A 49,292-nucleotide genomic window follows, 5' to 3' on the forward strand; every position below is an offset into this window, starting at 1 on the left:
ATCGCCGGATGTCGGTATCAGCGCCCATGTGCTCGAAAATCCTAACCCAAGCGCTTACGCGCATCGCCAAGTCGTGCGTGCGATGGCTGCGATTGAGTTTCGGACCGGCGGCTGGCCGGTCCGCGATGATGACGGCAAGCCGATCCGCAACGATCCGAAGAACATCCGCTATGCGTTGGCTGTTTTGGGCGTTGATGCCCAGCGCAACACCTTCACCCAAACGGATGAGTTTCGCGGTTACGGTCTCGACGGGCGCGACCTGAACGATATCTGCGAAATCCTGTCGAGCGCGTTCGCGCGTGAAACGAACTTCAAGGCCACGCCTGCCGCAATCAAACGCGAGCTTTTGGCCATCGCCCATGAGCAGAAGTACCACCCCGTCGAGGACTATCTTGATGGCCTTGTGTGGGACGGTACGCCTCGCCTCGACAAATGGCTGGCCGATTATTGCGGTGCCGAAGACAACGAGTTGAATGCTGAGTTCGGCAGCAAACTTCTGATAGCAGGCGTGCGTCGCATCAAGCAACCGGGCGTCAAGTTCGACACAATGCTAGTACTCGAAGGGGCACAAGGGGTGGGCAAATCCCAAATCGCCCAGCGCCTGGCCATCCGTGATGAGTGGTTCTGTGGCAGCCTTGATCTTAAAAGCGATGACAAGACCAAGGCCGAGATGTTGGCTCTCATCTGGATTGCCGAATGTCAGGAATTGGACGGAATGAACAAGACCACGAGCCAAAGCCTGAAAAAGTTTCTGAGCACTTCTGTCGATATGTTTCGTCCTGCCTATGCTCGCAACGTGGCTGAATTTCGGCGACACTGCATCATTCTGGGCACCACGAATGACGGAAAATACCTTCGCGATCTTACCGGTAACCGGCGTATCTGGCCGGTGAGTGTTGGGCAGATTGACTTGAAGCGTTTCAGCGAAGACGTTCATCAGCTTTGGGCCGAGGCGGTCGCGAGGGAGGCCGCCGGTGAAAATATAACCCTGTCGCCGCACCTGTGGGATGCTGCCTCAAAGATTCAGAACCAGCGAATGGTCGAAGATTCAATCGGAGAAGTCTTGGAGGACGTCTTTGGGAATACCAAGGGGCGGGTTTCGATGGACAGCGTAAAGCTCCTTCTTAGTCTTAACACGGCGCGCATGTCTACGATGGACACGCAACGGATCAATGCAGCGATGAAAAGGCTGGGCTGGGATAGTGGAACCCATCGCCTCCATGATCTCGGCAAGCGCGAGAAAGGCCCGCGAAAAGGGTTCGCACGTGGCAATGCTGAAGAGCGAAAGACTGAGTTCATCGCTGAGCGTGTCGATGGCGGGGTGGTCATTATTTCGCAGCTGTCTGCTCGGCACTATGACCAACCACCTTTCTGAGCGGCATGGCGTACCTTGTAACGTAACATAAGGCCCAAACTGGCCTGCACTACCCGGCGGGGCGCTACGGTGCCCCGCCTTATTGCTGTTCTGAAAACTTCCGAGCTAAGTTACGGTTACAAGTTACAAAAAGGTCGGTGGAAGGCAATTTTTGCTTCGGGCTTATTTTGGCGGGCAGAGGGGCGCAAAGGCCGCATTGGGCAGGTGGCGGGCAGGTGAACACCCTAGGTGGGCCTGTATGGCCTGCTCCGTGCCGCTACCGCCTATTGCACTGCGCTTGCAGTGTATCGGCTGCCGGGGTCAGCTTCTACCGCTAATTGACGCTCATAATTGACGCTCGGCGATTGGGTCTGCCAACTGCCGCGTTCCGGAAAATATCGGATCATGCCGGTAAACGTGCCCCGCAGCATCGCCCCGAATTCATTTTGATCGTCAAAGTGCCCGTTCACTTGGTATAGGCAATCGCCAATATGGCCCGTCCCGGCATCAAAGCGCCGCGAAAACTCGGACGTTTAGGGCGCGATAAGCGCACGGTGCACGTCCACTTTGATCATTGTAAAAGCTGACACCACTTTTTTCATCCATTCATTGGGCAAGGCGTTCAGCGTCCTGTTAGGTTAGGTTTGTAAGCATGGTTCAACGGGCATTTTTAGCACGGCACGAGAGTAGCCTGTCAGGTCACGTCCCGCCAAAGCGTGCCGTGCCGCACGTATCTGTAGCCGAAAATCGCGGCAGCTGTGACGGCGGAGAGCAGACCGTAAATCAGCAGGAAGCTGACATATGTTGTCGCCTGAATGACCGTTTCGGTGGCCCGTTTGGCCCGAGTTGTGGCTTTCATGTTCGCATAGAGATCTGTAAAGAAAGAAGCCTGATCGCTGGCTGGCGTGAAATGAACGATCTGATTCCACCCGTCACCGCCGCAACGGGCGGAGATCACCTCGTCGCCCCGCTCGAAAGACATGTTTTTGCACCGCAGATATACGTCCCCCCCGTGAATGGACGAAGGAATATCTCTGTTGCCGCCTAAAAGAAAAGCTGCGTCCTGTCCGAGCAGGCGTCGCGACACATTTTCTTCGGCTTCATAGTCCGTGTCGAAGCCGATCAATGGGGTGGTGTAGACGATTTTGCCCTCGGTGCTGATGGGTTGCATGTAGAATTCCACCTTTGCTTTCAGTTCGAAAGCCCAGATCTCGAGGTAGTGTTTGCGGTCGCTTTCAAGATTTTCGCGCTCCATGTAGCGCATCTCGCGGCAGGACCCATCTGTAGAGCAAATCATGAATTTATAACCGGAAGACGGCAGGACACTGTGGTAAACTGCGACACCGCACAGAAACAGCGGAAGCAAAAGAACAAGTGTCAGTCTCTTGAATTGTGCCGCAGTCATGCTCACACCCACGCATTTTTCCCTGCTTCACATGGCTTTGTGGCCTAAGTTGGGCATAATAACGAACGATAACAACATGCAACGGCGCGCACTGACTGGATAATGTCGGACATCGGCTAAGTATCTGGAAACGCTTCCTTATTACGCAAATCCGATCTACGATCGGTATTGGACAATACCTAAGGTAGAGGGATTTTATTTTTGGTACACAGCGCCTAGGTGCAATTCCACAAAGCCCTAATGTGTGAATTTTCCTCGTATGATGGTGCCCCATGACGGACTCGAACCGCCGACCTTGTCCTTACGAAGGACCTGCTCTACCAGCTGAGCTAATGGGGCATCCGTCTCTTGTTCGGCCCTACTATGGCACTACTAGTTCTTCTCGTTTGCCTAGAAGCTGTTGGATATGCAAGACATTCTCGCGGGGACCCGCTAATTACGAATGACGTGCTCTACCAGCTGAGCTACACCGGCCAATCTCTAGAGCCGAACTCACCAGCCAGAGATTGGCCGGGCTGTTAGCACCGGAGTTGAACCAAGGAAAGGTCTATTTGACCTTTTCAGGTTCATTGGATTCGGCGGGTGTTTCCGCCTGAACCGGGGTGTCGGACTTCGGTGTGTTTTGCGTCTCATCTTCGGGCACAGCCGTTTCGGGATCAAGGACATCCGGCCCTTCGGGCGGTGTTGTCTTGTCTTCGATTGCGCCGACGATCAGAGGCAGCATCTCTGCGCCTGCGGGCAACACGGTTTCGCTTTGCGGCGGGCTGGTCCAGCTGAGCGTGTCGAAGCTCTGGCAGTTATTGCAGACCGGGGTCCATTCGGTGTGAATGGTCCTGCAATTGTCGCAGACCCATTGCGGACCTCGTGGCGCTGTCAGCGCGCGGGCGAGCCAGCCACGAACCACGGCATCCGACGCACCTTCACCGCGTTCGACAGCGGCGACAATGGCCAGAACACGGGTGTCTGGTTCGCGCTCGGCCAGATCGCCCAAGGACCGTCTCGCTTCGGGAAAATCCTCGGCCGCCAGATTGAGTTCAGCCAGAAGCAATTTGGTCTCGCGATGCTCTGGACGAAGGACCGTCAGTTGCCGGAACCGCTTGAGCCGCGCTTCGGCGGATTCATTCGGTTCGATTTCGGCAAAGGCCGATGCCAGGTCCGGATGTGGCTGGACCTGCCAGGCCTTCTTGAGGATGCGCACCGCGTATTTCTGGCGACCTTGCGCGATATAGCTGCGCGCGGCCATCGCTGCTGCCGGGATAAGGTCAGGCGACGATTTGTTGGCCGCGATCGCCGCTTCCTGCGCTTCGATGGTCTTGCCTTCGTCCAGCACACCTTTGGCTTCGGACAGGGCAAGTACGGCGTCCCGACGTTTGTGTACGTCGCGCGGCAACGCACCGTGTTTCAGCTTGGCATTGAGCGTTTTGCGCGCTCCGGACCAATCTGAATTCTGAGCCTGCAGGCGCAGCAAGGTGTCCTGCACCTCTTCGTGCTTTGGCTTGATCGCAAAGGCGCGTTCCGCAAGTTTCAACGCAGTGTCCGTATCCCCCGCGTTGAGCTTTTGTTTCATGAGGCCACGCACACCGACAAATCGTGTGCTGTCATTCTGAACAAGGCGCTTGTAGACGTCTTCCGCCTTTTTGCGGTCGCCCGTCATCTCGGCAGCCTGCGCCGTGATCAGATCGGTGAGTTCGGGCTTGTGGAGATACTTTTCCGCCTTCGTCGCTTTGGCCATCGCCAATCTGCCCTCACCCGAGGCAAGCGCCATCAATCCTTCGCTCAGCGCCTGAAACCCTTTGCGTTCGCGATTGCGGTCAAAATACCGCGATATTGCGGTTTCGTCGCCGTTGATGAATTTCAGTGTCGCAATCAACAGTGCGAACAGTTTCAGGAAGACCCACACCACAAGGATCGCGACCAGGGCGGCAATCACCGACTGAAGCGGGCCAAGGGTGAATTCGGTGCCCCCTGCCGTAATCTGAAGACCGCCACTGCTTTCAATGAGAAACCCCGCCCCAAGGGTCAGGGCCGCGACGATGACAACAAATAGAACGATCTTGAAAAGAGACCAAAGCATCGGACGCCCCCTTATTCCTGAAGAAGTTGCTGGACGAGACCGTCCGCGGCTGTTTTCGCCTCAAGGCGTGTTTGTGCGCGGGATTGCCAATCTGAAAGTGCATCTTGCGCGACCTCTGGCAAGGCTGAAAGCTCTGACAGGGTAGTTTCAAGATCGCCGGATCGGAGCGCCGCCTCTGCGCGGGACAGCACAGCGTCCGGATCATTGCCCTCTCGGGGGGCAACAGACCGTGCGCCAAGTTGGTTGGCAAAGAACGATGCGATGCGGCCGGCGCCTTGTGCTCCGTCGGTTTCCATGGTGCGGGCCGCCGAAAGGGCATCGCGTGCCGCACCGGGAAAGTCTTCCATCAGACCAGTCTGGGTCGGAACACCACTTTCGGCATTTTCTGAAAGTACGTCTGGCACCGCCACTCCGTTTGAGGACAGGACACCAACGGCCCCGGAAAAGGGTGCGCCGCTTTCAAGCCCTGTCGTAATCTCGGCCAGTGCCGCACGGGACGCCGCAAGTTGGGCTTGCCCTTCGGCGTTTTCCTCGGCAGCGACAGCCTCTTGCGCCATCTGGACAATTTCGGCCCGCTGGGCTTCGACGTCGGCCTGCAAATCAGCCAAGGCGCGCTCGTATGCAGCGATGGCTTCCGGAGATACCGCCTGTTCAAGCGGCTGACGTTCAAGCGTGTCGATCCGGGCTGTGATCTCATCAAGGCGGGTGGAAAGGTCGGACGTGGCAGACTGAACCGTCGCCAGCTGTTCTTCGATCGGTGTCAGATCGACAGTCGGGACTTCGGCCCCTTCCAGATCGGCCAGCCGCGTTCCAAGTTCGGACAATGATCCATCCTGCGCCGTCAATGCCGCGCGAATGTCGTCTTCGAAACTGCTATCGTCCGCAGTGGCGAAGGGCCAGAGATCCTGGGACACATAGGCTGCAACGCCGTAGCCAAGTCCGGCCGCAACAACGCCACCCAAAAGCATCGGGATAAATCCGCCTTTTCGTTCAACCGTCGTTTCCCGGATCACCTGTGGCGCAATGGGAACCGGCTCTGAATATGTTGTGGCTTCAGGCGCGGGTTCAGGTTCAGGTTCAGTGTTATGGCCTTCGACAGTCTCTGCATCAATGATCAGCGCTTCTGCCTCTTCCTCGGAGAGGTGATCATCCAGTGTCTTGCCGTCGTCCACATCAGTGGTCTCTGTCGATTCGATCACATCCGGGGTCGGTTCATCCTCTGACGTCGGCGCGTCTTCGGGTTTGGGTTCTTCCTGTTCGATGACATCGTCTGTCACTGACGCGGTGACGCTGTCGGCGTCATCCTTGGGCGTGTCATCACCCGCGCCATCCGCACCCAAACCGGAATCCGTCGTGTCGCTATCTGATTTGGGATCTTCCGATGGATCTTTCGGATCGGTCACACCATCGGTCTTGACCTGATCTTCCGTCTCTGGTTTCGACGTTTCATCCGTGCTTTTGCGTTTCGCCACCGGTTCTTCCTTCGAATCTGTCAAGTCTTTGAGACAGTATTGTCAACTTTACCTTACAGGTCTCATATCCGCCGCTCAAGCGTGACGGCATGTGCGATCATTTCCTTTACCAATTTCACCATCCCATCCCGGTTCGGAGTATCGGCAACCCGGGTCCGGCTTGCAGCCTCTTTGGGCAGTACATCCGCCACCGATTGGCTGATTGCCGCGAAACTCACATCCCCGATTCCGTCTGATTCGCGGCCAAACTGTAACGCCGTTCTGGGCGAGAATACCGGGGCAAGGATCGGTCTGTCTTGCGACAAAGCCTCCCGTGTGGTTGGTGAAAAGGGTTCAAGTACCTGACCATACAAGATGACTTCGGATGTTGCCACGCCAGCTGCTGTCAGGCGCTGCGCCACATCTCCAATTGCGATTTCGCCCCTCAAATGCACCAACTGTCCCTTGTATCCGCGATCCAACACATGCCGGACCAGATGATCAGCCGTTCCTCCCGCGATTTCGGTCTCGAACCCAAACGCGCGGGTGGCCTGACCTGTCGCCGCGCCCACCGCGATCACCGGGATGTCCAAAACCGATCCACCCAGCGCAGCATACGCATCTAAAGCGTTCGCAGAGGTGAAGATCAACCCGGAGACATCTTCCAACGCCGGCAAAGGCCCTGTGACATGGATCGACAACAAGGGATTGATTAAATAATCGACAGCCTCACGCGACTCCGCGGGCAAAGCCTCCCAAAAGGCCTCTGAAGACGGCTTCGGCCGTGTCAGCAGCAGGAGTGGGCGTCGCGAGACCATACCGTCCGTCTTGTTGTGAGCAGCAAACAAGGGTGGTAACTGCTTGACCTCATGGGTGCAACGGAAAGTCTGATGGGCCACGACATCACCGTACTTGGGCTGGAAAGCAGCTGTGACGACACAGCGGCGGCCGTTTTGCGCGGACGAAAGATCCTGTCATCCGTTGTTGCTGACCAGACGGCGCTGCATGCCGCCTACGGCGGTGTCGTTCCCGAGATCGCCGCACGCGCCCATGCCGAAAAGCTGGATCTGTGTATCGAGTCAGCCTTGTCCGATGCGGGTGTGACCCTGTCGAACATCGATGCCATCGCCGTGACTGCGGGTCCTGGATTGATCGGAGGCGTATTGTCCGGCGTGATGATGGCCAAGGGTCTAAGTGCCGCCACGGGAAAGCCCCTGATCGGCGTGAACCATCTGGCAGGTCACGCCCTGACACCGCGCCTGTCGGACGGACTCGGCTATCCTTACCTGATCCTGCTGGTGTCCGGCGGCCATTGCCAGTTTCTGCGTGTGGACGGCCCGACAACCTTTTCACGATTGGGCAGCACAATCGACGATGCGCCTGGCGAAGCGTTCGACAAGACCGCCCGACTTCTGGGTTTGCCACAGCCTGGTGGCCCGTCGGTGCAACATCATGCGTGTGACGGCGACGACGCGCGTTTTGCCTTTCCCCGTCCGCTTCTGGATCGGCCGGGATGTGATTTGTCCTTCTCAGGCCTGAAAACCGCGCTGCTGCGCCAGCGCGATCAACTGGTCGCTGATCAGGGTGGCCTGCACACGCAGGATGTAAATGACCTCTGTGCCGGGTTTCAGGCTGCCATTCGCGATGTTCTGGTAGAAAAGTCACGACGCGCGCTGGCCTCGTCTAATGGACTCACGGGTTTCGCCGTTGCTGGCGGCGTCGCTGCAAATACCCAGCTTCGCACCGCATTAGAGACGCTTTCTTCTTCTCGGGGTCTGCCATTTGTTGCGCCGCCACTTGCGCTTTGTACCGACAACGCAGCAATGATTGCCTTTGCCGGGGCCGAGAAGTTTGCCGTTGATGGCGCGGATGATCTGACACTGACCGCGCGCCCGCGTTGGCCTTTGGACCAAAGCGCCCCGGCCGCACTGGGCAGTGGCAAAAAGGGTGCAAAAGCATGATCGGGATCATGGGCGCAGGCGCGTTTGGCACCGCGCTTGGCATCGCTCTGGCCAAGGCGGGCACGCCCGTCACACTTTGGACGCGATCAGAAATACATGCAGAAGACATGGGCAAGTTGCGCCGAAACAGGGCCTATTTGCCTGACGCACCGTTCCCCGAACCGCTCTCCGTCACGTCGGACATCGACGCGCTGGCCGATAGCAAGGTGGTGCTTGTCGCGGTGCCGCTTCAACACCTTCGGTCCGCCCTAATCCCGCATGATCTGCCGGATGCGCCGATTGTGGCCTGTTGCAAGGGAATCGAACTGTCCAGTGGCCTTGGACCGACCGGGGTTGTCGAGGAAGTTCTGCCAGGCGCAATCACCGCCATCCTCACCGGTCCCAGCTTTGCGGCGGATATCGCGATTGGGCGACCGACAGCGCTGACATTGGCGTGCCGTGATGCGACAATCGGGAAAGCCCTCCAAGACAGACTGACGACTCCGACGCTGCGGCTTTACCGGACAACCGACACCATTGGGGCCGAACTGGGTGGAGCCTTGAAGAACGTCATCGCAATCGCCTGCGGTACTGTGATCGGCGCGGGACTCGGCGACAGTGCACGGGCTGCGACGATGACGCGAGGTTTTGCAGAAATGCAAAGGATCGGTGCATCTTTTGGCGCCCATACCGACACTCTTGCAGGGCTCTCTGGTCTGGGCGATCTTGCATTGACCTGCACATCAGACCTGTCGCGCAACTATCGGCTTGGTCTGTCGCTGGGCCGTTCAGAGGTCTTTGACCCGACCATCACCGTCGAAGGCGCGGCGACTGCAGGCGCAATGTTCGAGATTGGAAAGGCACGCGGTCTTGATCTGCCAATCACAGAAACAGTGACACGGCTGCTTGACGGTTCAACGACTGTCGTGGATGCCATAGAAACCCTTATGACCCGTCCACTGAAGGAAGAATAAATGCTGATAGCCCTTATCGCCCGGGACAAAGCTGGCGCTTTGGAGACACGCAAAGCCAACCGCGACACCCATTTGGCCTATATCGACGCAACCGGCGTCGTCGAACAGGCCGGGCCGCTTTTGGATGCGGACGACCAGATGATCGGGTCGCTTGTCATCCTGAACGTCAAAGACGTCGCGGCCGCACAGGACTGGGCGGACAACGACCCCTATGCCAAGGCCGGTCTGTTTCAAAGCGTTGACCTGATACCTTGGAAGCGGGTTGTCGGCCCATGACGTACTGGCTGTTCAAATCCGAACCGTCGACGTGGTCCTGGGAGGATCAGGTTGCCAAGGGAGATGCCGGCGAGGAATGGGACGGCGTGCGCAACTATCAGGCGCGTAACTTCATGCGCGAGATGTCCGTGGGCGATCTGGGTTTCTTCTACCATTCGCAAAAGGAAAAGTCCGTCGTTGGCACGGTCGAAGTGATCGCCGAGGCGCATCCAGACAGTTCGACGGAAGACGACCGCTGGGAATGTGTGGATATCAAGGCTGTTGAGGCGGCGAAAACGCCTGTGACCCTGGATCAGATCAAGGCGGATGACCGATTGTCAAAGATGGTTCTGGTGAACAATTCCCGGCTGTCCGTGCAGCCCGTGACCAAAGAGGAATGGCGTATCATCTGCGATTTGGCGGGCTTGACGGGTTAGGGATCGGCGCTCAAGATCAAAAGAGAGGAAACAACTCTACCCCGCAACAACGGTCAGGGCGCCATCATGTCTGTGTTTTCCGTAATTGCGGCCGGGCTGGCCGCATGGGTCTTCGGTGCAATCTGGTACAGCGTTTTTGCCAAACCCTGGGTAGGCGCATCTGGAGTTGTCACTGACGCAAACGGCAAACCCGCTAACCAGAAGAACCCCGTTCCCTATATCATCAGCGTTGTTTCAGCGATCATCGTGGCAGGCATGATGCGCCATATGTTCAATCTTTCAGGCATCGACACCTTGGGCAAAGGCCTTGTTTCCGGACTGGGGATCGGCGCATTTCTCGCCACGCCCTGGATCGCCACATGTTATGCGTTTGCAGGGCGCCCGACGATGCTCATTCTGATCGACAGTGGATATGCCATCTTTGGCTGCAGCGTGATTGGTGTCGTTCTCACGCTGCTGTAAGATAAATACGGAGGGTCCGGCATTACACCGAAACCCTCCGTCCCCGCGCTCCCAAGTCACCACGCGCGTAAACTGAATATGGTTTCGGTCGTCCTGACCGTCATGGATGTTCTACATCAACCGTGTCGTCTCAACAAACGCCAAGTCCAAAGCATTTGGCTCAATTACAAAGAAAAAGAGCGCCCAAGATAGAACGCCCTTTCAAATATCGTGGTGTCGGCGCTTAGCCGTAAACCGATTCTTTTCCGAAATGCTTGGTCAGCATGTAGTAGACAACGGCGCGGTATTTGTTGCGCTCGGATTTGCCATAGGTTTCGATCACGGAATTGATCGCATCCATAAGCTCGGGCCCATCGCTCAGGCCAAGCTTCTTGATCAGGAAATTGTCCTTGACCGTCTCAAGCTCGGACGGCTGCGAACCGGCAACGGTGGACGCATCCGCATTGTAGATCGCAGGACCGCACCCGATGGTCACTTTGGTCAGCAAATCCATGTCGGGTGCCATCCCGCACTTGTTCTTCAAATCATCCGCATACTGCGCGATCAAATCGTCTCTCTTACCCATCACTGTCTCCCTGTGAAGTCTTGTTTCCCCTGAGGACCGGCCCCCAATGGACGGAAAGGTTGCAAAAACCGGTCGCGCGGGCAACGGAAAATCACGTTTTGCGTTTCGTGAGCGTGTTTTCCCCCTAGAGTGGGTGCGAAAGCCACGGGATGGTGGCTTGGACACTCAGACATAGGAGAGGCGCATGGGCCTTTGGAATTTCATGAAATCAGCCGGTCGGAAACTGACTGGCCAGGACGATCTGCCAACAGCGGCAATCCTACAGAAAGAAGTGGCGGACCTCGGACTTGATACCAAGGGCGCCGATATCAAGGTCGAGGGCGACAAGGTGGTCGTCTCGGGCGGCGACATGACTCCGGAAGAGCGCGAAAAGGTCATTCTGGCCGTGGGCAACGTCGAAGGTGTGGCCGAAGTAGAGGCCGACACATCCCACGATCCGGTTTTTCACACCGTGGAAAAAGGCGACACGCTTTGGGCAATTGCCGAAAAGACGCTGGGCAACGGCTCAAAATACAACGCCATCTTCGAGGCCAACCGTCCGATGCTGAGCCACCCGGACAAGATTTATCCGGGTCAGGTTCTGCGCATTCCGAAAGAAACCTAAAGCAGATGCCTGGCGGTCTCTTCAGGCATCTCGCTTTTTCAAGGAATAACGGCTGCGGTTTGCCCGATCTGAAAGCTTCGGAAAAACCAGCAAACCGCAGCCGATATTTACGCGCCCAGTTCAGGCGAATCTATTCACCAGCAGCAAATGTTGGCATAGGCTTGGTAAGGATCAAAGTCTGCGCCTTCGACTTTCCGATCTCGCGCAAATACCAGACTTCCTTGCCTTTTTTCTTGCTCGGTGGCTCTGAAACAATTTTGTAAGTTGATGTTCTGGGGCCCACGTTTGAGCCGTGCTGACAGACAACCACCTCATCGTTCAGTACATGGTCAATCACCCCAATATGGGCATGGTGGTCCGGTCCTTTGTGACCGTTAGGAATGACTTCCCAAGTATCAAGTGTGATACGGTCATGTTTATCGACAACTTTGTCGTCGTTTTCATCCTTTTCTGACTGCTTGGACTTGGACCGGGCCCAAAGAACGGCACTGTCGTAATTTATATCATGCCATGTGTGTGCAGTGCCCGCGATCTTCTTGTACTTGTTGTGCCAGTGTATCGGGTTTTCAATGAAACAGCCGATGGCCGAATAATAGGCGTTGGTGAAGCCATTGCAGTCTAACCCAATCAATTGATCATTGTTGACCCACTCCTGAAGACGATCTGGCTTTACAAGATCGGCTTTCAGAGCCAACTCCAAGAGAAGTGATATCTCTTCGATCTGACCATGACCGAAGAAACATGACGAGATGCGATCCCAGCTCCTGGAAAGCCAATCAACGGCGTCTGTGTCCTTTTTGACTTCTTCGTTGTTGATAAGTTGCTGCTTGATCGTTTGAGCACGTTTCCGCCGTGCTCCGGAATGCCCAGAGATATACTTGGTGATCGCAATTTTCTTGACGCCTCCGCCAGGGGTTCGAACAGGAACCGAGTGGCAGATCTTGACAAACTCCGACGCCCAGAGGTCGGGACCAAAAGATTTAAAATTCGCTGTGCGTATCGATTTAATTGCTTTGTGGTTCCGGTATCTATCCATCCCAAACCTCACCTTGCGAAATAAACAATGCAAAAAAACGAGACCTTTAAACCACGTCGCCGCTGTTCCTCAAAGGACTTTTGCAGTCAGCACCAGCCATGGAAGTGCGACTTCTGCCAAGTTAGACGCGGCTTGGAACACTACAGGTCTAACAAAGAATAGAAAAAGGCCCGGGTGTGCACGCCGGGCCTTTCGTATTCAATGCGCCAATTCTTGCCGATTGGCTCAGTACCGATAATGTTCCGGCTTGAATGGGCCTTCTGGTGTCACACCGATATAGGCGGCCTGTTCAGGGGAAAGCTGGGTCAGCTTCACACCGATGCGACCCAGATGCAGACGGGCAACCTTTTCGTCCAGATACTTGGGCAGGATATAGACCTTGTTCTCATACTCGCCACCGTTTTTCCAAAGCTCGATCTGCGCCAGCACCTGATTGGTGAAGGATGCGGACATCACGAAGGACGGGTGACCGGTGGCATTGCCAAGGTTGAGAAGACGGCCTTCGGACAGCAGGATGATGCGGTTGCCCGAGGGCAGTTCGATCATGTCCACCTGTTCCTTGATATTGGTCCACTTGTGGTTCTTGAGGCTGGCCACCTGAATTTCGTTGTCGAAATGGCCGATATTGCCGACGATGGCCATGTCCTTCATCTCGCGCATATGCTCGATGCGGATCACGTCCTTGTTGCCGGTGGTGGTGATGAAGATGTCCGCGCTGTTCACAACGTCTTCCAGCAGAACAACCTCAAACCCGTCCATTGCCGCCTGAAGCGCGCAGATCGGGTCTGCCTCGGTCACTTTCACACGGGCACCGGCACCCGACAACGACGCCGCAGAGCCTTTGCCCACGTCGCCATACCCACAAACCACGGCGACCTTGCCGGCCATCATCGTGTCGGTGGCGCGGCGGATGCCGTCGACCAGCGATTCCTTGCACCCATACTTGTTGTCGAACTTCGACTTGGTGACGGAATCGTTCACGTTGATCGCCGGGAAGGGCAACTGACCGTTCTTGTGCAATTCATAAAGACGGTGAACGCCGGTTGTGGTTTCCTCGGACACACCCTTGATCGCATCGCGAACCTTGGTGAACCAACCGGGGCTTTCCGCCATCCGCTTGGCGATCTGCTTCTTGATCACCTCTTCTTCCTCGGATTGCGGCACCGGGATAATGTCTTCGCCCGCTTCAGCGCGCGCGCCCAGCAACACATAGAGCGTCGCATCGCCGCCATCGTCGAGGATCATGTTTGCGCCTTCGGGGAACATGAAGGACTTGTCGAGATAATCCCAATGCTCTTCCAGCGTCTGGCCCTTGATCGCGAAGACCGGCACGCCGGCCTCTGCAATCGCCGCAGCCGCGTGGTCCTGGGTCGAGAAGATATTACACGACGCCCAGCGCACATCCGCGCCCAGCGCGGTCAGCGTTTCGATCAGAACGGCGGTTTGAATGGTCATGTGCAAAGACCCGACGATCCGTGCACCCGACAGAGGTTTGCTTTCACCGTATTCCTCGCGCAGCGCCATCAGGCCCGGCATTTCGGTTTCCGCGATATCCAGTTCCTTGCGGCCATATCCAGCCAGCGCGATGTCTTTGACGATATAGTCCTTGGCCATGTGCGGCGCTCCAATTGCATATTCGATTGGAAGGCGAGTTAGCATGCGGTCCCTGTCCCGGCAATGTGTGGCAGTTTACAACCGGCAGATGTGGCTCTACCCACATCAGAAAAGAGGCATGATATGGCAAAATCCCCACGCGCATGGCAGCGGATGCTGTCTGGTCGCAGGCTTGATCTGTTGGACCCGACACCGGTCGATATCGAGATCGAGGATATCGCGCATGGGTTGGCCTTTGTGGCACGCTGGAACGGGCAGACCTTTGGGGATTACCCTTATTCCGTGGCCGAACATTCCCTTTTGGTGGAAACCCTGTTCACGCGCCTTTGCCCCACAGCAACTGCCGCCGAACAGTTGACGGCTTTGCTGCATGACGCACCGGAATATGTGATTGGCGATATGATCTCTCCGGTGAAAGCGGCTGTCGGACCGGGTTATGGGGCGTTGGATGATCGGCTGACCGCTGCAATTCATATCCGCTTTGGGCTGCCTGCGATCACACCTGTCAAGCTCAAGAAACAGATCAAGAAGGCGGACCGCATCAGCGCCTGGATGGAGGCTACGCAAATTGCCGGGTTCACGAGACCTGAAGCGGACAAGTTCTTTGGCGCACCCGATCTGGACCTGATTGCCGACCTTGATATCGTGCTTCGCCCCCCCGTGGACGTGCGTCATGAGTTTACACAGCGCCATGCCGCCCTGTTGGGGCAGTTGGTGTGATCACAATACGCAAGGCAGGTGATCTGGATGCGCGGGACATGGCCGAATTGCTGGACGCAATCATCCGGAAAGGCGGGTCAACGGCCCATACGGGACAGGTCACACGCGCCACGATTCTCGAGTGGATGAAACGCGACCCCGACATGTCCGCGTGGCATGTTGCAGAGGACGGGGATGGCCGGATTCTGGGATTCCAGTTCTTTGAACCCCACCCTGAGCTGCCGCCGGAGGCCTGCGATATCGCAAGTTTCGTCAAGTTGGGACAAACCGGCCTTGGCGTTGGTTCAAAGCTTTTCGACGCCTCGAGACAGGCCGCGCAAGACTTGGGGTATGCCTGGATCAACGCCACGATCCGTGCCGACAATTCAGGCGGATTGGCGTATTACCAAAGCCGTGGGTTTGAGACCTACGCCCATCACCCGGATCAAAAGCTGGCCAATGGTGTTGTCGTGGACAAGATCAGCAAGCGGTTTGATCTTCGTCTGTAGTGCCGTCGGGAAGCCGCTTCAAAGCGGCCTGCAGGAAGCACGTTCGAACAAGTCTTAATGCGGTTTTGAAACCGCGTGACCAAACCCTTTCGAAAGACTTCCCTGCTCTATCGCGGAGAGCGTTTCGCCAATATCCGCTGCAAGGTCCGGCGGTGCATGTTCAATCGACGGGCGGTTTCCGACACGTTGCGATCACAAAGTTCGTAAACACGCTGGATGTGTTCCCAACGCACGCGATCCGCGCTCATCGGGTTTTCGGGCGGCGGAGGAAGATCATCACCCTTGGCCAATAGCGCATTTGTGATGTCGGTCGCGTCGGCCGGTTTGGACAGGTAATCGGTCGCGCCGATCTTCACCGCGGCCACAGCCGTCGCAATCGCGCCATATCCGGTCAGTACGACAACACGGCTGTCGGGACGTTTTTCGCGGATCACCTCGACCACATCAAGGCCGTTCCCGTCTTCAAGACGCAAATCAACTACAGCATATGCAGGAGGACGTGCAGTTGCGATGGCAGACCCGGCTGTGACGGATTGAGCGGTCTCAACTTCAAAGCCCCGCTTTTCCATCGCCTTGGCGAGACGACGCAGAAACGGTTCATCATCGTCCACAAGCAAGAGGCTTTTGTCGTCGCCAAGATCGTCTAAGGTCCGCTCGCTCACCGTGGTTCCCTCCCGTCGCGTTGCGTTATCCGCCAGTATTAACGGTGAATTTTCCAACATCAACGCTCAAATGGCGCGCTATTCCGCGACTTCAAGAAAGCAGGCGGCGCGCTCTGCAAGCTGTTCAGGGCTCAGCTCGCGGCGAAAGAACTCCACGAACCCGTCATCAGGCATGACCAGATAACTGAAGGTCGAATGATCGACAAGGTAGTAGTCATCGTCTCCTGGCTGGCGGCTGTAGTAGGTTCGATAGGCTTGACTGGCCGCCCTGACCTGCTCTTCAGAACCGGTCAATCCGATCATGTCTTCATGCAGGTTGGCCGCAAAATCACCGACAACTTCGGGGGTGTCCCGGTTAGGATCAATCGAGATGAAAACAGGCGTGACCTCGTGGCCTTGTTCCGTCAGGATATCGACCGCTTCGGCGTTTCGGGCAGTGTCCAGCGGACAGACATCCGGACAGAACGTATATCCAAAATAAACCAGTGAAGGCTTTGTGATCACATCTTTGTCAGTGACGGTCTCGCCGGACGAATTGACCAGCGTGAAGGGACCGCCGATCGTATCCGACCCACCGGCGACCCTCGTGGTCCGGCAAGACGCGTATTTATCGCCACCACTGCCCGCCGGCATGCTTGCGTACCAGATACCACCTACCAGCGCGACGATTGCCACACCTGCCGAAATCGCTGCCAAACGTACCATGTGATCCTCTTTGTCCTTGTACCAACAAAGCCCTTCTCATCAGAACTGCCTTGCTTATGCTTTGTTACAGTCGAGGTAAAGATTTTGAAATCCGGGGCAAGTGGCGAAAGGGCGCAGATGACGCAATCAGACTTCGGTCTTTTCCAGGAACGGCAACGCGGCAGCTTTATTCGTCTTCGCACGATGATCTGGCTGCGCTGGTTTGCGATCATCGGGCAACTGACCGCCATCACACTGGCACAACAGCTGTATAGCCTACAGCTTGAGCTGGGTTTGTGCTATTTGGCTGTTGGCGTGTCGATTGTGGGCAACCTGATCGCCATCTTTGTCTTCCCCGAAAACAAACGCCTGAACGAGGCCGAGAACTTCTTGATGGTTCTGTTCGACCTCCTGCAATTGTGCTTTCTGATCTATCTGACCGGCGGCCTTCACAATCCCTTCACGATCCTCATCCTTGGCCCCGTGATTGTCTCGGCCACGATCATGTCGCTGCGGTCCACGATCATCATCGGGGCCACTGCTCTTACGCTTGTGACGCTGATGGTTTTCTTTCACCTGCCCTTGCGAACAGAGCAGGGGTTCATCATGCGCATCGCGGATGTGTTCGTGTTTGGACAATGGACCGCCATTACCATCGCGGTTGTGTTCCTGTCCCTTTATGCACGGCAGGTCACGGAAGAGATGAATTCCATGGGCGACGCCGTGGTGGCGACACAGATGGCGCTCAGCCGCACCCAGATGTTGAACAACCTCGGAGGTGTGGTCGCAGCTGCGGCGCATGAGTTGGGAACACCTTTGGCAACGATCAAGCTGGCCAGCGCCGAATTGATGGAAGACCTGGAGGACCAGCCCGATCTGCAGGATGACGCCCGCCTGATCCGCGAACAGGCCGATCGCTGCCGGGATATTCTTCAATCAATGGGCCGGGCGGGCAAAGAAGACCTGCACATCCGCTCCGCTCCCCTGATTGAGGTCATCCGCGAGGCAGCGGAACCCCACCTGAACCGTGGCAAGGATGTTCTCATCGATGCGCAGGGCGAAAGCGAAGACGACTTTGACCCGCCCATGGCGCTGCGCCGCCCCGAGATTATCCACGGCATGCGCAACCTGATCCAGAACGCGGTCGATTTCGCCCGCGCAACCGTCTGGATCGAAGCCCGCTGGACAGAAAATATGGTCTCGGTGCGGGTCATGGATGACGGGCCGGGCTATCCGACCAATATGCTGGGCCGCATCGGCGATCCGTTTGTGCGCAACCGCCGTACGGACCGCGACCGCAGTGCGCGCCCGGAATACGAAGGCATGGGTCTGGGTCTGTTCATCGCGAAGACGCTGCTGCAACGCTCGGGGGCGGAACTCAGCTTTGCCAACGGTGCTGATCGTGTGAATGGATCTTCGAAACGTCGGGGTGCCATTGTCGAAGTGGTCTGGCCGCGCGATGCGATTGTCCCGGCGAGTCTTGCCAAAGGCGAAGGCATTGGCGAAAATCCGTCTTTCGAGCCTTAGAAAAGCAATCTCATAACCTTAACGGTCCGTTAATCATCTCGACATTCAATAGCCCTGAAGAAGGTATTGGGTGATCAGATGGATTCTATATTCTGGATTTCGGTTCTGATCGGCCTTGGATGCGCCGCTCTGACCGTTGCAGGCCTTGCCTACTTGGCATGCAGACCGACCAGAGATCTTCTGCCCCATCACGACGAAACCCTTTCACTCCTGTTCAAAGGGAATCGCCTTGTTGACGCCGACAATGCAATTTGGCCTCTGCTGCCTGACACGGCCACCGCGCCAGATTGGCCAAACGTGCGTAAGGCTCTGTTGCCCTATGTCCCCAATTTGCCTGGTACCTTGTCTGAACTCAGCCTTGATTCTGCCGCCACCGGGGTCGGTTTGACGATAGAACCGCATGACACGGGATATCGGCTGACGCTTTATCCCCTTCCCGACCAGAAGAAAGACTGGTTTCAGGCCAAACAGAACGAAATCGCCGTGGCCCGCATGCAGCCTGCTTTGATCCATGCACCCGACCCGATGTGGAGCGTCGACCATAAGGGCGATTTCATTTCAGGAAACGATGCGTTCCATCGCTATGCCGATGCCTACGGTGGCGCGCGCGCTTTTGTCGATCATATTGACGGGTTGCTTGGCCATCCGGATGGTCTGCGCTCAAAGCGTATTAAACTCTCTGCGCCTGAGCTGGTTCAAGCCCGCAAATGTTGGCTCGAAGTGACCCCACAGGAAACTGAAACCGGCGTGCTTTACTTTGCGACCAGTATTGATGCGGTGGTGCGCGCCGAAGAGGCCCAGCGCAACTTTGTCCAGACCTTGTCCAAGACCTTTGCCAATCTGACGACCGGACTGGCGATCTTTGACCGGGATCGGCGGCTTGCCCTGTTCAATCCGGCCTTGATTGACCTGAGCGGTGTATCCGTCGAGTTTCTGAGCAGTCGTCCCGCACTTTTCGAATTCTTCGATAAACTGCGCGAAAAGCAGGTCATGCCGGAACCCAAGAATTACGATGATTGGCGCGAACGCATGGCCAAGCTTGTCGCGGCAGCCAGCGACGATCGGTTTCGCGAAACATGGAACCTTGCCGGGGGTCAGACCCTTGACGTTACCGGGCGGCCGTATCCGGACGGAGCCATCGCGTTCCTGTTCAACGACATCACGGCAGAAGTGTCTCTGACACGGGGGTTTCGGACCGAATTGGAAACGATGCAATCCATGCTGGATGCCATGGAAGACGCTTTTGCCGTCTTCAATCAGCAAGGCGTTCTGACACTCTGCAATGCCGCTTACAAACTGATGTGGAAGGTGGACCCAGACACCTGCATCGCCGAATCTACAATCATGGATGCAACACAGGAATGGAAATCGGCCTTTCACCCAACACCGGTCTGGCCGGAGCTGCGCGACTACGTCATCAGCACCACAGAACGGGCCAGCTGGGACAGCGAACTGCGCGCGAAAGATGGGCGCGAGGTGGTCTGCAGGATTGATCCGATCTGCTATGGTGCCACGCTGATCCGCTTTTGCCACGCGTCCAGACGCCGCGACACATCCTCTGAAAAAGACGGGCTGCAGATCGTTTCCGCCTAAGCGTTTGGTTTCCAATCTTGCGACCCGGGACAGGGCAGGTAAACATGCCGCCATGACCCATCACAGCGCGGCCTTCACCTCGACCTCTCCTGACAAGACCGCACAGCTTGCCACACGACTGGGCGCACAGCTGAAAGCGGGGGATTGCGTACTTCTTGAGGGCGAAATCGGCGCCGGAAAAAGCCATTTCGCGCGCGCTTTGATCCTGTCGAAACTGGCCGAGCCCGAGGATGTTCCCTCTCCAACCTTCACCCTTGTCCAGAGCTATGATCTGCCAGACTGCGAATTGTGGCACGCAGACCTGTACCGGTTGCCTGATCCGGATCAGATCATCGAACTGGGTCTGCTTGACGCTTTTCAGACCGCGATCTGCTTGATCGAATGGCCAGATCGGCTGGGCGACCTGACACCGGCAAACGCTCTGTCGCTTTGCTTTGAAGACACACATCGGAATGACACACGACAGATCACACTGAACTGGACGGACCCTTCCTGGAACGACCGGGTCAAGAAGGTTCTACCATGAATGTGGACTCATTCCTTACCCGCACTGGCTGGGGTGATGCAGACCAATATCCGCTTGCCGGGGATGCGTCTTCAAGACGCTATATCAGGCTCTGTTCGGGCCCAAAACGCGCGATCTTGATGATTGATCCGCAGGACGATACCCCCCGCTTTGCGACAATTGCCACGCATCTGTCATCCCTTGGTTTCTCCGCGCCCGACATCCTTGACCGGTCCGACGGACTCATGCTGCTCGAAGACTTTGGTGATGCACAATTCGCGCGGGTCATTGCAGATGCGCCGGATATGGAAATCCCGCTCTACGAGGCCGCAACCGATGTGCTTTGCCATCTTGAGACCGAGCCACTGCCCGAGGGTCTCCGCACTGCAACACCTCAGGTTCTGGGTCAGATGATTGAACCTGCATTTACCCACTACCTTCCCGCATTGGGTATCACGCCCGACCAATCCGCCGACAAGATCACAATGCGACTGACCGATCTCCTGGAACGTCATCTGCCACAGGAAACTGTCCTTGTCCTAAGGGATTTCCATGCCGAAAACATGATCTGGCTTCCGGAACGGTCCGGCGTTCAGCGGGTTGGACTATTGGATTTTCAAGACGCGCTTATTGGCCCGCCGATCTATGATCTGGTTTCCATGCTTCAGGATGCCCGCCGCAATGTGACGACCGACTGTCAGATGGTCACGATCAGACACTATCTGGGCGCAACTGGCCGATCTGCGGATACCGTCGTGCCGGTCTTCAACCTGCTTGGCATCCAGCGCAATCTGCGCATCCTGGGCGTATTCGCGCGACTGGCAAAGCAGGCGGGGAAATCTGGGTACATGTCTCTGATCCCGCGAGTCTGGGGCCATATCAGAACAAGCCTCGCCACCCCTGTCGCCGAAGAGTTGGAGCCTCTGGTTCTTGACCTCTTCCCAGAGCCAACACCGGCCCTTCTCAACAAGGGGGCCACCTGATGTCGGACGCCATCATGCTGTTCGCCGCCGGGTTCGGGACGCGTATGGGTGATCTGACCAAGGATCGGCCAAAGCCGTTGGTCCCTGTTGCGGGAAAGCCCTTGATTGACCATGCCATGGCATTTGTGCGCGATATCGCTCCGTCTGCGATCGTCGCCAATGCGCATTACAAGGCAGATCAGATCGTAGAACACTTTGCCGGAACCAACGTGCAGGTTTCCATCGAAACGCCAAAGATTCTGGACACCGGAGGTGGACTCAAGGCGGCGTTGCCCCTGTTGCAGTCCGACGTTGTTTTCACAATGAACACGGATGCCGTCTGGGACGGTCCAAACCCGCTTTCGGTATTGAAATCGGCATGGACGAACGGCACGCAGGCCTTGTTGTTGTGCATCCCCAACGCAAACGCAATTGCCCATTCCGGAAAGGGTGATCTGAACATCGACGACGCGGGTTGCGCCACTTGGGGTAGCCAAACAATCTACTCGGGTGTGCAGCTTATTCGAACAGAACTCGTCTCTGACACACCACAAAACGTGTTTTCACTGAAACAGATCTGGGAACAGCTTGAGCAGGCCGGACAACTGCGTGCAGTGGTCTATCCCGGCAAATGGTGCGATGTCGGACACCCAGATGGTATCGCGATGGCCGAACAGATGCTGGGATATGCGAATGTTTGACCCAACCGGAACACCCAGAATCTTTGCCCTGCCGTCGGGCGCCGATTTTGCAATGGAACTTGTGCGGGGTCTCAAGGCGCGCCTTGTTGATCGCCCTCCGGAAGCTATGGCGCGGGTAGAATTGATCCTGAACACGCGACGGATGCAGCGGCGGGTCGAATCCGTGTTTGACCAATTCGGCGCCGGCTTCCTGCCGCGCATCCGTCTTATCACCGATCTGGCCGATCCTGTCGACAAGGCCCGTCTGCCCAAACCCGTCCCGGCGCTGCGCCGTCAGCTTGAACTTGCGGAATTGGTTGCGCGGTTGATTGATCTCGACCCCAGCCTTGCGCCACGATCGGCCATTTACGATCTTGCCCAAAGTCTTGGTGCGCTTCTTGATGAAATGCAGGCCGAAGGCGTGACCCCAGACGACATCGCGGCATTGGATGTCACCGATCAGTCCGGACATTGGGAGCGGGCGCAAAGATTTCTGCAGATTGTCACGCATTATTTCGATCCGAATTCAGAGGAGCCAGACGCCGCCACCGTCAATCGCCTTGCCCTGACCAACCGGCTGAATCGCTGGCACGAGGCGCCTCCGACACATCCGATCATCGTCGCCGGATCAACCGGATCACGCGGATCGGCCTTTCGGTTGATGTCGGCCGTCGCACGCCTGCCCCAGGGGGCCGTTGTTCTGCCAGGATTCGACACGGATATGCCCCAAGACGTCTGGAATGTGCTGCGCGATAACGTGCGCAACACCGAGGCGATGCAAGGCGAAGATCACCCGCAATTCCGCTTTGCGCGACTTATGGATGCCTTGGACATCCGGCACGATCAAGTAGTGGCCTGGACAAGGACACCACCTCCGAACCCGGCGCGCAATGCGCTGGTTTCGCTTGCCATGCGCCCTGCCCCTGTCACCGATCAGTGGCTGTCCGATGGACCAAAATTGCCCCCTCTGAAGGAGGCAATACAGTCTCTGACCTTGCTTGAAGCGCAATCTCCACGCGATGAAGCGCGCGCGATTGCGCTGCGTCTGAGGCAAGCCGCCGAAGACCAAACCAGCGCCGCGCTGATTACGCCGGATCGCATGCTGACACGTCGTGTCACGGCGCTGCTGGATCGCTGGGGTATCCTTCCCGATGACAGCGCGGGGACACCGGCGCAACTGACGGCCCCCGGTCGGCTTTTGCGCCATATCGCGCAACTTCGGGTGAACGGCCCGACCGCTGACGCGCTGCTGACGATCCTCAAGCACCCCTTGTGCCATATTGGCGCGGATCGGGGACAACACAGGCTTTGGACATCCGAGCTTGAACTGTTCATCCGCAAGACCGGCGTGCCCTTTCCTGATCTGCCTCAACTCATGGCGTGGAAAGGGGCGGACGATGCGCAGGACTGGCTGGCATGGATCGACAGATATCTGCTTCAGCCGGCCCTTACGGCACAGCAAGCCCTTGTAGAGCACGTCGTTCAGCACATCGCACAGGCCGAAGCGACATGTGCCGGTTCCACCAGCACCGATGCGTCAGAACTATGGGCGAAAGAGACGGGCAAAACGTGCCGACAGGTATTTGACGATCTGACCGAAAACGCCGGGTATGGCGGCACCACGACCGCTCGGGATTACGCCGACCTTGTGGATGGCGTCTTGCGGGGACAAGAGGTGCGCGACCGTGATGCACCGCATCCGCATATCCTGATCTGGGGCACAATCGAAGCTCGGGTGATGGGTGCGGACCTGGTGATCCTCGGGGGATTGAATGAACATTCCTGGCCGGATGCTCCTCCAGCAGACCCCTGGCTCAATCGACAGATGCGGCAGCAGATCGGCCTTCTCTTGCCAGAGCGGCGGATTGGGTTGTCCGCGCATGACTTCGAACAGGCCATCGGCGCGAAAGAAGTTTGGCTGACGCGGGCTGAACGGTCCGAGGATGCAGAGACCGTTCCATCACGCTGGCTCAACCGGCTGACCAACCTGATGCTTGGCTTGTCACAGATCGAAGGGCCGGATGCGCTTCGGGAGATGAAAGACCGCGGCGACCATTGGCTTGCCCTTGGCCGCGCTTTGGAAACGCCGATTGTCACCCCGCCCGCGCGACGGCCCTCACCGGTGCCGCCGGTGATCGCGCGGCCCGATGAATTGTCAGTCACCAACATCGAAAAACTGATCCGCGATCCCTATGCGATCTATGGTTCAAAGATCCTGCGCCTTCGGCAATTGCACCCGATCCAACATGCCCCCAACCCAATGCATAGGGGTACGGTCATTCACAAAGTGTTCGAAGACTTCGTCTCTGATACGGCCCAAAACCCCGATCTGATCACCGAAGAGCGTTTGCTGTCGACCGCGCGCGACATTCTGAACGCACAGGTGCCCTGGCCCACAGATCGCATCCAATGGCGGGTCCGCATTGAAAAGATTGCCCGCTGGTTTGTTCACAACGAACGCAGACGCCAGTCAGGCGCGCGGCCCGTCCTGTTTGAAAAGAAAGGGCGAATGGACATTGCCAAGCCTCCTTTCCGCATCACCGCCAAAGCGGATCGGATCGACCTGAACGACAGGGGCGAAGCGTTTGTTTACGATTACAAGACCGGGACGGCCCCCACACCGGACCAACAGACACAGTTCGATGTGCAATTGCTGGTCACCGCGGCGTTGATTTGCGAAGGCGGCTTTGCAGACCTGAGCCCAAGAGGCGTGGCGGAGGCATGTTACATATCGCTCTCGGGTGACGGAAAAGAAGTGCTGGCACCGCTTGAGGATAGCCCACCTGAACGCACCATCGCGATGCTGATCAAACTGATCGAGGCCTATCGCGATCCCGAAACGGGCTACACGGCGCGCAACAAGATGCACAAAGACATTTTCGGGTCTGATTATGACCAACTTTCCCGCTACGGGGAATGGGATGCGTCGGACACGGCGCAGAAGGTATTCCTCGCATGATCCGCAACGACGCCACAGAAGCCCAGGTCCGCGCGGCTGATCCCTTTGCCTCGACATGGCTTGGGGCAAATGCCGGATCGGGCAAGACGCGGGTTCTAACCGACCGCGTGGCACGGCTTCTCTTGGGCGATGCCCGCCCGGAACATATCCTGTGTCTGACCTTCACCAATGCTGCTGCCAGCGAAATGCAGAACCGGTTGTTCAAGCGTTTGGGCGAATGGGCGATGCTCGACAACGACGCGCTGATCGCCCAGTTGCAGGAGTTGGGCGAAGACCGGGAACGCCTGACAACCGACTTCTTGTCCCGCGCCCGGACCTTGTTCGCGCGCGCCATCGAAACACCCGGTGGCCTTCGTATCCAGACGATCCACGCCTTCTGCGCCTCGATTCTGCGTCGGTTTCCGCTTGAGGCTGGCGTCAGCCCGCAGTTTCAGGAAATCGACGACCGCGCCGCGCAATTGTTGAGGGAACAGATCCTGGACGACATGGCCAGTGGTCCCGAGGCTGATCTGATCGCGGATATCGCGCATATTGCGGCACAAAATCCGCTGCAGGAACTTGCGGATCGGATCGTCCGACATCGGGACGGTTTTGCGCCAGCACTGGCGCGCAAAGATCTGTTGAAACGCTACGGTCTTTCGGAAACCGACACGATCGAAATGGTCGTCGCCCAAGTGTTTTCCGGCGACGAACAGGCATTTTTGGCTGGGTTGGTCCCTGATCTACGCTCTGGCGTCGGCATGGACAACAGCTTGGCCGATGCAATTGAATTTGCCCAATCCGGAGGCATTGATGGATTGATCGCGCTGGAAAGCGTGGTATTCACTTTGAAGGGGGATTTGCGCAAATCGCTTCCACCCTCGACGAAACTGCGCAAGGGACCGCTGGCCGCAAGCGTCACTCGTCTTGAAGACCTTTTTCAACGGGTCGAAGCCGCCCGAGACACCCGCCTTGCGCTTGAGGCGGTGTCGCGGGACACGACCCTGCACCGGTTTGCCGACGTGTTTCTGAGGCGCTACGAGGCCACGAAACAGGTGCGCGGCTGGCTTGATTTCGACGATCTGATCACACGCACCCGAGCGCTTCTCACGGATAAGCAACAGGCCGAATGGGTGCTCTATCGTCTTGATGGCGGTATAGACCACATCCTTGTCGATGAGGCGCAGGACACCAGCCCGGCGCAATGGGACGTGATCAACAAGCTTGCTCAGGAGTTCACATCTGGTGAAGGCGCGCGCAGCGGGGTGCAACGCACGATCTTTGTTGTCGGGGACAAGAAACAGTCGATCTATTCCTTTCAGGGTGCCGACCCGCAGGAATTCGACCACATGCGCGCGGCGTTTCGCGATCAGATGCAAGCGACCGACGCCCCGCTTCAAGACGGCCAGCTAAGCTATTCCTTCCGGTCTTCTGTTCCGATCCTGCGGCTTGTCGATCAACTGTTCAAAGGCCGCGACAAAGCGGGTTTTCTGGCGGATCAGACTCACATTTCGTTCCACGATCAGGTGCCCGGTCGGGTCGATCTTTGGCCGCTTGTCGAACCTGCCGAGGACGACAGCGAAGACTTGCCCTGGGACACTCCGGTCGATCGAGTCAGCCCGACACATCACAATGTCGTTCTGGCGCAGCGGGTGGCGCGGTTTATCGACGGCACGTTGAATGCCGGAACCGCGGTTCCGATTGGCGAAAAGAACGGCACGATTGAAACCCGCCGCATCCACGCAGGGGATTTCCTCATTCTGGTGCGCAGCCGAGGCGCGCTTTTTCATGAAATCCTGAAGTCATGTAAAGCGCTGGGCCTTCCCATCGCCGGGGCAGACAAACTCAAGGTCATGGCCGAACTTGCGGTCAAGGATCTGCGCGCGCTTTTGGCGTTTCTGGCGACACCCGAAGACAGCCTGTCTCTGGCCTCTGCCCTGCGATCACCGCTTTTTGGACTGGACGAACAGGCCATCTTTGATCTGGCACACCGTCGCAAGTCCCCGCATCTTTGGGAAGAATTGCGCAGGCGTAGAAACGATTTTCCGCAGATTCTCGAGGTTCTCGACGATTTGCGGGACCAGTTGGATTTCCTGCGTCCCTACGATCTGCTCGAGCGCATCCTGATCCGTCACAATGGGCGGCAAAAGCTGATCGGGCGACTGGGGGAAGAGGCCGAAGATGGCATTGACGCCCTTCTCAATCAGGCGCTGGCCTATGAGCAAACCGACATCCCGAGCCTGACCGGTTTCCTGCATTGGATGGAAACCGATGAAATCGAAATAAAGCGCACTGTGGATAGCGCCGGCACGCGCATTCGGGTGATGACCATCCATGGTGCAAAGGGGCTGGAGGCCCCCGTCGTGATCCTTCCGGACACCCACAAGAAGCCGTCTCAATCCAGCAAGGAAACCTTTGTACTGGCCGACGGTCACGCACATTGGCGAGGGTCCGACAAAACTCGCGCCACGTTTCAGCGCACAGCCCTTGAACACGCCAGGCAAGCCGAAGAAGAGGAAAAAGACCGCCTGCTTTACGTTGCCCTGACCCGTGCAGAACGCTGGCTTGTCATCGCGGCAGCCGGGGCACCGGACAAGAGTGCAGAAAGCTGGCATGACCGCATATCGGCAACGTTAGAGACATGTGGCGCAGTCCCGAAGGCCTTTGATTTTGCGGATGACGGACCCCAATCCGGACTGCGCCTTGATCACCTCGCTTGGCCCGGCGCACTAAAACAGGCCCCAGCCCACAGCGCGCCATCGGCCCTTGCCCTACCAGTCGTGTTCCAGACGGTTGCGACCCGCCCAGACGAAGCCCCGAAGGCGTTGAGTCCCTCTGACCTTGGGGGCGCAAAAGCGCTTTCGGGGGCCGATGGTGATCTGAGCGAAACCGCGAAAGAACGCGGCACGCTTATTCACTTGCTTCTCGAAACCTTGCCCTCACTTGCGGCAGAGGATCGGACGCGCGTGGCCAAATCCCTGATCGGGGACCATCCCTTGGCGGATGAAATGATCAACGAAGCACTGGCCGTTCTCAATGCTCCTGCGCTGCTTCCTTTCTTTTCCGATACTGCGCTGGCCGAAGTGGCCGTCACCGCACCGGTTTACGCGCTACAAGACTCACCTTTGCACGGAATCATCGATCGATTGATCATCACTGATTCCAAAGTCACGGCCGTTGATTTCAAGACCAATCGCACCGTCCCGACTTCTGAAGACCAGACACCGGAAGGTCTGCTGCGTCAGATGGGCGCCTATCATGCGATGTTGGGGTCGATTTATCCCGACAAAAAGATCGAAACCGGGATACTCTGGACCCGGACAGCCACCTATATGCCGTTGTCAGAAAAGCGGGTCACACAAGCTCTCGTGAGGGCACGCCACCTTGACGCCCCCGCAGAGGGTACATAGTCTCCTGTTCCGACACAAACATGCGCATGAGCCGCAAGGAGACCCCCAATGTCCACCGTCGCCGTAACCGATGATACCTTCGATGCCGAAGTCAAGAATTCCAGCGTTCCAGTCGTCGTAGACTTCTGGGCAGAATGGTGCGGCCCCTGCAAACAGATCGGCCCAGCACTTGAAGAACTGGCCGCCGAATATGGCGACGCGATCAAGATTGCCAAGGTGGATGTCGACAACAACCCCAACACTGCCGCCGCCATGGGTGTGCGCGGGATTCCGTCACTGTTCATCTTCAAGGATGGTCAGGTCGTGTCCAACAAGACAGGCGCCGCCCCGAAAGCCGCGTTGAAGGGTTGGATCGACGAAAGCATCTGATCGCAAACAGATTTCACGCAAACGCCCGGCCCAATGCGCCGGGCGTTTTGCGTTGAAGGGCTTGTGTGATCCGGTGGGTCGGCCCATATCGTCACAAAAGGCAAAAAGGACATCCCATGGCTGACAACGACTTTCCCGGCTGGCATGGCACCACGATCATCGGCGTCCGCAAAGGCGGCAAGGTGGTGATTGCGGGCGATGGGCAGGTCAGCCTTGGCCAGACCGTCATCAAGGGCACCGCCCGCAAAGTGCGTCGCATTTCCCCCGGTGGCTATGATGTGGTTGCCGGCTTTGCCGGATCGACTGCTGACGCGTTCACATTGCTGGAACGGCTTGAGACCAAGCTCGAGGCGACTCCCGGTCAGCTACAGCGGGCAAGCGTTGAACTGGCCAAGGATTGGCGGACCGACAAGTACCTGCAAAAGCTGGAAGCGATGCTGATCGTGTCGGATGGCAAGGATCTTTATGTCATCACCGGCGCAGGGGATGTTCTTGAGCCCGAACACGACGTGACCGCCATTGGATCAGGCGGGAACTATGCCTTGGCTGCCGGACGCGCGCTGATGGACAGCGACAAGGACGCCGAGGAAATCGCACGCGCCGCCATGGCAATTGCATCCGACATCTGCGTCTACACCAACGGCAACCTGACGGTTGAGACGATCAGCGCTTGAACCGCTGATCCCCTCCCGCCGCCGATAAGGATACCCAATATGACCGACCTCACCCCCCGCGAAATCGTGTCTGAACTGGACCGCTTCATCATTGGCCAGAAAGACGCAAAACGCGCTGTCGCGGTTGCACTGCGGAACCGCTGGCGGCGCAAGCAGCTGAGCGATGATCTGCGCGAAGAGGTGTATCCCAAGAATATCCTGATGATCGGACCGACCGGCGTCGGCAAGACCGAGATCAGCCGCCGTTTGGCCAAGCTTGCCAAGGCACCGTTCATCAAGGTCGAGGCGACCAAGTTCACCGAGGTGGGCTATGTCGGCCGCGACGTGGAGCAGATCATCCGGGACCTGGTGGATTCCGCCATTGCAATGACCCGTGACCAGATGCGCGAAGAGGTCAAGTCCAAGGCCCATGAAGCCGCTGAAGAGCGTGTGATCGAGGCGATAGCGGGCGAAGGTGCCCGTGAAGGCACCCGCGAGATGTTCCGCAAAAAGCTCAAGGACGGGTTGCTGGATGACACCGTGATCGAACTGGATCTTCTGGACACATCAAGCCCGTTTCCGACAATGGATATTCCCGGCCAACCCAACATGGGTGGCGGAGGCATGATGAATCTGGGCGACCTTTTTGGTAAAGCCTTTGCGGGGCGCACCACCCGCAAGCGCATGACGGTTGCGGAAAGCTATGAAACGCTCATCGCCGAAGAAGCGGACAAGCTGCTTGATGACGAACTGGTCAAGACACTTGCATTGGAAGCGGTCGAACAGAACGGCATCGTGTTTCTTGACGAGATCGACAAGGTTGCGGCCCGTCAGGAAACCCGCGGCGGCGACGTCAGCCGCGAAGGCGTGCAGCGCGATCTTCTTCCTTTGATCGAAGGCACCACTGTCAGCACCAAGCACGGGCCGGTGAAGACCGATCACATCCTCTTCATTGCCTCGGGCGCATTCCACATTGCGAAACCGTCTGATTTGCTGCCAGAACTTCAGGGCCGCCTGCCGATCCGCGTCAACCTGCGCGCGCTGACCGAAGAGGATTTTGTGCGTATCCTGACAGAGACAGACAACGCCCTGACGCTGCAATATACCGCCCTGATGGCAACGGAAGAGGTGACCGTGACCTTCACCAAAGAAGGCATCGCCGCGCTGGCCAAGATCGCTGCGGACGTGAACCAGTCGATCGAGAATATCGGGGCACGGCGGCTGTACACCGTCATGGAACGCGTGTTCGAGGATCTGAGCTTTGACGCGCCGGACAAACCCGGAGAGCAGGTCACCGTGGATGCCGACTTTGTCGAGAAGCATCTAGGCGAACTGACCCGGTCAACCGATCTGAGCCGCTACGTCTTGTGATCGGTGTGCCTCGGAAATGAGACACACCATGCACATAAAATAAACCGGCGCGGGACACCTCCCACCGCTTCCGTGCTGGGGCAATTTTCGCTATGTTAGCGCCACCATCTACCGGAGGTGCATATGAAACGGTCCCGCATTAACGACATCCTGCGTGAAAGCGACGCGTTCATGCGCTCGTTCGGCTATACCCTGCCGCCTTTTGCCTACCTGTCTCCCGACGCTCTGAAGTCCAGCGATCACTCCGAGATCAAGGCGCGGCGCATGGGATGGGATATCACCGATTACGGCAAAGAGAGTTTTGACGATCTGGGCCTGTTCCTGTTCACAACGCGCAATGGGCTGAACGCCGATCTCGGCAAGATGTCGGCCATGCTCTATGCCGAAAAAATCATGATCTCGCGCAATAGGCAGCTTAGCCCGATGCACCGGCATGACGTCAAAGTCGAAGACATCATCAACCGAGGCGGTGGCACGTTGGTGATAGAGCTTTTCATGGCCGACACCGAAGGCGCGATTGATCAAGAGGCCGACGTCACCGTCATGGTCGACGGGACACTGCGCACTCTGCCCGCCGGCGGGCATTTAAAGCTTATTCCCGGTGAATCAGTGACGCTTTTGCCAAACAACTGGCACGCGTTCTGGGGTGAAGATGGTGATGTCCTGATCGGCGAAGTCTCTACGGTGAATGACGACCTGACCGATAACATTTTCGCTTTGCCCATAGGGCGTTTTTCGAACATCGAGGAAGACGAACCGCCGCTGCATTTGCTGGTGTCGGATTACGACACGCATCTTTGACTCGACGCGCCCGAGGGAGTTGCCTTCCTCTACAAGCGTCGCCGGCGGAGCGTCAGCGATGCGGCGGCAATGACGACCAGCGCGGCACCGGCAAAGAAGCGCAGTGTGGGCGTCTCGTTGAACGCGAAATAGCCGGCGGCTGTTGAAAGCGGCAGGCTCATGTAGCCCAGAACCGAAAGGACTCCGGCATCGCCATTGTAATGCGCGCGCAAAAAGCACGCTTGCGCGGCTTGAGCAAAAACACCAATGGCAAGCAATGGTGCCAGATGTTCGGGGGCGATCGGCTGCCAAGACCATACCGCGAACGGGAGGGTGCAAAGACCCAGCCCAACAGCGTAAAAGGTCATCAGAACAATGGTCGGAGTCTCGCGCAGCCGTCTTGTGACAATCACGGCGCCAGAACCTGTCAGGATAACCAGCGCCAAAGCCAGAAGGCCCGGACCGATATCGGCACCCTGCGGATCAATCGCTATCACGACGCCGACCATCGCAATTGCGGCGGCACCCCATTGACCACCCGTAATGCGTTCTCTCAGGATCAATGCAGCAAGGATCATCACGACCAGAGGACGCGTAAAGTTCATCGTGGTGAACAGGGCCAGCGGAACACGCGATATGGCAAAATAGCTTGCTGTCAGGGTTGCGGTGCTCAACCCGATGCGCAGCAGCTGAAGGGGAAGGGCTGGGATGGTCACAAAGGCGCGGCGGTCGCGATATATCCAGGGCAGCAGCAGCAACAAGCCGATACCTGCCCTGAGAAACACGATCTGCGCCGCCGGGTAGCCCAGCCCAAGCGCCTTGACGATGCCCAGCGCCCATATGTTCAACGCCATGTCAGCAACAAGCCACGCGCCACCCCTGAGATTGTCGCGCGGCGCGTCTGGCGTCATCGTCGGGGGGCGATGAGATTGGCCATAAGGCGAAACGCGCCCGGAACCAGGTTGGCCATTTGATGATGTAGAACCAGGCTGCAATGGGTGTGCCGACCTTTGCCGATCTCGGCCGTGAGCAACGCACCCGTCAAGGGTTCTTCGCCCGGATCCGCCATGGAGAGAAGCGGCGTGTAGCTATCGTCCCAGGTCTTGGCAAAATACAGTCCGCGTTCCTTTACCCAGCCGTCCCAATCATCTTCAGTGATGGCGTTGGGTGTGGTCAAAAGCGGATGATCCTGTTCAAGATGGGTCACCTCGGCCTGCGCATCGGTCACACGCCAGCGCAGTGACGGCTGCCCGATTTCAAGCTTTCGCGGCGGAACAGTCTCTGAATCCCAATTGTCCCAAGGCCGGTGATACAGCGTAAGCAGAGTGCCACCGTCTTCGACCCAATCGTGAATCCGGGGCATTTCAGAGACCAGCCCATCACGAAAACGCAGGGCGAAGATCCCGATGACAATGGTATCGAAATCTGCCAGCGCGGTTTCACTGTTGATCTGATCGTCGGTCAGTTCGCTCACATCGGCCCCAAGCGCCCTGAGCCACTGTGCAACCGCATCATGCCCGCTGCCGATATAGCCAATCTTGCCGTCCGGCACGATAACATCCAGAACACGGACTTGCAGGGTGGCAGGTTTGGCGAAGGCTGTTGGATCGACGTGATCGTAGACGATCCGACGTTCCGTCATTGCCGGGTCACGTCCAACATATAGCGGAAGGGTATAGAGTCCCGGTTCCGTGTCGTCGGGAAGGGTGACCTTGAGGCCCCCGTCCTGCATGTCAGTGCTCCATCCGTCGGGCAGATCAAAAGTTACCCGGCTACCTGCCGGACTGACATCAGCCACTGCAACGGGGATGCTGCGTTTGGGCTCATTGAGGTTGATCAGAGCCGCATTTGGTTCGATCCAGGCCGCACGGTCAGGAAGGATGACCGGGGGCGCGTCGAAGGGCACGGCAACCGAAGTTGTCTCAAGCTGGATCGCAATCCGGGGAAACGGAGGATCAGCCGGATCATATTCCGCGCGATATGCATCGGTCTGGTTGGCCTCAGGCGTGGTTGTGAGGACGCCATCTTCAAAGGACCAGCCGAAAGGCAGGTCGAGGCTGTAACTTGCGGTCTGTGCATCGCCCTTGTCGAACTCGACGGTGACAGGTGTGGTATCACCCGGTCGAAGCCATATGGTGTCCGTTCTGGCCGACGCTTGGATCCCAAGTGCCAAGCGAAGAACTTGCGCAAGTTGACGGTGTTTGTCGGCTAGGCGGTGCGCGATGTCTGGCGGCGCTTCGGCCTCGGCTTGCTGGATGTGCTTCAAGGCGTTGCGCGCGGTTTCGGCGATGTGGTTGAAATGCGGAAAGGCCGAGACCGTTTCCGTGATGTACCCATGCGCGGCAAGCAGGTGCTCTCTGATCTCGGGCGCTTGGTCTGCAAGGTCAGCCAGGGTTTGCGGCAGTCCAGAGGTCAAACTCGTGTCGGGCCCATCGGCATGGCTAACCACCAGGTGCAAAGGCCAGTCCTTTCCCGGACCGGCGGGAACCCAGCGCCCCATGCCTTGGGTCCGGTGGTAGGCACGCGACATCTGGCCGATGCGGGCATAGCTCCATCCCGACATCGGGTCTTTGCCAGCACCCTGCACGGTCAACGTCGCTTTTGGTGGGGGCAGGTCATCATCATAAGCCTGACCTGCGCCGGACCATGCCGGGAGGTACATCTTGGACACCTGCCACGGCGATAGGTTGGACGGAAAGTCGGGATCTGCGGCAGCGGTCATAACCTCGTGCGCTGCCTCTGTCATCGCGCGGTGATGGCCGTGCTGCCCGGGCACGTCGAGGAACGTTGGCAGGAGGATGTCGGGACGATCGGTGCGCACGATCTCGACAAAGCGGTGCAGCAAATGATCGTGCCCCCAGATTCCCATCGTTTCCTCGCCACTCTTGGAAAAGCGGAAATCGCGGATCGGATCGTCCGGCGACGTGCCATGCCAATAAAGCCGCATGTTGAGCACATCACAGGCACGCTCCATCTCGCGTGTGCGCAATGCGCCCAATGCAGGACCGCTTTCGGTGCCGATGTCGTTCTGGCCACCTTCGCCACGCGTGGAACAGGCATAGCTGAGGTTGATCCCGTCGCGCAGGCTGATGGCGGCCAGCAGCGCGGTTGTCTCGTCGTCCGGATGTGCGCCAGTGTTCATCAACCGCACCACGGATTGAAGCGGGCGCAACGCCCACCACAGATCAAGAACGCGGGGGCGCATACGGGTCTCTTGCAAGCGGGTTTGATCGGGGGTGGGCATGGTTTACCTCGCAGCGGCGATGGTGGGAGTAAAGGCCTGATGCAGAACAAGCGCTGCCGCACCAAGTGTTGCGGTCATGCGTCCCGAGGTGCCACGCATCAATCGGGGATGGGTACGGTCAGGCCGGTTGGAGACGGATCGGACCGGCAACGGCGTTTGCTGGATGATATGATCCAACAGCACATCGGGCATCGCCCCGCCAAGGATCACGGTTTCCGGATCAAACAGGTTTTCGATGATCGACAAGGCCGGTGACAGCGCCTGTGCCGCCTGATCCAGCCAGCGCCGCAAATGTGGGTTTTGGCTGGAATAGAGACTGATCAGGTCGTCCATGTCGGTCACGTCAAGTCCTTGGGCCGCAAGATAGGTCTGAGCTGACAAACGACTGGCGGCGCTTTCCAGTTCCGTCAATTTTCCATTTACGAGCACAGGAATTTGACCAATCTCCCCAGCGTTTCCAAATGCACCCTGGATGATTTGCCCGTTCTGCACGAGTCCGAGACCAAGGCCCTGACCGAAATAAAGATAGGCAAAATCATCGAATCCCCGTGCGATGCCGTTCATCCGTTCGGCCATTGCGGCGGCGTTGGCATCGTTTTCGACAAAGACAGGAAGGTCGAGTGTGCTGGCGAAGGTCCTGGCGGGATCGTCACTGTTCCAGCCCGGAAGTTCGGATGCGGTGCCGCTCAGGCCAGTGTCACCAAACGGTCCGGGCATGACGATCCCGGCGCCCAGCAACTTGTCCTTTTTCAATTGCGCCTCTGACAGGACGTGATCCATCTGGTCGGACACCGTATCGACAATCGTCATCTTCCGCGCGTCGGGCAAAGGCGTGCGTTTGGTCAGAACCGGGGTTCCGACAAGGTCGATCAGCGCAGTGAACACAGCGGTCGGGCGCACTTCGACGCCAAACGCATATCCGCCACCCGGCTTGATGGCATATTGCTGCACCGGCAGACCACGCCCCGCGCTGCGGTGACCCTGTTCGATGAGCAAACCTTCGCCCAGCAAATCCGATATGATGTTTGACACCGCTTGTGTCGACAGACCCGAAGCGCGGGCAATTTCTGCGCGCCCGACCGCACCGGCATGCCGCACGGCACGCAGAACCAACTGTTTGTTGTGGCTGCGCGCACGTTCCGGATTTGCGCCAAGCTGGGGTTTAAGCGTGGTGACCATGCCTTCGCTTAACGCACCAAACTTGAACACTCAAGAAAGTTGAGTTAACGCTTGGAAATCGACCGGTCCCACACAAGAATGGGCTGGCACATTCAACAGATCTCAACAGGGAGAGGTCCATGTCCATCTTCAACGCAAAAGCACTGGCTGTCGCCACCGCAACCAGCGCAGCCGCAATGTTCGGGTCCGCCGCACATGCGGTTGAAATCGAATATTGGCAGTATTTCTTCGATGCCCGTGTGGCCGCGATGGAAACGCTGATCGAGAATTTCCAGTCAGCGAACCCCGACATCACCGTCAAGATGACCCATTTCCCCTATGCCGATTACCGCACCAAGGTTGCGGCGGCGATTCCGGCAGGGGAAGGCCCGGATGTGGTCCAGCTGTTTTATGGATGGCTGAATGACTATGTCGCGGCTGACCTGATCCAGCCCTTGCCCTCCGATGTGTTCCCGGCAAGCCGCATCGACGAAGAGTTCTTTCCGATGGTGCAGGCAATGAAGGAAGACGACCAGTACTGGGCGCTGCCCACCGCCGTGCGGTCGCTGGCGCTTTTTTACAACGAACGCCTGTTGGAGGAAGCCGGGGTGGAACCGCCGACCACGCTGGACGAGATGATTGGAGCCGCCAAGGCGATGACCAAACGCGACGGCGCGGGCAACCTGACACAGGTGGGCTTGACCGCCGGGATGACCGCGCAGGATCACCACTGGTGGCGCGAAGGCTTGGTGCGTCAGTTCGGCGGTGAACCCTATACCGATGATTATCAGACCGTGAATTACAACACCGAAGCGGGTCTGGAAGCGCTGAATTTCTATTCCAGCCTGTTCACCGGTGACGACGCGGTGACATCAATCGGCTTCATGGATGAACCGCAAGCGGCGTTCAAGGCAGGCCGCGCCGGAATGCATATCGACGGATCGTTCCGCATCGGATCACTGAACGAGACGCGCGGTCTGAAATGGGGTGTGACAGAGCTTCCTGCCGCAGCCGATGGGTCACAATCGAACTATGCCTCGTATTGGGTGAATGCCATCACCACCAAGGCCGAGGGCGAAAAGTACGACGCTGCGGTCAAGTTCATGGAGTACATCTCCAGCGATGAGGCCATGCAAATCTGGCTTGATGTGGTGGGCGAGCTTCCGGCGAAACCTTCGGTGGGTCTGACAGACGCCAATGCCAACAATCCGGTTTACGGCCCGTTCATCAAAGGTCTGGCTTATGCCCATACCACCAAGTTCGCCGATGAAAGCGGGCAGCGGCAGGTCATGGTGGAAATGGTCGAACGCATGACCCTCCAAGACATGAGCGCCGAGGAAAGCCTTGCCGTGGCGGCAGAAGCCGAACAGAAGATCCTTGACGAGTACTACAACAGCGCCTCCAACTGAGCGCGTTTCAGGCACCCCGGTCTTTCTCCCGACCGGGGTGTCGTCGTTTCCGGACATTGGCATGTATCGCAACCTGACCATCCGTCAAAAGCAGATCGTCTGGGCATGGGCTTTTCTGGCCCTGCCAGTCCTGTTCTATTCCGTGATCCGGTTCTACCCGACGGGCAATGCCATTCTCATCAGCTTTCAGGATTGGAACCTGCTGGGGGACCGCACCTGGGCCGGGTTGGACAATTACCAGAAACTCTTTGCCGATCCCGTGTTCTGGAAGGTGTTCCGCAACACGTTTGTCTATCTGCTGATCGGCACGCCTCTCAGTCTCTTGATTTCGTTTGTGATTGCCTATCACCTTGATCAGGTGCGGTTCATGCACGGGTTTCTGCGCATGCTCTATTTCCTGCCCTTCATGACCAGCGCGGTGGCGATGGCCTGGGTCTGGCGGTGGTTTTATCAGCCGGTTCCGGTGGGGTTGTTCAACAACGCACTGGCCGGATTGGGCATTCCGCAATTCCCGTTCCTGCAATCGACGACATGGGCTTTGCCCTCGGTTCTGGCCCCTGCCGTCTGGGCCGGGTTAGGATTTCAGGTCATCATCTTCATGGCCGGACTGCGGGCCATTCCGCGCAGTTATTACGAGGCGGCGCGGATCGACGGTGTGTCAACATGGACGGTGCTGTGGGAGATCACGCTGCCGCTTCTGAAGCCAACGATCGTGTTCATCGTGGTGTTTTCGTCCATCGGCTTCCTGCGGATTTTCGACCATGTGTTCAACATGACCACGAACAATCCCGGCGGACCTTTGAACAGCACCAAACCGCTGGTCCTGATGATCTATGAAACCGCGTTCAGTTCGTTCGACATGGGGTATGCGGCTGCGCAAACCGTGGTCCTGTTCGTGGTGCTCCTGGTGGTGAGCCTGATCCAGTTGCGCATCCTGAGGGACAGCTAGATGACCGCTACAGAGATTCGCCCGACCACCGAAGCGCTTCTGAAAACCGAAGCGCCAAAGAAACCCGCCAATATGGGGCAGATCCTGCGCTGGATGCTGCTGTTTCTGGGCGGCGTGGCGATGGTGATGCCCATAGCCTACATGATCTCGACTTCGCTGAAATGGCCGCATGAAGTCTATAACCTCAAGCTGATCCCGGACGAGCCGCATATCGAGAACTACACCTATGTGCTTGAAGACGGGCGGTTCTATTGGTGGTTCCTCAATTCGATGGTGATCGCGATCATTACCACCATCTGCAACGTGATCTTCGATTCTCTGGTGGGCTATACTTTGTGCAAGTTCCGCTTTCCGGGCCGCTACATCATCTTTATCGCGATCCTGTCGACGCTGATGATCCCGACCGAGATGCTGGTCATTCCGTGGTACCTGATGAGCCAGCAATTCGGCTGGCTGGACACCTATTGGGGGATCATGTTCCCCGGCTTGATGACGGCGTTCGGAACCTTCCTGATGAAGCAGTTTTTCGAGACTGTTCCGGACGATTTCATCGAGGCCGCGCGGATTGATGGTTTGAACGAATTGCAGATCTGGTGGACCGTGGCGATGCCTTTGGTGAAACCCGCGCTGGCAGCACTGGCGATCTTTGTCTTCCTGGGCAACTGGACCGCGTTCATCTGGCCGCTGATCGTGACCAATTCCGTCGAGATGTATACCCTGCCGGTGGGCCTGTCGTCCTTTGGGGATGAGGCCGATGTGGCGTGGGAGTTGATCATGACGGGGGCGGCGATTTCGACCATTCCGACGCTGATCGTGTTCCTGATCTTCCAGCGGTATATCATTCAGGGTGTGGTGATGGCGGGACTCAAAGGATGAGTGTGCTCTCTTTGGCATTTGTCGCGTTTGCATATTTGGAAAAAGAAGAACCAGGGGGCGGTACATGACGGACCAGAGCGTTTTCCCGGACCCGACCTATCGGGAGACTGTGTTGGCGCCGCTGTTCAACGGGGTAAAGGCGCATTACGCGGGCCATATGGCGGCGATCAACCGGGCGCATCTGGTGATGCTGGCCGAGACCGGGATTCTGCCTTCGGCAGATGCGGGCTCGATCGCTGGCGCGCTGCGGGAGATTGACGACGAGACCGATATCGACGGGCTGACCTATACCGGCGAACACGAGGATTATTTCTTTCTGGTCGAGGCGGAGTTGAAGCGCCGCTTGGATGATCTGGGTGGTGCGTTGCACACAGCGCGGTCGCGCAATGACATGGACCATACTCTGTTCAAGCTGGCGCTGCGGGGCCGGGTGGCGGTGATGCTGGAGCAGGCGTTAACCTTAACGGAGGCGTTGATTGCCAAGGCGGAGGCCGAGAATGCGACGTTGATCGTGGCCTATACCCATGGGCAGCCCGCGCAACCGACGACTTGGGGGCATTACCTTGGTGCGGTGATCGAGGTGCTGTTGCGCGACATCGCGCGGCTGAATGCGGCGGCGGATGGGCTTGAGCATTGCCCCATGGGGGCTGCGGCGATCACCACAAGCGGCTTTCCGATTGATCGGGGGCGGGTGGCGGAGTTGTTGGGGTTCGAGGGACCGTTGGTCAATTCCTATGGTTGCATCGCATCGGTCGATTATGTGACAGGGCTTTATTCCGCGATGAAACTGATGTTCCTGCATCTCGGGCGCGTCATCCAGGACATGCAGTTCTGGACCGCGTTCGAGGTGGGGCAGCTTTATGTGCCCAACAGCCTTGTGCAGATCAGTTCGATCATGCCGCAAAAGCGCAACCCGGTGCCGATAGAGCACCTGCGCCATCTGGCGAGTGCGACCGTGGGTCAATGCGATGCCATCGTCGGCGTGATGCAGAACACGCCGTTCACCGACATGAACGACAGCGAGGGTGAGGTGCAGCAGTTGGGCTATGCCGCGTTCGAACGTGGGGCGCGGGTGTTGCAGTTACTCACCGCGCTGATCCCGGCTTGTCGGGTGAATGCGGACCGGGTGCGGCGGACGACGGATGCGGCCTGCATCACCATCACCGAATTGGCGGATACGCTGGTGCGGCACGAAGGACTGACCTTCCGCGCGGCACATGAGGTTGCGGCGACGACGGCGAAGGCGGTGATTGCCAAAGGAGCGGCGTTGGGCGACGGGTTTGCGGCGTTCGCGGTGGCCTTCGAGGAGTTGACCGGGCGGGCGTCTCGGTTGGGTGAGGACGCGTTCCGGACAGCGGTGGCACCGGACACCTTTGTTGCGCGGCGGGATCGTGTTGGTGGGCCGGCAGAGGCGGCGTTACGCAATGCGTTGGAGGGGTATGCGGAAGAGGCACAGGCGGCGCGAGGGGCTTGTGTGGTGCGCAGAACCCGACACGAAACCGCACAACAGAGACTGAAATCGGCGTTCGACGCGCTGCTGGTGAAGGACTGAGCATGGCCGATCTTGCGATCCGAAATCTGGTCAAACGGTATGACAAGACCGAGGTGCTGCATGGCATCAGTCTTGATGTCGAAGATGGCGAGTTTGTCGTATTTGTCGGCCCGTCGGGATGTGGCAAATCCACCACCCTGCGGCTGATTGCCGGGCTGGAGGATGTGAGCGGTGGCGAGATCCTGATCGGCGGAAACGTCGTCAACAACCTTGAACCCAAGGAACGCGACATCGCGATGGTGTTCCAGAACTACGCCATCTACCCGCACATGTCCGTGCGCAAGAATATCGGCTTTGGCCTGCGCACCGCGAAGATGTCGAAACCCGCCAAGGAGGCGCGCATCGACGAGGTTGCGGGTATCCTTGGCATGACCGATCTTCTCAACCGAAAACCCAGCCAATTGTCCGGCGGCCAACGGCAACGCGTGGCGATTGGGCGCGCCATGGTGCGCGATCCGGCGGTGTTCCTGTTCGATGAGCCGCTGTCGAACCTCGATGCACAATTGCGCACACAGATGCGACTGGAAATCAAGAAGCTGCATCAGCGGGTGGGCAATACGATTATCTTCGTCACCCATGATCAGGTCGAGGCGATGACGATGGCGGATCGGATCGTGATCATGAAGGACGGGCATATCCAGCAGGTAGGCACGCCAGCCGAGGTTTATCACAAGCCCGCGAACACCTTTGTTGCCGGGTTTATTGGGGCACCGTCGATGAACATGCTGTCGGGAACAGTGTCTAACGGGGCGCTTCGGCTTGGGTCCGGCGAAACCTTGGGCCTTGGGCTGGACGTGACGGACGGGCATCGGGTTACGATTGGGGTGCGCCCCGAAGACCTGCATCCCGGCGATGGGCCTGCGCTGGTGCGTGGGCCGGTTACGGTGCGCGAGCCATTGGGGCATGAAACGCTGATCTATGTCGGAGTCGAGGGACAGGAAGTGATCGCCAAGGCGGATGGCCGAACACCACCCGACGTCGGCGAAGAAGTAACCCTGACGGCGGCAGTGGATACGTTGCACATCTTCGATGCGGCGACCGGCACTGCGCTGCGGTAAATTCACGAAACAAGGCAGGATGCGATGATTGACCTTTACACATGGACCACACCGAACGGGCGCAAGGTGTCCATCCTGCTGGAAGAGCTGGGTGTGCCCTACACCGTCCATTCCATCGATATCGGCAAGGATGACCAGTTCGCGCCGGAGTTCCTGAAGATTTCTCCAAACAACAAGATCCCTGCGATTTTGGATCAGGACAATGGTCTGTCGCTAATGGAGAGTGGGGCGATCATGCTCTATCTCGCGCAGAAACATGGACGTTTTCTGGCAGAGGGCGATGCTTATTGGCAGATGATGGAATGGCTGATGTGGCAGATGGGGGGCTTTGGCCCGATGCTGGGTCAGGCGCATCATTTCCTGAAGTTCAACAAGGGCACCTCGGACTATGCCGAGGCGCGCTACGGGAAAGAAGCAGCGCGGCTCTATTCCGTGCTCAATACGCAGTTGGACGGGCAGGATTTCGTCGCCGGAGACTATACGATTGCCGATATGGCGATCTTTCCCTGGGCCGCACGGTTCGAATGGCAAGAGATCGATCTGAACGATTTTCCCAATGTCAGAGACTGGTATCTGCGGATTGCAGAGCGTCCGGCGGTACAGAAGGGCTATCAGGTTCCGAAATTCGTCACGGATATTCCGATGCCCTGAACCGGACATCGGAGGGTTTTTACTCAGGCCACACGGGATAATCGTGTCGGCGTGTTTTCGATCAGTTCCGCATGCAGGGCCTTGATCACCGGCTCCATCGAATCCCGGTCCATCACGAATTGAACATCCACGTTTCGCGGGCCCTGGCTTGCGCCGATGGCTTCACGCCCGGCATTTGCAATGGCTTGCAGTCCACGGGTCAGAATGGACAACCCGTTCAGGTCGCGTCCGATCACCGACACCATCGCCAGACGACGGCTTGTGATCTCGGCCGCCGGGAACATCTTGGTGATGTCGCGCTCTACCCGGCGCATGGTCTTGAGAGACGCATCCAGGTAGTGCGTGATCGTATTGGCGTTGGACACTTTCGACACGATACGGACATTGTGGCGCGTCAGAACGTCGAGAATGCCGGCGTCGTAGCCTTTGACACCGACCATGTCCTGCTCGAAAACCTCAAGCGTGACGATGTCCAGACCTGTCACGATTTCGGCCGCCGCTTCATCGGCGGGCTGGTCGTCGATCAGTGTTCCGGGGTCACCGGGATCAAAAGCATTGGTCACCCGCAGAGGCACGCCAGCCTGCCGCAGGGTCTTGGCGGCCTTCGGGTGGATGGCTTCCATGCCCATGTTGGACAGTTGATCGGCCACGTCGTAATTTGTCCGACCCAGCTTGCGCACCGCATCTTCGCCGACCAGTTTGGGATCGGCCGAGGACAGGTGGAACTCCTTGTGAATGATCGCTTCACGCGCGCCGGTCAGTGCTGCGAGGTGTGAAAACGTGACCTCAGAATATCCACGGTCGAATTCGTTCATCAACCCTTCAACACATTGCGCATAACCCGTGACAATCGGCATTTCGGTTGCAGGGTCGATTCCCTCAAACGCGTTGGTGATCCGCTGTTCAAGGCTTACATCCCCTTCGTCACGCCAACCCGACAGATCGACAAATCGCGCCTCGACGCCACTGCGTTGGAGCATCATGGAGGTGACAAAGCTGGAATGCGCCTCGCCCAGGCCAGATAGTAATTCGCGGATGTGGCCCATGTGCTCGTGCAAACGGAAATGGCTGTAAGAACACAGGCGCTGAAGGTCGATCAGGCAGTTGCGCGCGCCAAGAACACGCTCTTCCACAAACATATTGGCCTGCTGCACGTCGCCCGCGTGGGTGAGCACTTCAGCATGTGCTGCCTTCATCGCTTCTGCGACGCGATCCAGTGCATCCTGCCATTTGTGATTGCTGTCATCGTTTGCAAACAGCGCGTAAACACCTGGTTCACCGGATTTCTTGTGTTCCAGAAGCAGATTCGTGATCCCGGCAAAGGCCGACACCACAAACACGCGGTCATAGACGTCGTCCTTGCTGCGATCCCCGATGAAAAGCGTGTCCCGCAATTCACACAGGCGGGACATGGACGTCCCGCCGATCTTTTCGACAGTATGTCTCATATCAAGCGTCCTCGGTCACCGGCGTCGCATAGGAGCCGTCTTCCTGGTGAACCTCGTTGCCGGTCACGGGTGGGTTAAAGCAACAGGCCATGACAAGCTCTTCGTCGGCGCGCAGGACATGGCGATCATGCTTGTCGAGCGCATACATCACGCCCGGCACAATCTCGTGTGTTTCGCCGGTGGCAAGATCGGTGATCGACCCTTTACCCTTCATGCAATACACGCTTTCGAAGTGGTTCTTGTACTCGAACGTGTGTTCGGACCCTTCTTCGAGGAACGTGATGTGGAAGGAAAAGCCCATATTGTCATCCGCCAGAAGCATCCGGACACTTGTCCAGTTGGCATCAGACACGACCCGGTCTTTTTCCTTCTCAACGATCTTGTTGAAGTCTCTTACGATCATGTCTGTTACTCCGCAGCGATATTTTTTGGTTCGGTCAGCACATCGTTGGCAGCATCCATAAGGATGTTGAACCCTTTGCGCAGCGTTTCCTTCGGCGTGGTCAGAGGTGCCAGAACCTTGATCACCTGATCTTCGCTGCCCGAAGTTTCGATGATGAGACCCTTGTCATAGGCCCGCGAACAGATGTCGCCCGCCAGATCGCCAGAACCGACATCGACACCTTGCATCAGGCCACGCCCTTTGAGGTACGCATCCGGCACCATGGCTGCCAGATCGGCCAGCGCATCGTGGATGATCTGGGACTTCTCGGCCAGTTCCTTCTGGAAGCTGTCGTCAGACCAGAATTTGTCAATCGCGACCTTGGCGGTGATGAAGGCGTGCGTGTTGCCCCGGAAGGTGCCGTTATGTTCGGCAGGTCCGAAGATATCGTATTCCGGACGCACCAGCAGCATTGCCATGGGCAGACCAAAACCGGATATCGACTTTGCCATCGTCACAATGTCAGGCGTGACGCCCATCTCTTCAAAGGAAAAGAACGTTCCACAGCGACCACAGCCAGCCTGGATGTCGTCAATGATAAGCAACGCGCCGTGATCCTTGGCCAGTTTCGCGATGCGCTTGATCCATTTCGGGCTCGCAGCGTTCAGACCACCTTCACCTTGCACCGTTTCCAGCAAGATAGCCGCAGGCGCATCGACACCGCCGGATTTGTCCTTGAGCATTGCATCAAGGAATTCAACCGTATCGGTTTCGCCCGGGAAAAATCCATCAAATGGCATACGCGTGACACCGTTCAGCGACATCCCTGCACCGCCACGGTGATAGCCATTGCCGGTAGCCGCCAAGGCACCGGTGGTCACACCGTGAAAGCCGTTGGTAAAGGCGATGATGTTGGTGCGGCCCGTGACCTTGCGGGCGATCTTCATCGCGGCTTCGACGGCATTCGCCCCGGTTGGTCCGGTGAACATCACGCGATGATCCATGCCCCGTGGTGCGAGGATGTGTTTTTCAAACGATTCCAGGAAGGCCGCTTTCGTGTTGGTGTGCAGGTCCAACCCATGTGCAATCCCGTCATTCGTGATGTGTTCGATCAGTGCGGCCTTCATGTCAGGGTCGTTGTGACCATAATTGAGCGATGAACAGCCCGCGAGGAAATCAATCCACGTCTTGCCGGTGTCGTCGGTCATTTCAGAGCCGCTCGCGCTGGTGAATACGGCAGGCATGCCACGGCAGTAGGAGCGGGCTTCGCTCTCGCGGCGTTCGAAAATCGAGTCGATAGTGTTCATGTCCTTGGGCATCAGATGTCCTTTCAAGGCAATAAAATTAAATTGTATGGAGTCGCAGCGCGCTGAGATCAGGCCGCGCGCTTTAGGTCGTCTGCCGCTGGTAGCGTGATCGACACCATGTGTTCGGTGTCGTGACGACCCTCGAAATGGGTGTCGCGCGTGTAGTGCGGCGTATCGGTGAGCGTACCCCCGATGGACCGGGCGAATCCGCGAAACAGACCCCATGAAGCGTCATTGTCGCGAGTGATTGTTGTCCTGAGGTGGGTTGCGCCATCGCAGGCGTCGCGTTCGATCAGGTCAAGGAGCATCTTCTTGCCCAAGCCCAACCCACGGGCTTTGGAACTTACGGCAACTTGCCAAACAAACAACGCGTCTTGGTCGGGAATCATATGGCCGGAAATCCAGCCGACAATGTCTCCATCCAACTCGGCGACAATGCAAGTGTCGCGGAAATGCTCTGCTTGGACGAGATTACAGTACATCGAATTCTCGTCGAGAGGCTTGCAGTCTTTCACAAGCTCCCAGATTGCGGCCCCGTCCGTCGCATCTGGTTTGCGCAGACGGGGCTTTTCCGTTCGGGGGATTTCACTGTTCTTTGACATATGTCCTGACCCTTCGTTAGTTCGCCTAACTAAGTAATATACCCTGTGATGCGTTTCAACATCTAAGGTCGATAAAGGCAAAATAAGCGCTGATGTGCGCAAATAGCGCTGTATCGTGTTACCGACTCAACTGAGAAGTCTTGATTTGGTTCCCGAACTACTTAGTCTGGCAAAGCTTCCTTGGTGACAATCGCAGATTGAAGCCTGAATAGACTTCGTGCGATGCTCAACGTCATGAAAACAGAGCCAAACCTCAGAATGGATGACAGCCTGATTGCGCTTCGGCGCATCCTGCGGGCAACCGAACTTTATGCGCGTGATCTGGCCCATGCGGTTGGTCTGACACCGGCACAGCTTCGGGTGCTTCAAATTGTCGACGAAAAAGACAGCGTGACCCCAAAGACGCTGGCCACACAAATGGGTGTCAGCCAGGCAACGGTGTCGGCGCTCGTGGACAAGCTGGTTGCAAGGGGGCTGGTCGAACGCCTGCCCTCAAACGAAGATCGTCGCCAGACAAATGTGACTGTCACCAAAGATGGGCGTGAACGGTTGGAAGACGCGCCTGACGCTTTGCAACAACGCTATGTGCGCGCCTTCATGAAGATGGCTGATTGGGAGCAGGCGCAGTTGGTCGCGACTTTGGAACGTGTCGCCGATATGCTGGATGCCCGCGGCCTTGATGCGTCCCCTGTTCTCACAACGGGCGAGATCAGAGCGGGGAAGAGACTGGATTAGACATTGCGGACCGATCAGGACTCGGGAGGCGACTCTGGGGGTTTGTCGTAGATCGACCAGCCACAACTGCTTTGACTGTCGGGCAGGTCCGACTCGCGCAGATTTTCTGCCATGAAGGTCTTGGCGATAAAGTTCGCCGTGATCGGGGCTGTCAGCAACAGGAACACCGCGATAAGAAATTCGTGCACCGAAAAGTAACCGGTCGCTGCATAGAAATAGACCATCGACGCCACCAATACGCCCCCGACACCAAGCGTTGTCGCCTTGGTCGGTGCATGCAGCCGCTGAAGCGTGTTCGTCAGTTTGACAAGCCCGTAGGATCCGACAAGGCCAAAGATGCCGCTGACAACAAGCGAGACGGTAATCAGGAGTTCGACGAAAATGTTCATGCTACACGCTCACTCGATGATGTCGCCGCGCAAAAGGAAGCGGCAATAGGCGACGGTTGAGACAAATCCGACCATGGCAACCAGCATGGCCGCCTCGAAATAGATGGCCGTGCCACGCCACACTCCATACAGCACCAAAAAGGCGATCATGTTGATCACCATGGTATCAAGTGCAAGAATGCGGTCTGCCGAATGTGGCCCTTTCGCAATGCGCCACAGGTCAAGCAACATGGCGATGCTATAACATCCGGCTGTAAACATAATCGCGATTTCGATCATTGGAAAATCTCCTTCAACCGCCGTTCGTAACGTGTCTTGATTTCGTCCCGAACAGCATCGACATCGTCGGTGTGCAGGCAATGCACAAGAATACTGCCCCCATCTGCGGCAAGCGTGACCGACACGGTTCCCGGTGTCATGGTGATTGTTCCGGCCAGAACCGTGATCGCCTCCGCAGAGGTTAGTTCCAGTGGAACAACAACCCAACGCGAGTGAATATCGCGCTCGCGCTTGAACAGGATAATCGCGGCAACCTGCACATTGGCCACAACGATGTCCCAAAGAACGACCAGCACATATTCAATCCCCTTGAACGGCCTGCTGATCCTGGGCCGATCCGGCCAATACGGGGCCGTCAGCATCGGAATGACCAGTCCAAGAAACCCGCCAAGGATCAGGTTTCCCAACGTGAACGTGTTGACCAACCCAAGCCAGACAAAAACAAGCGTCAAGCTCAGAAGCGGATGAGGGATCAGACGTGTCAGCATATCTCAGGTCTCCCCTCCGGGTGAAAGCACTGCCGAAATATACCCGTCCCGATCAAAAAGCTGGAGCGAGGTCTGTTCGAGATAGGTCGCAACCGGTCCGGCAAACACCGACAGGGTGACCAGCACCGCCAAGGTTAGCATCACCGGCGTCACTTCGGCGACAGTGGCGGTTTTCGGCATTGGCGCGCTATTGTCCGGATCTGGGATCGGGGCGGGCATAGCCGTGGATTTCCAGAACAGGATACTGCCCGCGCGCGCAAACCCGACGATGGTCAACAGCGACCCCGCCAGAATGGCGGTCCATGCCCAGACCAGATGCTCTGGTTCCCGCAGCGCATCCAGAACCAGCAGCTTACCCAGGAATCCACTGAGCGGCGGCATCCCGGCCATCGCAATCACCGCCCCGAAAAAGATCGCCGCAAAGAGCCCGTTCTGCACAGTTGCAGCGGTCGGATTCAGGGAATCTCCGTCGCGGCGCGAAATTACCAGATCCGCGATGAGGAACAGGCAGGCTGCCGCAAACGTGGAATGAACCATGTAATAAAGCGCCGCCGTGGTCGCGATCGGTGAGAAGGCAGCCACCGCAACCAACAGCGTGCCCATGGACCCCACAACCGAAAAGCTGATCAATGGCATCAGCCGACGCGCACCCAAGACTCCGAACGCGCCAAGGGCGATGGTTACAATCGCGGCCGGGAACAACCAGGCGTCTATCATACCCTCGGTGCCCGGAACACCGGGACCAAAGACAACCGTATGAACCCGCAGAATGGCATAGGCCCCAACTTTGGTCATGATCGCAAACAGCGCAGCAACCGGTGCGGGCGCATTGGAATAGGTGGCAGGTAGCCAGAACTGCACCGGGAACAGTGCCGCCTTGACGGCAAACACGATCATCAGAAGCATTGCAGCCACACGCACCAACGCGGCTTCTTCGGCAGGGATGTCCGGGATCTTGGCGGCAAGATCGGCGATGTTCAGAGTACCTGTGCTGGCGTAAAGCGTTCCAAGCGCAAAGAGAAACAGGGTCGACCCGGCAAGGTTCATCACCACATATTGCAGACCGGCCCGCATACGGTCGCGTCCGCCGGAATGGATCATCAGGCCATAAGACGCGATCAGCAGGATTTCGAAGAACACAAACAGGTTAAAGACGTCACCGGTCAGGAACGCGCCGCAAATGCCCATCAGCTGAAACTGGAACAATGCGTGGAAATGTCTGCCCTTGGCATCCCATCCGGTGGCGATCGCG

Annotated in this window: 47 protein-coding genes and 1 tRNA gene; 27 read left to right on the top strand and 21 right to left on the bottom strand. The window is 57.6% G+C overall.

Translation table 11 applies throughout. The annotated features are described in order from the left end of the window. A partial coding sequence (locus ACTIEN_RS16175; RefSeq protein ID WP_439524186.1) for a VapE domain-containing protein occupies nt 1–1,375 on the top strand: 1,375 nt, incomplete at its 5' end. 673 nt (nt 1,376–2,048) lie between these two features. Here ACTIEN_RS16175 and ACTIEN_RS16180 read toward each other — a convergent pair. The 5 genes from ACTIEN_RS16180 to ACTIEN_RS16200 form a co-directional block, all read right to left on the bottom strand. Next, nucleotides 2,049–2,759 (bottom strand): hypothetical protein, encoded by a 711-nt coding sequence (locus ACTIEN_RS16180; RefSeq protein ID WP_439524187.1) that lies wholly within the window; start codon nt 2,757–2,759, stop codon nt 2,049–2,051. A 263-nt stretch (nt 2,760–3,022) separates the two neighbouring features. Then, nucleotides 3,023–3,098, bottom strand: a tRNA-Thr gene (locus tag ACTIEN_RS16185). Between the two features lie 208 nt (nt 3,099–3,306). Further along, complete coding sequence (locus tag ACTIEN_RS16190) at nt 3,307–4,833, bottom strand: heme biosynthesis protein HemY (protein WP_439524188.1); 1,527 nt, start codon at nt 4,831–4,833, stop codon at nt 3,307–3,309. Nucleotides 4,834–4,844: 11 nt separating this feature from the next. Further along, the gene (locus ACTIEN_RS16195; RefSeq protein ID WP_439524189.1) at nt 4,845–6,305 is read right to left on the bottom strand and encodes a COG4223 family protein; all 1,461 of its coding nucleotides are present in this window, start codon (nt 6,303–6,305) and stop codon (nt 4,845–4,847) included. A gap of 62 nt (nt 6,306–6,367) precedes the next feature. Next, the gene (locus tag ACTIEN_RS16200) at nt 6,368–7,102 is read right to left on the bottom strand and encodes a uroporphyrinogen-III synthase (protein ID WP_439524190.1); all 735 of its coding nucleotides are present in this window, start codon (nt 7,100–7,102) and stop codon (nt 6,368–6,370) included. 72 nt (nt 7,103–7,174) lie between these two features. Here ACTIEN_RS16200 and tsaD point away from each other — a divergent pair, with 72 nt between their 5' ends. The 5 genes from tsaD (at nt 7,175) to ACTIEN_RS16225 (ending at nt 10,352) form a co-directional block, all read left to right on the top strand. After that, nucleotides 7,175–8,245 (top strand): tRNA (adenosine(37)-N6)-threonylcarbamoyltransferase complex transferase subunit TsaD, encoded by a 1,071-nt coding sequence (tsaD, locus tag ACTIEN_RS16205; RefSeq protein ID WP_439524191.1) that lies wholly within the window; start codon nt 7,175–7,177, stop codon nt 8,243–8,245. After that, on the top strand, nt 8,242–9,198 hold the full coding sequence (locus ACTIEN_RS16210; RefSeq protein ID WP_439524192.1) for an NAD(P)H-dependent glycerol-3-phosphate dehydrogenase: 957 nt from the start codon (nt 8,242–8,244) through the stop codon (nt 9,196–9,198). The genes tsaD and ACTIEN_RS16210 overlap by 4 nt, the downstream gene beginning before the upstream one ends. Continuing rightward, entirely contained in the window at nt 9,199–9,474 is a 276-nt protein-coding gene (locus ACTIEN_RS16215; RefSeq protein WP_439524193.1) for a YciI family protein, read from the top strand. It begins immediately after the preceding gene. After that, nucleotides 9,471–9,890, top strand: coding sequence for an EVE domain-containing protein (locus ACTIEN_RS16220; RefSeq protein WP_439524194.1), 420 nt, complete (start codon nt 9,471–9,473; stop codon nt 9,888–9,890). The genes ACTIEN_RS16215 and ACTIEN_RS16220 overlap by 4 nt, the downstream gene beginning before the upstream one ends. A 66-nt stretch (nt 9,891–9,956) precedes the next feature. Next, nucleotides 9,957–10,352 carry a DUF1761 domain-containing protein gene (locus ACTIEN_RS16225; RefSeq protein ID WP_439524195.1) on the top strand — a complete coding sequence of 132 codons (396 nt, stop codon included), beginning with the start codon at nt 9,957–9,959 and terminating at the stop codon, nt 10,350–10,352. Nucleotides 10,353–10,575: 223 nt separating this feature from the next. Here ACTIEN_RS16225 and ACTIEN_RS16230 read toward each other — a convergent pair whose 3' ends face one another. Continuing rightward, nucleotides 10,576–10,917, bottom strand: coding sequence for a DUF2853 family protein (locus ACTIEN_RS16230; RefSeq protein WP_439524196.1), 342 nt, complete (start codon nt 10,915–10,917; stop codon nt 10,576–10,578). 184 nt (nt 10,918–11,101) lie between these two features. On the opposite strand from ACTIEN_RS16230, the gene lysM reads away from it, so the two are divergent. Further along, entirely contained in the window at nt 11,102–11,521 is a 420-nt protein-coding gene (lysM, locus tag ACTIEN_RS16235; RefSeq protein WP_439524197.1) for a peptidoglycan-binding protein LysM, read from the top strand. A gap of 130 nt (nt 11,522–11,651) precedes the next feature. On the opposite strand, the gene ACTIEN_RS16240 is transcribed toward lysM, so the two are convergent. Both ACTIEN_RS16240 and ahcY read right to left on the bottom strand, forming a co-directional pair. After that, on the bottom strand, nt 11,652–12,557 hold the full coding sequence (locus ACTIEN_RS16240) for a hypothetical protein (RefSeq protein ID WP_439524198.1): 906 nt from the start codon (nt 12,555–12,557) through the stop codon (nt 11,652–11,654). A gap of 225 nt (nt 12,558–12,782) precedes the next feature. Then, nucleotides 12,783–14,171, bottom strand: coding sequence for an adenosylhomocysteinase (gene ahcY, locus ACTIEN_RS16245; RefSeq protein ID WP_439524199.1), 1,389 nt, complete (start codon nt 14,169–14,171; stop codon nt 12,783–12,785). A gap of 123 nt (nt 14,172–14,294) precedes the next feature. On the opposite strand from ahcY, the gene ACTIEN_RS16250 reads away from it, so the two are divergent. Both ACTIEN_RS16250 and ACTIEN_RS16255 read left to right on the top strand, forming a co-directional pair. Further along, complete coding sequence (locus tag ACTIEN_RS16250) at nt 14,295–14,891, top strand: hypothetical protein (protein ID WP_439524200.1); 597 nt, start codon at nt 14,295–14,297, stop codon at nt 14,889–14,891. Further along, nucleotides 14,888–15,379 carry a GNAT family N-acetyltransferase gene (locus tag ACTIEN_RS16255; protein WP_439524201.1) on the top strand — a complete coding sequence of 164 codons (492 nt, stop codon included), beginning with the start codon at nt 14,888–14,890 and terminating at the stop codon, nt 15,377–15,379. Before ACTIEN_RS16250 ends, ACTIEN_RS16255 begins: the two co-directional genes overlap by 4 nt. 107 nt (nt 15,380–15,486) lie before the next feature. On the opposite strand, the gene ACTIEN_RS16260 is transcribed toward ACTIEN_RS16255, so the two are convergent. Both ACTIEN_RS16260 and ACTIEN_RS16265 read right to left on the bottom strand, forming a co-directional pair. Then, the gene (locus ACTIEN_RS16260; RefSeq protein ID WP_439122116.1) at nt 15,487–16,041 is read right to left on the bottom strand and encodes an ActR/PrrA/RegA family redox response regulator transcription factor; all 555 of its coding nucleotides are present in this window, start codon (nt 16,039–16,041) and stop codon (nt 15,487–15,489) included. 78 nt (nt 16,042–16,119) lie between these two features. Continuing rightward, nucleotides 16,120–16,746, bottom strand: coding sequence for an SCO family protein (locus tag ACTIEN_RS16265; protein ID WP_439524202.1), 627 nt, complete (start codon nt 16,744–16,746; stop codon nt 16,120–16,122). 117 nt (nt 16,747–16,863) lie between these two features. On the opposite strand from ACTIEN_RS16265, the gene regB reads away from it, so the two are divergent. The 11 genes from regB (at nt 16,864) to ACTIEN_RS16320 (ending at nt 31,534) form a co-directional block, all read left to right on the top strand. Next, nucleotides 16,864–18,252, top strand: coding sequence for a sensor histidine kinase RegB (gene regB / locus ACTIEN_RS16270; RefSeq protein ID WP_439524203.1), 1,389 nt, complete (start codon nt 16,864–16,866; stop codon nt 18,250–18,252). A gap of 342 nt (nt 18,253–18,594) precedes the next feature. Beyond that, a complete protein-coding gene (locus ACTIEN_RS16275) occupies nt 18,595–19,845 on the top strand; it encodes a PAS-domain containing protein (protein WP_439524204.1) in 1,251 nt (416 codons plus the stop codon). A 52-nt stretch (nt 19,846–19,897) separates the two neighbouring features. Next, entirely contained in the window at nt 19,898–20,371 is a 474-nt protein-coding gene (gene tsaE, locus ACTIEN_RS16280) for a tRNA (adenosine(37)-N6)-threonylcarbamoyltransferase complex ATPase subunit type 1 TsaE (RefSeq protein ID WP_439524205.1), read from the top strand. After that, nucleotides 20,368–21,333, top strand: a complete 966-nt coding sequence (locus ACTIEN_RS16285) for an aminoglycoside phosphotransferase family protein (protein WP_439524206.1) — start codon at nt 20,368–20,370, stop codon at nt 21,331–21,333. The genes tsaE and ACTIEN_RS16285 overlap by 4 nt, the downstream gene beginning before the upstream one ends. Then, a complete protein-coding gene (locus ACTIEN_RS16290; protein ID WP_439524207.1) occupies nt 21,333–22,013 on the top strand; it encodes a nucleotidyltransferase family protein in 681 nt (226 codons plus the stop codon). The genes ACTIEN_RS16285 and ACTIEN_RS16290 overlap by 1 nt, the downstream gene beginning before the upstream one ends. Beyond that, nucleotides 22,006–24,951, top strand: a complete 2,946-nt coding sequence (addB, locus tag ACTIEN_RS16295) for a double-strand break repair protein AddB (protein WP_439524208.1) — start codon at nt 22,006–22,008, stop codon at nt 24,949–24,951. The genes ACTIEN_RS16290 and addB overlap by 8 nt, the downstream gene beginning before the upstream one ends. Continuing rightward, nucleotides 24,948–28,340 (top strand): double-strand break repair helicase AddA, encoded by a 3,393-nt coding sequence (gene addA / locus ACTIEN_RS16300; protein ID WP_439524209.1) that lies wholly within the window; start codon nt 24,948–24,950, stop codon nt 28,338–28,340. The genes addB and addA overlap by 4 nt, the downstream gene beginning before the upstream one ends. 48 nt (nt 28,341–28,388) lie before the next feature. Further along, nucleotides 28,389–28,709, top strand: a complete 321-nt coding sequence (gene trxA, locus ACTIEN_RS16305; protein ID WP_439524210.1) for a thioredoxin — start codon at nt 28,389–28,391, stop codon at nt 28,707–28,709. Between the two features lie 116 nt (nt 28,710–28,825). Next, nucleotides 28,826–29,383 carry an ATP-dependent protease subunit HslV gene (gene hslV / locus ACTIEN_RS16310; RefSeq protein ID WP_439524211.1) on the top strand — a complete coding sequence of 186 codons (558 nt, stop codon included), beginning with the start codon at nt 28,826–28,828 and terminating at the stop codon, nt 29,381–29,383. A gap of 39 nt (nt 29,384–29,422) precedes the next feature. Continuing rightward, the gene (hslU, locus tag ACTIEN_RS16315) at nt 29,423–30,733 is read left to right on the top strand and encodes an ATP-dependent protease ATPase subunit HslU (protein ID WP_439524212.1); all 1,311 of its coding nucleotides are present in this window, start codon (nt 29,423–29,425) and stop codon (nt 30,731–30,733) included. Nucleotides 30,734–30,856: 123 nt separating this feature from the next. Next, the gene (locus ACTIEN_RS16320; RefSeq protein ID WP_439524213.1) at nt 30,857–31,534 is read left to right on the top strand and encodes a D-lyxose/D-mannose family sugar isomerase; all 678 of its coding nucleotides are present in this window, start codon (nt 30,857–30,859) and stop codon (nt 31,532–31,534) included. A 29-nt stretch (nt 31,535–31,563) separates the two neighbouring features. Here ACTIEN_RS16320 and ACTIEN_RS16325 read toward each other — a convergent pair whose 3' ends face one another. The 3 genes from ACTIEN_RS16325 to ACTIEN_RS16335 are packed head-to-tail and all read right to left on the bottom strand — an operon-like array spanning nt 31,564 to nt 35,936. Next, nucleotides 31,564–32,367 carry a DMT family transporter gene (locus tag ACTIEN_RS16325; RefSeq protein ID WP_439524214.1) on the bottom strand — a complete coding sequence of 268 codons (804 nt, stop codon included), beginning with the start codon at nt 32,365–32,367 and terminating at the stop codon, nt 31,564–31,566. 53 nt (nt 32,368–32,420) lie between these two features. Next, nucleotides 32,421–34,757 carry a PIG-L family deacetylase gene (locus ACTIEN_RS16330; RefSeq protein ID WP_439524215.1) on the bottom strand — a complete coding sequence of 779 codons (2,337 nt, stop codon included), beginning with the start codon at nt 34,755–34,757 and terminating at the stop codon, nt 32,421–32,423. A 3-nt stretch (nt 34,758–34,760) separates the two neighbouring features. Next, on the bottom strand, nt 34,761–35,936 hold the full coding sequence (locus tag ACTIEN_RS16335; RefSeq protein ID WP_439524216.1) for an ROK family protein: 1,176 nt from the start codon (nt 35,934–35,936) through the stop codon (nt 34,761–34,763). A 119-nt stretch (nt 35,937–36,055) separates the two neighbouring features. On the opposite strand from ACTIEN_RS16335, the gene ACTIEN_RS16340 reads away from it, so the two are divergent. The 6 genes from ACTIEN_RS16340 to ACTIEN_RS16365 all read left to right on the top strand — a co-directional run bounded on the left by ACTIEN_RS16340 (nt 36,056) and on the right by ACTIEN_RS16365 (nt 42,410). Then, nucleotides 36,056–37,324, top strand: a complete 1,269-nt coding sequence (locus ACTIEN_RS16340; RefSeq protein WP_439524217.1) for an extracellular solute-binding protein — start codon at nt 36,056–36,058, stop codon at nt 37,322–37,324. 61 nt (nt 37,325–37,385) lie between these two features. Next, on the top strand, nt 37,386–38,273 hold the full coding sequence (locus tag ACTIEN_RS16345; protein WP_439524218.1) for a carbohydrate ABC transporter permease: 888 nt from the start codon (nt 37,386–37,388) through the stop codon (nt 38,271–38,273). Further along, nucleotides 38,274–39,149 (top strand): carbohydrate ABC transporter permease, encoded by an 876-nt coding sequence (locus ACTIEN_RS16350; protein WP_439524219.1) that lies wholly within the window; start codon nt 38,274–38,276, stop codon nt 39,147–39,149. A gap of 64 nt (nt 39,150–39,213) precedes the next feature. After that, complete coding sequence (gene argH, locus ACTIEN_RS16355) at nt 39,214–40,701, top strand: argininosuccinate lyase (RefSeq protein ID WP_439524220.1); 1,488 nt, start codon at nt 39,214–39,216, stop codon at nt 40,699–40,701. A gap of 2 nt (nt 40,702–40,703) precedes the next feature. Next, complete coding sequence (locus tag ACTIEN_RS16360) at nt 40,704–41,759, top strand: ABC transporter ATP-binding protein (protein WP_439524221.1); 1,056 nt, start codon at nt 40,704–40,706, stop codon at nt 41,757–41,759. A 24-nt stretch (nt 41,760–41,783) separates the two neighbouring features. Beyond that, complete coding sequence (locus ACTIEN_RS16365; RefSeq protein WP_439524222.1) at nt 41,784–42,410, top strand: glutathione S-transferase family protein; 627 nt, start codon at nt 41,784–41,786, stop codon at nt 42,408–42,410. A gap of 23 nt (nt 42,411–42,433) precedes the next feature. Here the strand turns inward: ACTIEN_RS16365 and ACTIEN_RS16370 are convergent, their stop codons facing one another. Genes ACTIEN_RS16370 through ectA form a run of 4 tightly spaced genes read right to left on the bottom strand, consistent with a single transcriptional unit; the run spans nt 42,434 to nt 46,149 of the window. Then, nucleotides 42,434–43,858 carry an aspartate kinase gene (locus ACTIEN_RS16370; protein WP_439524223.1) on the bottom strand — a complete coding sequence of 475 codons (1,425 nt, stop codon included), beginning with the start codon at nt 43,856–43,858 and terminating at the stop codon, nt 42,434–42,436. 1 nt (nt 43,859) lies between these two features. Continuing rightward, on the bottom strand, nt 43,860–44,261 hold the full coding sequence (locus tag ACTIEN_RS16375) for an ectoine synthase (RefSeq protein WP_439524224.1): 402 nt from the start codon (nt 44,259–44,261) through the stop codon (nt 43,860–43,862). Nucleotides 44,262–44,266: 5 nt separating this feature from the next. Then, on the bottom strand, nt 44,267–45,559 hold the full coding sequence (gene ectB, locus ACTIEN_RS16380; protein ID WP_439524225.1) for a diaminobutyrate--2-oxoglutarate transaminase: 1,293 nt from the start codon (nt 45,557–45,559) through the stop codon (nt 44,267–44,269). 56 nt (nt 45,560–45,615) lie between these two features. Beyond that, complete coding sequence (gene ectA, locus ACTIEN_RS16385) at nt 45,616–46,149, bottom strand: diaminobutyrate acetyltransferase (RefSeq protein WP_439524226.1); 534 nt, start codon at nt 46,147–46,149, stop codon at nt 45,616–45,618. Between the two features lie 234 nt (nt 46,150–46,383). Here ectA and ACTIEN_RS16390 point away from each other — a divergent pair, with 234 nt between their 5' ends. Next, nucleotides 46,384–46,884, top strand: a complete 501-nt coding sequence (locus ACTIEN_RS16390; RefSeq protein ID WP_439524227.1) for a MarR family winged helix-turn-helix transcriptional regulator — start codon at nt 46,384–46,386, stop codon at nt 46,882–46,884. Nucleotides 46,885–46,898: 14 nt separating this feature from the next. On the opposite strand, the gene ACTIEN_RS16395 is transcribed toward ACTIEN_RS16390, so the two are convergent. From ACTIEN_RS16395 to ACTIEN_RS16410, 4 genes are all read right to left on the bottom strand, one after another. Further along, nucleotides 46,899–47,273 carry a Na+/H+ antiporter subunit G gene (locus ACTIEN_RS16395; RefSeq protein ID WP_439524228.1) on the bottom strand — a complete coding sequence of 125 codons (375 nt, stop codon included), beginning with the start codon at nt 47,271–47,273 and terminating at the stop codon, nt 46,899–46,901. 9 nt (nt 47,274–47,282) lie between these two features. After that, nucleotides 47,283–47,552: a K+/H+ antiporter subunit F gene (locus ACTIEN_RS16400; protein WP_439524229.1), complete on the bottom strand. Its 270-nt coding sequence runs from the start codon at nt 47,550–47,552 to the stop codon at nt 47,283–47,285. Continuing rightward, nucleotides 47,549–48,040, bottom strand: a complete 492-nt coding sequence (locus ACTIEN_RS16405; protein WP_439524230.1) for a Na+/H+ antiporter subunit E — start codon at nt 48,038–48,040, stop codon at nt 47,549–47,551. The genes ACTIEN_RS16400 and ACTIEN_RS16405 overlap by 4 nt, the downstream gene beginning before the upstream one ends. 3 nt (nt 48,041–48,043) lie before the next feature. Further along, the coding region (locus ACTIEN_RS16410; protein WP_439524231.1) for a monovalent cation/H+ antiporter subunit D at nt 48,044–49,292 on the bottom strand (1,249 nt) is incomplete at its 5' end.

It is taken from the genome of Marivita sp., assembly GCF_051859345.1.
Lineage (GTDB): Bacteria > Pseudomonadota > Alphaproteobacteria > Rhodobacterales > Rhodobacteraceae > Marivita.

Bases quoted from the DNA above. Each gene is read 5' to 3' on its own strand.
- ACTIEN_RS16180 (WP_439524187.1), bottom strand. From the start codon at position 2,759: ATGACTGCGGCACAATTCAAGAGACTGACACTTGTTCTTTTGCTTCCG.
- ACTIEN_RS16190 (WP_439524188.1), bottom strand. From the start codon at position 4,833: ATGCTTTGGTCTCTTTTCAAGATCGTTCTATTTGTTGTCATCGTCGCG.
- ACTIEN_RS16200 (WP_439524190.1), bottom strand. From the start codon at position 7,102: ATGGTCTCGCGACGCCCACTCCTGCTGCTGACACGGCCGAAGCCGTCT.
- tsaD (WP_439524191.1), top strand. From the start codon at position 7,175: ATGGGCCACGACATCACCGTACTTGGGCTGGAAAGCAGCTGTGACGAC.
- ACTIEN_RS16210 (WP_439524192.1), top strand. From the start codon at position 8,242: ATGATCGGGATCATGGGCGCAGGCGCGTTTGGCACCGCGCTTGGCATC.
- ACTIEN_RS16215 (WP_439524193.1), top strand. From the start codon at position 9,199: ATGCTGATAGCCCTTATCGCCCGGGACAAAGCTGGCGCTTTGGAGACA.
- ACTIEN_RS16220 (WP_439524194.1), top strand. From the start codon at position 9,471: ATGACGTACTGGCTGTTCAAATCCGAACCGTCGACGTGGTCCTGGGAG.
- ACTIEN_RS16225 (WP_439524195.1), top strand. From the start codon at position 9,957: ATGTCTGTGTTTTCCGTAATTGCGGCCGGGCTGGCCGCATGGGTCTTC.
- ACTIEN_RS16230 (WP_439524196.1), bottom strand. From the start codon at position 10,917: ATGGGTAAGAGAGACGATTTGATCGCGCAGTATGCGGATGATTTGAAG.
- lysM (WP_439524197.1), top strand. From the start codon at position 11,102: ATGGGCCTTTGGAATTTCATGAAATCAGCCGGTCGGAAACTGACTGGC.
- ACTIEN_RS16240 (WP_439524198.1), bottom strand. From the start codon at position 12,557: ATGGATAGATACCGGAACCACAAAGCAATTAAATCGATACGCACAGCG.
- ahcY (WP_439524199.1), bottom strand. From the start codon at position 14,171: ATGGCCAAGGACTATATCGTCAAAGACATCGCGCTGGCTGGATATGGC.
- ACTIEN_RS16250 (WP_439524200.1), top strand. From the start codon at position 14,295: ATGGCAAAATCCCCACGCGCATGGCAGCGGATGCTGTCTGGTCGCAGG.
- ACTIEN_RS16265 (WP_439524202.1), bottom strand. From the start codon at position 16,746: ATGGTACGTTTGGCAGCGATTTCGGCAGGTGTGGCAATCGTCGCGCTG.
- regB (WP_439524203.1), top strand. From the start codon at position 16,864: ATGACGCAATCAGACTTCGGTCTTTTCCAGGAACGGCAACGCGGCAGC.
- tsaE (WP_439524205.1), top strand. From the start codon at position 19,898: ATGACCCATCACAGCGCGGCCTTCACCTCGACCTCTCCTGACAAGACC.
- ACTIEN_RS16285 (WP_439524206.1), top strand. From the start codon at position 20,368: ATGAATGTGGACTCATTCCTTACCCGCACTGGCTGGGGTGATGCAGAC.
- ACTIEN_RS16290 (WP_439524207.1), top strand. From the start codon at position 21,333: ATGTCGGACGCCATCATGCTGTTCGCCGCCGGGTTCGGGACGCGTATG.
- addB (WP_439524208.1), top strand. From the start codon at position 22,006: ATGTTTGACCCAACCGGAACACCCAGAATCTTTGCCCTGCCGTCGGGC.
- addA (WP_439524209.1), top strand. From the start codon at position 24,948: ATGATCCGCAACGACGCCACAGAAGCCCAGGTCCGCGCGGCTGATCCC.
- trxA (WP_439524210.1), top strand. From the start codon at position 28,389: ATGTCCACCGTCGCCGTAACCGATGATACCTTCGATGCCGAAGTCAAG.
- hslV (WP_439524211.1), top strand. From the start codon at position 28,826: ATGGCTGACAACGACTTTCCCGGCTGGCATGGCACCACGATCATCGGC.
- hslU (WP_439524212.1), top strand. From the start codon at position 29,423: ATGACCGACCTCACCCCCCGCGAAATCGTGTCTGAACTGGACCGCTTC.
- ACTIEN_RS16320 (WP_439524213.1), top strand. From the start codon at position 30,857: ATGAAACGGTCCCGCATTAACGACATCCTGCGTGAAAGCGACGCGTTC.
- ACTIEN_RS16325 (WP_439524214.1), bottom strand. From the start codon at position 32,367: ATGGCGTTGAACATATGGGCGCTGGGCATCGTCAAGGCGCTTGGGCTG.
- ACTIEN_RS16330 (WP_439524215.1), bottom strand. From the start codon at position 34,757: ATGCCCACCCCCGATCAAACCCGCTTGCAAGAGACCCGTATGCGCCCC.
- ACTIEN_RS16335 (WP_439524216.1), bottom strand. From the start codon at position 35,936: ATGGTCACCACGCTTAAACCCCAGCTTGGCGCAAATCCGGAACGTGCG.
- ACTIEN_RS16340 (WP_439524217.1), top strand. From the start codon at position 36,056: ATGTCCATCTTCAACGCAAAAGCACTGGCTGTCGCCACCGCAACCAGC.
- ACTIEN_RS16345 (WP_439524218.1), top strand. From the start codon at position 37,386: ATGTATCGCAACCTGACCATCCGTCAAAAGCAGATCGTCTGGGCATGG.
- ACTIEN_RS16350 (WP_439524219.1), top strand. From the start codon at position 38,274: ATGACCGCTACAGAGATTCGCCCGACCACCGAAGCGCTTCTGAAAACC.
- argH (WP_439524220.1), top strand. From the start codon at position 39,214: ATGACGGACCAGAGCGTTTTCCCGGACCCGACCTATCGGGAGACTGTG.
- ACTIEN_RS16360 (WP_439524221.1), top strand. From the start codon at position 40,704: ATGGCCGATCTTGCGATCCGAAATCTGGTCAAACGGTATGACAAGACC.
- ACTIEN_RS16365 (WP_439524222.1), top strand. From the start codon at position 41,784: ATGATTGACCTTTACACATGGACCACACCGAACGGGCGCAAGGTGTCC.
- ACTIEN_RS16370 (WP_439524223.1), bottom strand. From the start codon at position 43,858: ATGAGACATACTGTCGAAAAGATCGGCGGGACGTCCATGTCCCGCCTG.
- ACTIEN_RS16375 (WP_439524224.1), bottom strand. From the start codon at position 44,261: ATGATCGTAAGAGACTTCAACAAGATCGTTGAGAAGGAAAAAGACCGG.
- ectB (WP_439524225.1), bottom strand. From the start codon at position 45,559: ATGCCCAAGGACATGAACACTATCGACTCGATTTTCGAACGCCGCGAG.
- ectA (WP_439524226.1), bottom strand. From the start codon at position 46,149: ATGTCAAAGAACAGTGAAATCCCCCGAACGGAAAAGCCCCGTCTGCGC.
- ACTIEN_RS16390 (WP_439524227.1), top strand. From the start codon at position 46,384: ATGAAAACAGAGCCAAACCTCAGAATGGATGACAGCCTGATTGCGCTT.
- ACTIEN_RS16395 (WP_439524228.1), bottom strand. From the start codon at position 47,273: ATGAACATTTTCGTCGAACTCCTGATTACCGTCTCGCTTGTTGTCAGC.
- ACTIEN_RS16400 (WP_439524229.1), bottom strand. From the start codon at position 47,552: ATGATCGAAATCGCGATTATGTTTACAGCCGGATGTTATAGCATCGCC.
- ACTIEN_RS16405 (WP_439524230.1), bottom strand. From the start codon at position 48,040: ATGCTGACACGTCTGATCCCTCATCCGCTTCTGAGCTTGACGCTTGTT.